At 59.7% G+C, this 42501-nt stretch carries 38 protein-coding genes; 14 read left to right on the forward strand and 24 right to left on the reverse strand.

From position 1 onward, the window contains the following. Window positions 1-147: 147 nt before the first annotated feature. From trbI to traI, 12 genes are read right to left on the reverse strand one after another with little or no spacing between them, the layout of a single operon-like run. The gene (gene trbI / locus EV665_RS27815) at window positions 148-1461 is read right to left on the reverse strand and encodes an IncP-type conjugal transfer protein TrbI (RefSeq protein WP_133036597.1); all 1314 of its coding nucleotides are present in this window, start codon (window positions 1459-1461) and stop codon (window positions 148-150) included. Between the two features lie 11 nt (window positions 1462-1472). After that, window positions 1473-1946, reverse strand: coding sequence for a conjugal transfer protein TrbH (gene trbH, locus EV665_RS27820; protein WP_133036598.1), 474 nt, complete (start codon window positions 1944-1946; stop codon window positions 1473-1475). Then, entirely contained in the window at window positions 1946-2800 is an 855-nt protein-coding gene (gene trbG, locus EV665_RS27825) for a P-type conjugative transfer protein TrbG (protein WP_133036599.1), read from the reverse strand. Before trbG ends, trbH begins: the two co-directional genes overlap by 1 nt. Before the next feature lie 17 nt (window positions 2801-2817). Then, window positions 2818-3495: a conjugal transfer protein TrbF gene (locus EV665_RS27830; protein WP_133036600.1), complete on the reverse strand. Its 678-nt coding sequence runs from the start codon at window positions 3493-3495 to the stop codon at window positions 2818-2820. Between the two features lie 17 nt (window positions 3496-3512). Beyond that, on the reverse strand, window positions 3513-4709 hold the full coding sequence (gene trbL, locus EV665_RS27835) for a P-type conjugative transfer protein TrbL (protein WP_133036601.1): 1197 nt from the start codon (window positions 4707-4709) through the stop codon (window positions 3513-3515). Then, on the reverse strand, window positions 4703-4933 hold the full coding sequence (gene trbK, locus EV665_RS27840; RefSeq protein ID WP_133036602.1) for an entry exclusion protein TrbK: 231 nt from the start codon (window positions 4931-4933) through the stop codon (window positions 4703-4705). The genes trbL and trbK overlap by 7 nt, the downstream gene beginning before the upstream one ends. Next, on the reverse strand, window positions 4930-5739 hold the full coding sequence (gene trbJ / locus EV665_RS27845; protein ID WP_133036603.1) for a P-type conjugative transfer protein TrbJ: 810 nt from the start codon (window positions 5737-5739) through the stop codon (window positions 4930-4932). The genes trbK and trbJ overlap by 4 nt, the downstream gene beginning before the upstream one ends. Beyond that, complete coding sequence (locus EV665_RS27850) at window positions 5711-8173, reverse strand: conjugal transfer protein TrbE (protein WP_133036604.1); 2463 nt, start codon at window positions 8171-8173, stop codon at window positions 5711-5713. The genes trbJ and EV665_RS27850 overlap by 29 nt, the downstream gene beginning before the upstream one ends. A gap of 10 nt (window positions 8174-8183) precedes the next feature. Beyond that, on the reverse strand, window positions 8184-8483 hold the full coding sequence (locus EV665_RS27855) for a conjugal transfer protein TrbD (RefSeq protein WP_133036605.1): 300 nt from the start codon (window positions 8481-8483) through the stop codon (window positions 8184-8186). Further along, window positions 8476-8880, reverse strand: a complete 405-nt coding sequence (gene trbC, locus EV665_RS27860; protein ID WP_133036606.1) for a conjugal transfer pilin TrbC — start codon at window positions 8878-8880, stop codon at window positions 8476-8478. The genes EV665_RS27855 and trbC overlap by 8 nt, the downstream gene beginning before the upstream one ends. Next, window positions 8870-9841, reverse strand: a complete 972-nt coding sequence (gene trbB / locus EV665_RS27865) for a P-type conjugative transfer ATPase TrbB (protein WP_133036607.1) — start codon at window positions 9839-9841, stop codon at window positions 8870-8872. The genes trbC and trbB overlap by 11 nt, the downstream gene beginning before the upstream one ends. Beyond that, window positions 9838-10473, reverse strand: coding sequence for an acyl-homoserine-lactone synthase (traI, locus tag EV665_RS27870; protein WP_133036608.1), 636 nt, complete (start codon window positions 10471-10473; stop codon window positions 9838-9840). Before traI ends, trbB begins: the two co-directional genes overlap by 4 nt. Before the next feature lie 359 nt (window positions 10474-10832). On the opposite strand from traI, the gene repA reads away from it, so the two are divergent. The 3 genes from repA (at window position 10833) to repC (ending at window position 14831) form a co-directional block, all read left to right on the forward strand. Next, entirely contained in the window at window positions 10833-12050 is a 1218-nt protein-coding gene (gene repA / locus EV665_RS27875; protein WP_133036609.1) for a plasmid partitioning protein RepA, read from the forward strand. Window positions 12051-12272: 222 nt separating this feature from the next. Continuing rightward, window positions 12273-13286 carry a plasmid partitioning protein RepB gene (gene repB, locus EV665_RS27880; protein ID WP_133036610.1) on the forward strand — a complete coding sequence of 338 codons (1014 nt, stop codon included), beginning with the start codon at window positions 12273-12275 and terminating at the stop codon, window positions 13284-13286. A 210-nt stretch (window positions 13287-13496) separates the two neighbouring features. Beyond that, the gene (gene repC / locus EV665_RS27885; protein WP_133036611.1) at window positions 13497-14831 is read left to right on the forward strand and encodes a plasmid replication protein RepC; all 1335 of its coding nucleotides are present in this window, start codon (window positions 13497-13499) and stop codon (window positions 14829-14831) included. A gap of 11 nt (window positions 14832-14842) precedes the next feature. Here repC and EV665_RS27890 read toward each other — a convergent pair whose 3' ends face one another. Then, window positions 14843-15769 carry a recombinase family protein gene (locus tag EV665_RS27890; RefSeq protein ID WP_133036612.1) on the reverse strand — a complete coding sequence of 309 codons (927 nt, stop codon included), beginning with the start codon at window positions 15767-15769 and terminating at the stop codon, window positions 14843-14845. Window positions 15770-15926: 157 nt separating this feature from the next. On the opposite strand from EV665_RS27890, the gene EV665_RS27895 reads away from it, so the two are divergent. Both EV665_RS27895 and EV665_RS27900 read left to right on the forward strand, forming a co-directional pair. Beyond that, window positions 15927-16292 carry a type II toxin-antitoxin system RelE/ParE family toxin gene (locus EV665_RS27895; RefSeq protein ID WP_133036613.1) on the forward strand — a complete coding sequence of 122 codons (366 nt, stop codon included), beginning with the start codon at window positions 15927-15929 and terminating at the stop codon, window positions 16290-16292. Continuing rightward, entirely contained in the window at window positions 16285-16611 is a 327-nt protein-coding gene (locus EV665_RS27900; protein WP_133036614.1) for a helix-turn-helix domain-containing protein, read from the forward strand. Before EV665_RS27895 ends, EV665_RS27900 begins: the two co-directional genes overlap by 8 nt. Window positions 16612-16636: 25 nt before the next feature. Here EV665_RS27900 and EV665_RS27905 read toward each other — a convergent pair whose 3' ends face one another. Beyond that, window positions 16637-17806 carry a tyrosine-type recombinase/integrase gene (locus EV665_RS27905; protein ID WP_133036615.1) on the reverse strand — a complete coding sequence of 390 codons (1170 nt, stop codon included), beginning with the start codon at window positions 17804-17806 and terminating at the stop codon, window positions 16637-16639. 124 nt (window positions 17807-17930) lie between these two features. Between EV665_RS27905 and EV665_RS27910 the strand changes: the two genes are divergently transcribed. Both EV665_RS27910 and scpB read left to right on the forward strand, forming a co-directional pair. After that, window positions 17931-18884 carry a DUF1403 family protein gene (locus EV665_RS27910; RefSeq protein ID WP_133036616.1) on the forward strand — a complete coding sequence of 318 codons (954 nt, stop codon included), beginning with the start codon at window positions 17931-17933 and terminating at the stop codon, window positions 18882-18884. Further along, on the forward strand, window positions 18881-19585 hold the full coding sequence (gene scpB, locus EV665_RS27915) for an SMC-Scp complex subunit ScpB (RefSeq protein ID WP_425376505.1): 705 nt from the start codon (window positions 18881-18883) through the stop codon (window positions 19583-19585). The genes EV665_RS27910 and scpB overlap by 4 nt, the downstream gene beginning before the upstream one ends. Window positions 19586-19625: 40 nt before the next feature. Here the strand turns inward: scpB and EV665_RS27920 are convergent, their stop codons facing one another. Both EV665_RS27920 and EV665_RS27925 read right to left on the reverse strand, forming a co-directional pair. Beyond that, the gene (locus EV665_RS27920; protein ID WP_133036618.1) at window positions 19626-20204 is read right to left on the reverse strand and encodes a PIN domain-containing protein; all 579 of its coding nucleotides are present in this window, start codon (window positions 20202-20204) and stop codon (window positions 19626-19628) included. After that, complete coding sequence (locus EV665_RS27925) at window positions 20194-20640, reverse strand: MerR family transcriptional regulator (protein WP_133036619.1); 447 nt, start codon at window positions 20638-20640, stop codon at window positions 20194-20196. The genes EV665_RS27920 and EV665_RS27925 overlap by 11 nt, the downstream gene beginning before the upstream one ends. A 244-nt stretch (window positions 20641-20884) precedes the next feature. Here EV665_RS27925 and EV665_RS27930 point away from each other — a divergent pair, with 244 nt between their 5' ends. After that, window positions 20885-21856 (forward strand): 3'-5' exonuclease, encoded by a 972-nt coding sequence (locus tag EV665_RS27930; RefSeq protein WP_133036620.1) that lies wholly within the window; start codon window positions 20885-20887, stop codon window positions 21854-21856. A 101-nt stretch (window positions 21857-21957) separates the two neighbouring features. Here the strand turns inward: EV665_RS27930 and EV665_RS27935 are convergent, their stop codons facing one another. Beyond that, window positions 21958-22650: an SH3 domain-containing protein gene (locus tag EV665_RS27935; protein WP_133036621.1), complete on the reverse strand. Its 693-nt coding sequence runs from the start codon at window positions 22648-22650 to the stop codon at window positions 21958-21960. Window positions 22651-22774: 124 nt separating this feature from the next. On the opposite strand from EV665_RS27935, the gene EV665_RS32465 reads away from it, so the two are divergent. After that, a complete protein-coding gene (locus EV665_RS32465; RefSeq protein ID WP_162853184.1) occupies window positions 22775-22912 on the forward strand; it encodes a hypothetical protein in 138 nt (45 codons plus the stop codon). A 109-nt stretch (window positions 22913-23021) separates the two neighbouring features. Here EV665_RS32465 and EV665_RS27940 read toward each other — a convergent pair whose 3' ends face one another. Continuing rightward, window positions 23022-25379, reverse strand: coding sequence for a hypothetical protein (locus tag EV665_RS27940; protein ID WP_133036622.1), 2358 nt, complete (start codon window positions 25377-25379; stop codon window positions 23022-23024). A gap of 391 nt (window positions 25380-25770) precedes the next feature. Between EV665_RS27940 and EV665_RS27945 the strand changes: the two genes are divergently transcribed. Together EV665_RS27945 and EV665_RS33345 are read left to right on the forward strand one after the other, a co-directional pair. Beyond that, window positions 25771-26919: an RHE_PE00001 family protein gene (locus EV665_RS27945; protein WP_162853185.1), complete on the forward strand. Its 1149-nt coding sequence runs from the start codon at window positions 25771-25773 to the stop codon at window positions 26917-26919. A 179-nt stretch (window positions 26920-27098) separates the two neighbouring features. Further along, window positions 27099-27572: a site-specific integrase gene (locus EV665_RS33345; protein ID WP_133036624.1), complete on the forward strand. Its 474-nt coding sequence runs from the start codon at window positions 27099-27101 to the stop codon at window positions 27570-27572. A 118-nt stretch (window positions 27573-27690) separates the two neighbouring features. On the opposite strand, the gene EV665_RS27955 is transcribed toward EV665_RS33345, so the two are convergent. Next, the gene (locus EV665_RS27955; protein ID WP_133036625.1) at window positions 27691-30093 is read right to left on the reverse strand and encodes a hypothetical protein; all 2403 of its coding nucleotides are present in this window, start codon (window positions 30091-30093) and stop codon (window positions 27691-27693) included. Window positions 30094-30403: 310 nt separating this feature from the next. Between EV665_RS27955 and EV665_RS27960 the strand changes: the two genes are divergently transcribed. Continuing rightward, the gene (locus EV665_RS27960; protein WP_133036626.1) at window positions 30404-32734 is read left to right on the forward strand and encodes a sensor histidine kinase; all 2331 of its coding nucleotides are present in this window, start codon (window positions 30404-30406) and stop codon (window positions 32732-32734) included. Window positions 32735-32736: 2 nt separating this feature from the next. Beyond that, window positions 32737-34779: a hypothetical protein gene (locus EV665_RS27965; RefSeq protein WP_133036627.1), complete on the forward strand. Its 2043-nt coding sequence runs from the start codon at window positions 32737-32739 to the stop codon at window positions 34777-34779. 42 nt (window positions 34780-34821) lie between these two features. Here the strand turns inward: EV665_RS27965 and EV665_RS27970 are convergent, their stop codons facing one another. Genes EV665_RS27970 through EV665_RS27990 form a run of 5 tightly spaced genes read right to left on the reverse strand, consistent with a single transcriptional unit; the run spans window position 34822 to window position 41546 of the window. Continuing rightward, on the reverse strand, window positions 34822-35676 hold the full coding sequence (locus EV665_RS27970; protein WP_133036628.1) for a phosphoadenosine phosphosulfate reductase family protein: 855 nt from the start codon (window positions 35674-35676) through the stop codon (window positions 34822-34824). Then, on the reverse strand, window positions 35673-39119 hold the full coding sequence (locus EV665_RS27975) for an ATP-binding protein (RefSeq protein ID WP_133036629.1): 3447 nt from the start codon (window positions 39117-39119) through the stop codon (window positions 35673-35675). Before EV665_RS27975 ends, EV665_RS27970 begins: the two co-directional genes overlap by 4 nt. Beyond that, window positions 39112-40062 (reverse strand): DUF4007 family protein, encoded by a 951-nt coding sequence (locus EV665_RS27980; RefSeq protein WP_133036630.1) that lies wholly within the window; start codon window positions 40060-40062, stop codon window positions 39112-39114. The genes EV665_RS27975 and EV665_RS27980 overlap by 8 nt, the downstream gene beginning before the upstream one ends. Continuing rightward, window positions 40055-41197: a cysteine desulfurase family protein gene (locus EV665_RS27985; RefSeq protein ID WP_162853186.1), complete on the reverse strand. Its 1143-nt coding sequence runs from the start codon at window positions 41195-41197 to the stop codon at window positions 40055-40057. Before EV665_RS27985 ends, EV665_RS27980 begins: the two co-directional genes overlap by 8 nt. A gap of 40 nt (window positions 41198-41237) precedes the next feature. After that, window positions 41238-41546 carry an XRE family transcriptional regulator gene (locus EV665_RS27990; protein WP_133036632.1) on the reverse strand — a complete coding sequence of 103 codons (309 nt, stop codon included), beginning with the start codon at window positions 41544-41546 and terminating at the stop codon, window positions 41238-41240. 220 nt (window positions 41547-41766) lie between these two features. Here EV665_RS27990 and EV665_RS27995 point away from each other — a divergent pair, with 220 nt between their 5' ends. Continuing rightward, entirely contained in the window at window positions 41767-42360 is a 594-nt protein-coding gene (locus EV665_RS27995; protein ID WP_133036633.1) for a class I SAM-dependent methyltransferase, read from the forward strand. Window positions 42361-42501 lie beyond the last annotated feature (141 nt).

Below are 42501 nucleotides of genomic sequence, written 5' to 3' on the forward strand. Positions count from 1 at the left end.
GCGTCAACAGAACGGACCGCCTGAACCAACCCTGCCGGCAGTCCGGCGCGCCGTCATCGCAGCCCTGATCTTGATAGAAGCGGAAATCCGATGTCTGCACTGCAACCACCAGATCGGACGCCATCCTTTCAATCTGCCAAAGTAGTGCTAGTCTCGATATGCATTCGGAAACACGATGTCCTGATCAACGAGAACGTTGAACTTGTAGCCCGGCCTAATTTCGAGCGTCGGCTGGACATTGAGGTTTCGGCTGATCGTCTGCTCGGCCACGCGACCAAAGCTCTCCGCAAAATTCCGCCTCGCCGCATCGGAGGCCGTATCCTGCGTGGCCAGCGTCGAACTTTCGGGTATGGACGCGTCGATCCCGATTCCGATCAGAGCGATCAGTGCTGCCGAGCCGAATGTCCTCCAATAGTGGTTGTTCACCTTGTCTTGGAAGCCACCGTGGCCTTGGGCATCCGTTCCCGCCATGCCGCCAATCTGCAGCGTGGATCCATCAGGGAAGATGATATCGGTCCAGACGACGAGGACACGATTCTGGCCAAACGACACCTTGCTGTCGTAGCGGCCGAAGAGCTTCGCTCCCTGCGGGATCAGCAGGCGATGCCCGGTCGCGCTGTCATAAACATTTTGGCTGACCTGGGCCGTGATGCGGCCGGGCAGATCCGAATTGATGCCTGATATCAGCGTCGCCGGAATGACCGAACCGCGTTTCAGCTCAAACGGCGACTGCTGCGGCACAACGCGATTGGGCAAGTATCCGAGGTCCTTGAGATCAGCGTTGAAGAAGTCCTCTTTGGAATTCTGCCCGTTCGGATCGACATTCTGCCCGCCGAGACCAGCCCGCAACGCGGCAGCATAAAGATCCGAGGTGGCGCCGGTGGTCGTCGATGACGCAGCGTTCGTCGTCGTTCTTGCCGCGGTGGTCTCGTCTGCCCTCGCCTCCAGCTTGCTGCGGTCGATGGAGAGAGGCGCGTCATAGGCCGCGTCGTTTGCCTGCAATCGGGCCATGCGTTGTCGATGCCGCTCGCGCAGATATTGCTCCCTCTGCTCGCGCTCAAGGCGGGCGCGCCAGACCTCTTCGGATTCCAGCTGCTGCCCGCGCCGCTGTTCCTGATGTTCGCCCGTTTGCGGCGTGAAGGGATTGTTCGCCTTCTCATCCTGTTTGCTCTCGACGGGTGTCGGCTGGAACGTCGTCTGCTGCTGCGGCTCGCCGATGATGCCGTCAGTCACGCCACGCTTGATCTGGTCTGCAAAGGTCGAGGCCGGATTGCCCGAGCTCGTGTCCGGACCGGTGTCCGTTCCAAAGTCAAGCCCGCGGGAGGTGAGCCCATAGAAAATGACGCCGAGGAAGGCGATCAACAGCACGATCACCACGATAATCGGCAGGCGGTTGATTCGCTTGATGCCGGATTCGGCTTCGGCATTCGCAGCACCACCGAGTTGCAAGGATTGGACCATGATGCTCTCCCTCAGCCGCGCCGCATCAGCGAGAGCGCACTCGCCGGCGTCGCGCCGCTTGCCGTTACGGTGTAGGCGCGGCCAAGTTCGACGTTATCGGTCGAAAGACGCGCCAAAACCTGGCCATCGAAGGGCAGAACGACATAGGCGAGCGGGATGACCTGCGTGCCGCTGTCCGTCTTCTGGTCGGTGACGACGGCATAACCCCAGCCTTTCAACGCCGCCTCCAGCGCCTGCCCAAAGGGCGAGGCGTCCGGTCTGAGGGCAACCGTCGCCTTGCCGGGTCCGATCTGCTCGGCAAGCCGGCTGACCATATCGTCGGCAATGGCGCTTGCCGCCGGGCCGGAGATTTCCGGTGGCGCGTTGCTGGCGACCAGACCGTCAGTCCCCATAGACTGGCATCCGGAGAGGAGGATGGCGAAGGTGCCGGCCGCGGCAATAGCGCGGATGGGGCGCAAGAGGAGATTGTCGGCAGAGTTTCGCATCACCGCCCTCCTCTTCTGATCGTCACCTTTTCCTGTTTCCATCCGACGCCCGAGACCAGCACCGCGCGATCGATGTGATAGTCGACCACCATCATGTCGTTCTTCATTCGGTAGTTGACGATCCGGTTCTGTCCGCCGGACGTCACGAACAGCACCGGCGCATCCTGGCCGGAGATCGAGCGCGGGAACTGGATGTAGGTCTTTTGCCCGTCCGAATAGACCCGTGTCGGCAGCCAGCCGGCCCTGCCTGACACCGAATAGGAGAAGTTCAACTGCTCGGCCGGAACGCCGGCGCCGGGGATGGTGCTCGCCTCGAGCCGGGCATTGATGTCGGCGAGCTTGGCCGACACATCTTCCGGATACTCGAAACCGACGCGGGCCATATATTGCGTGGAATGCGACTTGAGCTGGATATGATAGGTCCGCCGCGATGTCGTCACCACCATCGAGGTTACCAGGCCCGGCTCCGACGGCTTGACGATCAGGTGGATCGCCTGGCCACCGGCCGCCCCTGATGTCGCCGGCTCCACCTTCCAACGCACCGTGTCGCCAACCAGCACGTCGCGAACCACCTCACCACCCTGGAGCTCGATGTCGCAAACCTGAAGCGGCGAGCAGACGACCGAGGGCTGAACCTCGCCATAGAGAAAGATCACCTTCCCGTCCGCTCCCTTGGTGACCAGGCCTCGCGATCCGCGCCACTGGCCAGAGATGCTCACGCCCTTCGCCTCGTTGGCGGTCACGCCATCGGCCGCAAAGACTTCGAGAGGTGCAAGGGCGGAGAGCGCCAGCGCCGCTGATATGATGGCGCCCGCAGTCAGCATGGCTGAATAGTTCACAAGTCGGATATTCATGTTTGGGGCCATGCCTTTCAAAGCTGCGCTGTCCAGTCGAAGTCGCGGAGATAGAGACCGATAGGATTGAGACGGATGACGCCCTCGTCCTGCGGCGGCGTGAGGGTTACGGTGGCGATGCCGCGAAAGCGGCGTGTGGCCGTCTCCTTGCCGCGGCGGTCGCGCTCGAACTCGGTCCAGTCGACCTGATAGGACTGGTTCGACAGCGCGACGATGTTGTTGACCTCGACCGCAACCGTGGCGGTCTTCGCCTTCTCGAAGGGCGAATTGGAACGGAACCATGCGTTGACCTTCTCGGTCGCAGGATCCGAGGTCCTGAGCAGGCCGTAGGTCCGGTCGATATATTGCTTCTGCACGACCGCATCCGGCGTCACGGACCGGAAATTCGAGACGAAGCTGCCGAGCGTGGCGCGCACGACACGCGGGTCGGCATATTCGATCTGCTGCGGGAAGCCGGCATTGGAGGCCGTGCCGAGCTTGTCGACCTCGACGATATAGGGAACGAGCTTCACCTGCGTGCTTTGATAAAGCGCGTAGCCGAAGCCGATCACCGCCATGACCATGCCGGTGACACCGACGATGCGCCAGGCCGCGGCCGCCTTCACATAGGAGCCATAACGCTCGTTCCACTCGTTGCGCGCCGCCAGATAGGGATTGGCGATATGGGGATTATTCGGCGGATTGCGTCCGGCCATGGTTGATCAGCCTCCGGCTACTTGTTTTCGCTGATGGGTGGGGGCGGAGGTGGCGGCGTGGGCCGGCCCGATTGCCGCGTCTGCTCGAGCTTGGCGTTGGCTAGGCCGAGCAAGGATCCGGCGTAGGCGCCGGGTGAGGCAATGGCCTTCTCTTTCGCGGCAGAACCGGCCGCCCATCCGGCGCTTCCAATACCGGACGCCATACCGCGGAGCGCTGCGCCCGCCATCGACGATCCCCCTGCCCTGGCCGAGCTAGCCGTCTGCGCTCCTTTCGTTGCGGCACTCGCGCCAAGGAAAGCGCCGCCGGCCGCGAATGTCGCGGCCTGGCCGCCATGGCGGATCGCTTCCATTCCTCCAGCGATGGACGCGCCCTGGACCACGCCCTGCAGGATGGGCGGGACATACATGGCGATGACAAAGACCACGACCGAGATGCCGGCGATGGCGAGCGTGGTAATGAACTGCTCGGATGTGGCCGTCGGCGCTTCGGCCAAGCCCAACAGGATGTCGGAACCGATCTTGGCGATCATCACCAGCGCCATCAGCTTCATGCCGACGGAGAAGGCATAGACCAGATATTTGACCGCGAAATCCTTGGTGAAGGACGAGCCGCCGAGACCGAGCATGATCATGCCGGCGAGCAGGCCGACATACATCTCGACCATCACGGCGACGAAAATCGCGGCAACCAACGAGAAGGAGACGACGACCACGACCATGGCGAAGACCGCGGCGATCGCCAGCGCGTTGTCTTCCCATAAGCCGAACTTCGCCTGTTCCGACATCTTGGTTGCGACCCGGATGCCCGCGTCGAAGATGTTTGCGGGTGATGCCGAGCCGCCGCCGGCGCCGATCTGGTAGAGGCTATCGACCACGGCCTTGGCGAAGGACGGTCCCTGGTCAAGGATGAAGGCGAAGAGGCCGATGAACATGATCCGCCGGACGAGCTCGGCGAACCAGCTGTCGAGCGAGGCGGCGTTGATCGCCAGCCATACGGCGGCGATCCCGACCTCGATACCGGCAAGGATCCAGAACAGCGAACGCGCCGCGTTCATCGCCGTTGTCTCCCAGCCTTTCGCGGCGGTTACGACGGAGTTTTCCAGCGTCGTCAGGACCGAACCCTGTTGGGCAAGCGCCGGTGTCGTCGCCAACAGGATGAGGCCGATCGAAATGAACACGAGTTCCAGCTTCCGGGAGGGGTGGACGATCACCATCGCGGTTTCATCTCCTGCCCGCCACGGACGTCGCGATCCGGATCGCCGCTGAAGAACTTTTCCCGGTGTTCGCGGCGCTCGGTTTCGGAGGCAGGTTGGGTAGCGGCCGCGCCCGATCCGGACACGGGCGCCGGACGCGGCTGGACCACGTTCCATGTGACGATACCGGCACTGAGCGCGACGATCCCCGCCAAGACGAGAATAATAATCAGACGCGGGCTCACCAGCGTGGCTCCATTGTCTGGCCACCACGGATGTCGCGCTCGGTCGCACTGAAAAATTGTTCACGGCGCGCCTGGGCCAGATCCTTTTGAGCCTGCTCGGACTGGAACCACGTTCCCATCATGGTCATCTGCTGGGAGACGAGACCGCGCAGCTTCTGCATCTGCGCGACCTGCTGTGCGGCGATCTGATGTCCGACCTGCAGCGCCTTCATCTGTCCGTCGGCGGATTCCGACATCGAGCGCAGCGACGACATCGTGCTCTCTTCGCTGGAAAACTGGTCGGCCGTCAGGTTCGCCGCCTTCAGCGTTCCGGCGATCGTGTCGCGATTGGTGTCCGACCAGTTCTGGTAGGTCGTGGAGAAGCTCGCTCCATCAGGCAGATTGCTCTTCATCTCGGCAAAGCTCTGGAAACGCTGCTTCAGCACATCGTCGATATTACCCATCGAGAAGGCGACGCCTTGTCCTTGGGCGACGACGTTTTGCAGGCTCTTCAGGTCGCCTTCGACATGCCCCCAGATGTGGTTCGGCAATTGCGCCGTGTTCTGCAGGAGATTGTTGTAGATGTTGAGCTGGTTCTGGATCTGCTCGGCAAGCTGGGAGATCTGGGTGATCTGGTTGTTCACCTGCTCCGCGGACTTGCCGACCAACGAGACAAGCTCGGCATTGTTGGCAAGCTGCGTCCACTCGGTCGCCTGGCCGGTGACGCCACCGGCATAGGCAGGAACTGGTTGAGTGGCGGAGAGCTTGATGGCCGCGATAACGGTGGCGCACGTCAACTTACTTGGCCGGGAAGAGTATTTCGGCATGGGCGATCCCCCTTTGCTGGAGCCAGTGGAGAGGCCATGCGGCCCCATGTTCGGAATGAAGCGCGCGAATGCGCTTCAAATCTTCCTTGCCGGACGCACCGACAAAGGAGAGCGCAACTGAACCGAGTGCCATGTCGAAGAGCCTGCGGCCTTCGGGCGAGACGACGTAATATTCGCGCTTCGGAAGCGCCGTCGCGACGATCTCGATCTGCCGCTCGTTGAAGCCGATGCGCTCATAGAACTCACGTGTGCCCGGCTCGCGCGCCGCGCCATTCGGCAGGCAGATTTTTGTCGGGCAGGATTCTTTCAACACGTCGATGATGCCCGATCGCTCAGCGTCGGAGATCGACTGGGTGGCAAGCACCACAGCGCAATTGGCCTTGCGCAGCACCTTCAGCCATTCGCGAATCTTGTCCCGAAACACCGGGTGGCCGAGCATCAGCCAGGCCTCGTCGAGAATGATGAGGCTTGGGTAGCCCGTCAGGCGTTTCTCGATGCGGCGGAACAGGTAGGTGAGGACGGGCACGAGATTGCGTTCGCCCATGTTCATCAGTTCCTCGATCTCGAAGCACTGAAAGGCGCTGAGTGCCAGACCGTCCTCCTCGGCATCGAGAAGCTGCCCCATGGGGCCATCGACGGTGTAGTGGTGCAGCGCGTCCTTGATCTCGCGCATCTGCACGCCCGACACGAAGTCGGAAAGCGAACGGCCTCGCGATTCCGCCATCAGCCCGATCTGCCGGGAGATGGCGTTGCGATAGTCCGGGGTGATGGTCACACCCTGCAGTGCCACCAGGGTCTCGACCCATTCCGACGCCCAGGCGCGGTCGCCATCGGTCGAAAGCTCGGCAAGCGGGCAGAAAGCCAGCGCCCTCCCCTTCCCTTCCGGATGAATATCGCCGCCGATCTGGTAGTGATCGCCATCAATGCCAAGCGTCAGCGGCAGCATCGAGCCGCCCTTGTCGAAGGCGAAGACCTGCGCGTCTGGATAACGCCGGAACTGCGCGGCGATCAGCGCCAGCAGGGTCGACTTGCCGGAGCCGGTCGGCCCGAAGATCAGCGTGTGCCCGACGTCGTCGACATGCAGGTTCAGCCGGAACGGCGTCGAGCCGCTGGCAACCTGCATCAGCGGCGGTGAGCCCGGCGGATAGAACGGGCAAGGCGCCGTCGGGCTTCCCGACCAAACGGAGTTCAGCGGAATGAGGTCGGCGAGATTGCGGGTGTTGATCAGCGGCTCGCGGATATTGGCATAGGAGACGCCCGGCAGGCTGCCGAGAAAGGCGTCGGTCGCATTCAGTGTCTCGATCCGTGCGCCAAAACCTTCCGCCTGGATCAGCCGGCGGACCGCCTCGCATTTCTCCTGCAAGCGGGGCTGCAACTCGTCGAAAATGACGATGACCGGTGTATAGTAGCCATAGGCGACGAGTTGCGAAGAGGCTTCGGCAATCGCATCCTCGGTCTCCGTCACCATCATCATGGCGTCCTGGTCGACTGAGCGGCTCTGTGTCTGGAAGAGCTGATCGAAGAAGGGCCTGACTTTCTGCTGCCACTTCTTGCGGGTGCGTTCCAGCTTTGCCCGCGCCTCCTCGGCATCGAGGAAAACGAAACGCGACGACCAACGATAGGTGAGCGGCATCAGGTCGAGGCTGTTCAGGATACCAGGCCAGCTTTCCGCCGGCAGGCCGTCGATCGCGACGACACCGAGGAAGCGGTTCTCGACAAGCGGCGTCAAGCCGTGCTGCAGCTCGGCCGTCACCAGCCAGTCGAGATACATGGGAATATCGGGTAGACGCACCGGGTGGTTCTCGCCGGTGATGCAGAAGCGGATGAACTGGAAGAGCTCGTCATAACGGGCGACCCGGAAACCGCCGCGCTCTTGCGTCTCGCGTGTCATCATCCGGCGGATCGACACAACGTTCGTGAGATACTGCTCGACCTCGCGGATCGAGGTCAGAAATGTCTCGAGCGCCTTGTCGGCATAGGTGGCGGACCTGCTGCCGGCGTCGGAATAGACGTAGCGGGTCAGCCCCGAGCGCCGCGGCTCCGGTGGCCGCCAGGTCAGGATCAGTGCGTGCCGGCTCTCGAAATGGCCCCTCTCCTTCTGGAAATGCGCACGCCGTTCGGCGTCGATCGCCCGTGTGACCGGATCGGGGAAGTGGCAATCATCCTCGGCCGGATAATCGCCTGTCGGAACCCTGACGGCCTCCACCTGGATCATCCACCCGGAGCCGAGCCGCGACAGGATCGCGTTGATCTGCCGCGACACCTCGTTGCGCTCGGCGTCGGTCGAGCTCTCGCTGTCCGGTCCCGCGAAATACCAGCCGGCCATCAGAGAGCCGTCCTTCAGCAGGATGACACCGTCATCGACCAGCCCGGCATAGGGAACGAGATCGGCAAAGGACGGTCCGGAATCGCGGAAGCATTTGAGGGCGACCATGATAAAACCCTCAGAACCTGCGCCAGGGCGACGACGTCGCGCGATAGAACGTCTTGTAAGAGATGTGCCGGACATAGACCCGCCGCATGAGAGGATCGGCCTTTGCCATCATGCGCAGCGCCGCGACCGCGACCAGCCAGATTGCGATACCGAAGAGCGCCGCGTACCAGGTCAGCACGACGAAGATCAGGATGACGGCGGCAAGCGCGGTGAGCAGCACGAGTTCGCGGTCGGCGCCCATCAGAAGGTTCGGACGCGACAGCGCCCGGTGCACACGCGAGCGGGAAAGGCTGGGGCCGGCGTCAGCCATGATCCCCCTCCCCTTCCCATCGAAGCGCGGGCGTCGGCGTGGCGATGCCCGTCGCTGATCGCGTCCTGACCTCGCCGATACTGGCACCGGTTGCGCCGAAGAGGGCGACGATCTGCGTGGCACCCAGCAGAACACCGCCGACGAGGGCGACGTAGCAAAGCCTTCTCGCGAAGTCGTTGAGCTCGCCGCCGAAGATCAGCATGGCGCCGGCGATGGCGACCGCCGCGAGCGCAATGAAGCCGGCGACGGGCCCGGTGATGGACTGCTGGATCTGCTGTAGCGGCGACTCCCATGGAAGGCCGCCGCCACCCGAGGAAGCCAGTGCCGGCTCAGCCAGGCTGAGAGAGATAGCGGCGAGGCCCAAGCAGGCGAGCCTGATCTTTGTCCTATGCGACATGGCTGTCCTCATCGATCTGGGCGTAGTGTTCGGTCCGGTAGCGGGCATTGCCGAAACCCTCGACATGGATCACTTCGCGGACCCTTCTGCCCTTCCCTGTTCGTTCGATGGAAACGACGAGATCAACGGCCTCGCCGATGACTTCCTGCATGGGCTGCTGGCTCGCTTCCGCGGTCAGTTGCTCCAGCCGGCGCAGGGCCGACATCGCCGTGTTGGAGTGGATGGTGGTGACGCCGCCGGGATGGCCGGTGTTCCATGCCTTGAGCAGTGTCAGTGCGGCGCCGTCGCGGACCTCGCCGACGATGATGCGGTCCGGTCTGAGACGCATCGTGCTCTTCAGGAGCCGGGCCATGTCGACCGTGTCCGTCGTATGCAGGCACACAGCGTTTTCCGCCGCGCACTGGATCTCGGCGGTGTCTTCCAAGATGACCATGCGATCGTCCGGCGCCGTCGCGACGATCTCGGCGATGACGGCATTGGCGAGTGTCGTCTTGCCGGACCCGGTTCCGCCGGAAATGACGATGTTCATGCGCGACGCGATCGCGCTGCGCAGCACAGAGGCCTGTGCCTCCGTCATGACTTTCGACTTGACGTATTCGTCGAGCGGGATCAGCCGCGACGCCCGTCTCCGGATCGTGAAGGCAGGCGCCGATACCACCGGCGGAAGCAGGCCCTCGAACCGATGTCCGCCGATCGGCAGTTCGCCGGAAATGATCGGCTGCTCGTCGTCAGCTTCCGACTGCAGCGCATGGGCGACACTGCCGATGACGACTTCGGCGGTGGCGGCACTCATCGCCCCGGCGGGGGCAACACCGTGCCCCAGCCGTTCGATGAACAGCCTTCCATCGGGATTGAGCATGATCTCGACGACCGTTGCATCGTCGAGTGCGACGCAGAGCTGGTCGCCGAGTGCGTCCTGGAGTTTGCGGACGAGACGAGGATGGGAACGGAGCTGGGTCACGCCGCGCTCCTCAAAGGACCGGCGCCATCGTGCTCGATGGTCGAACGGTAACCGGGCGGGCAAACCGTGTCGAAGCTGGCGCGATCAGCCGGCAGGCTGCCCGCAACGGCTGTGGTATTGCCAATGGCCACGGGATCGCCGAGACGGCTCATCGGCCATCCCGCACGCTTCAGGATGCGCTCGAAGCGAAGATCAGTGGCGGTGACGATCTCGCTGTAACCGTTTGCCATCGACCATTCGATGATGCCGGCGAACATGGTGAGCGTCGCCTGATGGAGGCTCCCTCCCCTCCCCGCAGCCAGCGACGTGTCGACGCAGAAGCGTGAACTCTCGACCACCGCTACATGGGCATCGAGCGAGCCGCGCTCAAGCAGTTGCGGGAATGTCCGGTCCAGCATCGTCGGGCCAGAAGCGGGCAGCAGGCGTGCGCACCCGACGACCTTCTGATCGGTGGAGATCGCGAGGATGTAGGTCGGCAGGAGATCGTCGTACTGATCCCGCTCCCCCTGTTCGGTGATGGTGACATCCCACTCCAGGCGGTCGCCAAACACCGCGGCCCTAAGACGGTGCATCTGGTTCAGGTAGTTGCGGTTGCTTGCGTAGTGGTTGGCCGAGACGCTCAGAATCTGCATTGTGATCTCCGCATGAACTGGTCAGGCGAAGGGAAATCATCTCGTGTTGCGTGTGGCTATGTGCAGATTTGCATCCGGTGATTCTACCGAATCGGCGGTATAGCTCTCGAAAATCGGGCGGAAGGCGGAGTCTAAAATGTTGATAAGAGGTGCAGATCTGCATTTCCTACACCCCGCTGCGAACAACGGGAGGCGGCTAACTACAAGATAATGATTGATGAATCCGCTTTCGGCTTAACTGGGGCAAAAGCGCGTTAACCTTTCGTTAACCAAAAACGCCTTGCAACCAAACACGCATTCAGTAATCGTCACGGAAAAATGGCATTACATGCCGATTAACCGTGACAAGAGATTCCACCGTGAGCAAAGCTGTTGCCATATCCCGAAATGATCGTCCCTCAGTAGATGTCACTATTGGTGATCACGCTGAACAGCTGAGCTCTCAGCTCCAGGCTATGAGCGAAGCCCTGTTCCCTCCGACGTCGCACAAGAGTTTGCGCAAATTCACGTCGGGTGAAGCGGCGCGCCTAATGAAAATATCTGATTCGACCCTTCGAAAGATGACCCTGGCGGGTGAAGGTCCTCAACCCGAACTCGCCAGCAACGGAAGGCGTTTCTACACACTCGGTCAGATTAACGAAATCCGGCATATGCTGGCAGGCTCTGCCCGCGGACGCGAGAGTATCGAGTTTGTGCCCCATCGGCGCGGCTCGGAACACTTGCAGGTCATTGCGGTGACCAATTTTAAAGGCGGCTCCGGCAAGACAACAACGTCAGCCCATCTTGCTCAGTATCTTGCATTGCAGGGCTACAGGGTACTTGCTGTAGACCTCGATCCGCAGGCCAGCCTATCGGCACTCCTCGGCGTTCTCCCGGAGACGGATGTAGGTGCCAACGAGACACTGTACGCGGCAATCCGGTACGACGACTCTAGGCGGTCGCTCAAAGAGGTGATCCGCTCAACGTACTTCGATGGCCTGCATCTCGTCCCCGGAAACCTCGAGCTTATGGAGTTCGAGCACACAACCCCAAAGGCCCTGACGGACCGCGGTTCGAGAGATGGGCTTTTCTTCACGCGTGTCGCCCAAGCATTTGACGAAGTCGCTGACAACTATGACGTCGTTGTCATCGACTGCCCTCCCCAGCTCGGTTTCCTGACACTCAGTGGTCTGTGCGCCGCCACATCAATGGTCATTACGGTGCACCCGCAGATGCTCGATATCGCGTCCATGAGTCAGTTTCTGCTTATGACTCGTGATCTTCTCGGTGTCGTGAAGGAGGCCGGAGGGAATCTACAGTATGATTTCATCCGCTATCTGCTGACCCGGTTCGAACCTCAGGATGCCCCGCAGACGAAGGTCGCGGCGCTGCTGAGGAACATGTTCGATGATCACGTCCTGACTAATCCGATGGTGAAGTCTGCGGCGGTTTCCGACGCCGGCCTTACGAAACAGACACTCTATGAAATCGGGCGAGAGAATTTGACTCGTTCGACATACGACCGGGCGATGGAAGCTCTGGACGCGGTGAACGCCGAAATCGAAGGATTGATCAAGGCTGCCTGGGGACGCTCATGATTGGAGTATTGCAGGATCCCTACATGCTGTTGGGAGCTCCCAACAGACTCCACCAGAGCCGATTTCTGTTTTCGTTGCAGGGGTCGTATCCAACAATTTTGAACCGAAAGGTTGGGGGAAGCCGCCGCCCAAGCTGCATTAGCCGCAGCTTGTTGGGAGCTCCCAACAGGCCGCCTTCCGCCGGATGCGGTGCTTCGAAACTATCTTGCAGAGATCAATGCCATGAGCCGTAAGGACGCAATCGACTCATTGTTCCTCAAGAAGCCGGTTGTGAGCGAAAAGGCTGCAACGGACAAGTCAGCTGCCCGTGTGCGCACTGGCGCAATCTCCGCGATGGGCTCGTCACTGCAAGAGATGGCGGAGGGAGCGAAAACCGCAGCTCGACTTCAGGATCAGTTGGCTTCGGGCGAGGCGGTCGTTTCCTTGGATCCGTCGATGATTGAAGGATCGACGATTGCCGACCGATTGCCGACCGCTATTGATCCAAAATTCGATCAGCTCAAGGCAAGCATCGCTGAAAACGGACAGCAAGTCCCGATCCTCGTTCGACCTCATCCGGAAAAGACTGGCCGGTATCAAATTGCATACGGACGTCGGCGGCTACGGGCTGCCATAGATCTGGGTCGAGAGGTGTCGGCGATCGTCCGAAGCCTTACCGATCGTGAGCTGGTGGTGGCTCAAGGGCGAGAGAATCTTGATCGCGCCGACCTTTCATTCATTGAGAAGGCGCTCTTTGCGCTCCGGCTCGAGGATGCGGGTTTTGATCGCGCAACCATTACTGCTGCCCTATCGACCGACAAGTCTGACCTAAGCCGCTATATCGCCGTCGCGCGGAGCATTCCAGAAAAGCTTGCTATCCAGATTGGCCCGGCCGCGAAGGCGGGTAGATCGCGCTGGGTAGCGCTTGCTGAAAGCCTCGGGAAGCCAAAGGTCATGGACGCTGTTGAGGCGATTCTGGGGTCTGAACGGTTCTTGGCCGCGGATAGCGACGCTCGTTTCGCACTCATCTTCGATGTTGCATCGAAGCGGCCGGCCAAGCCTTCCAGGAGAGTAAAAAACTGGAGCACGCCGAAGGGGAAAAAGGCGGCGCGCATCCAGCTAGAGACCGGGAAGACAGCATTAATTTTCGACGAGAAACTGGTGCCATCTTTCGGAGAGTATGTCGCGGACCAGTTGGATCGTTTGTATGTCCAATTTCTTGAAACGAATGAAGGAGAGAAAGCCGACCGAGGGTGAGATTTGCATCAATTCCGAGCCGCGCTCGGTAGAGATGAAAAACCACGAACCGCAAAAGAAAAAGGCCACCGAAACAAATTCCGGAAGCCCTTCTCTGTAGTGTCGCAACTAAGAGAATCGCATTTCCGAGAATCACCGTCAAGAGTCTTCTGAGGCTCAACGCCGTTTCGGCGGGCAGATTTCTTTTGCCTAGCAAAAAGGTAAAAGGAAATGCAGACGCATATCTCGACGACGCCCTTCGGGCGGCGGGCGATGACGCTCGGCCATATTGCAAGTCAAATGACTGCAAAGGCAGTCTCACCTGACGCTGCCGCCCACAAGTGGCAGGTCTTCCAGCATATCCGCGAAGCGCGGGAACTGATTGGTGCTACGGATCGGTCACTCACGATTCTCAACGCATTGCTGTCATTTCACCCGGAGACATCCTTGAGCGGCGACGCAGAACTTGTCGTCTGGCCGTCCAACGAGCAGCTTGCTGCGCGCGCAAATGGCATGCCGGCGACGACCCTCAGACGGCATATCGCGGTGCTCGTGGATTGCGGCCTCATCATCCGCCGCGACAGCCCCAATGGCAAACGCTTCGCTCGCAAGGGAAGGGGAGGGGAGATCGAACAGGCCTACGGCTTCGACTTGTCACCGATCGTGGCGCGGGCAGACGAGTTTCGAGACTTGGTTGAGGCACTGCAGGCTGAGAAGAAGGCGTTTCGCGTTGCGAAGGAGCGTCTCACATTGCTCCGGCGCGACATCGTCAAGATGATTGAAACCGGCATTGAGGAGAACGTTCCGGGGAACTGGGGCAGGGTCACGCAGACCTATCAGGGGATCGTCGCCAAGCTGCCACGCTCGGCTCCCCGCCAGCTTGTGGAGGACATCACGCAGGAACTTCACGAACTCTGCGTCGACATCCGTGACGTGTTGGAATCTTTTGCAAAACCGCAGAATCTGGATGCCAATGAGTCCCATTCCGGTCGTCACATACAGAATTCAAAGCCAGACTCTAATTTTGAATCTGAATACGGCTTTGCAAAAAATGATGAAGCGGGCGGCAGCGTTGCGGAAACCGACAACGTGCGGAGCCTGCCGAAACGGCAGCTGCCATTGGGGATCGTGCTGGATGCGTGCCCCGAAATCCGCGAACTGGCACAGGGAGGGGATATCCGGCACTGGCGCGACTTGCTGGCGGCCGCAGAACTGGCCCGGCCGATGCTGGGGATCAGCCCGAGCGCTTGGCGGGAAGCCTGTGAGGTGATGGGAGAGCAGCATGCCGCGATCACGCTGGCCGCGATCTACCAGAGGGCCGGTCAAATCAGCAACGCCGGCGGCTATTTGCGCAGCCTGACAGACCGCGCCAAGGATGGGAAGTTCTCGACCTGGCCGATGGTCATGGCCTTGCTCCGGGCAAAGCTCGATGCGCAGAAGTCCGGCGACGATCGCGGTCTGGCTGGGGGCCGATCGAATGATGCGACCGAAGCCGGAGATCGGCTGCAGGTGTCGGATTCGCTGTTGACGAGCTTGAAGGGCCTGCAGAGACCAAAATCGCGATGAAAACCGTGCTGCTAGCCGGCGCTGGAGATCAGTCCCGATCGGCGGGCACGGTCGATGAGGTTCTTCACGGACGAGGGCGACCATTTCGAGCCGCCGCGGGGAGTGCGCTCATGCAACCTTTCGAGCTGGGCCGCGATTTCGCGCAGCGTCAGGTCCGGGTTCGACGAATGGATGCCGGCGACCAAGGTCATCAAGCGATCTTCGGGCAGACGGGGAGGGGATTTGCGAAGCAATGCCGCATCGGCTATGCGCTCCGCGACCATCCATTTGACGGCGCGGCGAAGACGCTCTGGCGTCCAATCGAGGCCGCGTTGGTTCAAAACGCGGGCGATGTCGTCCCAGGTGTGATCCGGCCGCATGCGCCGAACGGTCGGAAGCCATTGATTGGCGGTAACCTGGATGCGATTGCCGTAAGCCGCTTTCTGGGCCGCGGTCATTTTGGCCAGCGCCTCGGGCCGTTTTTCCCGGATACCGGGGTTGCCGGGCAGCCGGCCCTTCGCTTTCGCGGCCTTGATGCCTGCTTTGGTTCGCTCTGAGATCAGCGCGCGTTCGAGCTGTGCAACGGCGCCGAGCACCTGGAGAGAGAACATTCCCTGCGGCGTCGACGTGTCGATCGGATCGCGGAGCGACCGAAAATGCGCGTTCTTTACCGTCAGACCCTCGATCACCTCGAGTAGATGGCCGACCGAGCGTGCCAGACGATCGAGCCGCACGACCACGAGTGTATCGCCGGCGTTGATCTCTCGAAGCAGCTTGGACAGGGCTGGACGGGCGCGCGACGTGCCGGATCCGTGTTCCTGGACGATGACGTCGCAGCCGGCCGAGCGGAGCTCGATTTCCTGGGCCTCCGTCGCCTGTTCATCTGTGGAAACGCGAGCGTAGCCGATCAGCCTTCCCTGAGGTCGACGAGACGACCGATTGTGAGCATCACGAGCCATTTGAAGCGCCATAGAAATCATGGATAAGGGGTTTTCCAAATGCAGAAGATACGGATAACCGATCGGTTGCTGGCGTCCCCAGAGGAAACGCCGCTATTGCCTTGAGGGGAGACATGGACTATATATCCCAAAGTATCTATATCATTCAGGATATGAAATGACGCAATGGAAGGTCGAGTTTCATGACCGCTTCAAAGGCGAGATCACGGACCTTCCAGCTGATGTTCGGGTCGAATTGCTCGCGCACTTGGTGCTGCTTCGCGAGAAGGGCTTTCGACTGGGACGACCTGAGGTCGATACGCTTGAGGGGTCCAGGCACGCGAACATGAAGGAGTTGCGCGTCAAGGTCTTGAAGGTGCAATGGCGGTTCGCCTTTGCCTTCGATCCGGAGCGAAAGGCTGTGGTCCTCTGCGGTGGCGCGAAGAGCGGAGTGAGCCAGAAGCTTTTCTACAAGCGGCTGATCGATCTGGCGGACAAACGATACGACGAGCATTTGAGCGAGTTGGAGAAGAGACATGGATGATCTCGACAAGCTGATAAAGAGACTTCCCGAAGATGAACAGCGCGCCATAGCAAAGCGTGCCGACGAGCTTGTCACGGCGCACAATCTGCGGGAATTGCGGGCGCTCGCTGGACGGACGCAGGAAGACGTGTCTGCCGGGACTGGGTTCAAGCAGACCAACGTCTCAAGGCTGGAGAAGCGCGCCGACATGAAGCTGTCGACGCTTCGCGACTATGTCGAATCCCTGGGTGGCACGTTGAAGATCGTCGCGGATGTCGCGGGCAAGAAAGTCGATCTTTCCAGCATCGCGGAACGTTCCCGACACGGTTCCAAGATCTGAGCGAGCCACCGGTAGGGAAGGGGAGCTACAATCCCGCCGCCGTGGTGAGATTGATCCGGAACCGATCCCTGCGGCGTTGATAGCGGCGAGTCATTTCGGCCGAGGCATGGCCGAGCTGCTTCTGAACATAACGCTCGTCGACCTCGGCCGAGGAGGCGAGGCCGGCGCGCAGCGAATGCCCTGCAAACATTTCGGCACGCACTCCTTCGCTCAGGTCGCCGCGCGCGCCGGCGGCCAGCGCGGTGCGCTTGACCAGGCGCGCGACTTCCTGATCGTTGAGCCGGTCCGGTCCGACATTTTTGCCCTGGCCGGTAACGCGACGGAAGAGGGGGCCTTGGACGAGCTTGGCGAACTTGATCCAGGTTTCGACGGCGACGACCGGGCAGGTGGCATCGGATGAGCCGCGGCCGATCTCCACTTCACGCCAGCCGGTCTTGCCGCGCAGGGTGAGGAGCAGGCCTTTGTCGAGAATCTCGATCCAGCCCGAAGAATCGTCCGTCTGGTCGCGGCCGAGGTCGAGGCCGGTGACTTCCGCGCGGCGCAGACCACCCGCAAAGCCGATGAGTAGCATGGCGCGGGCGCGCAGGCCGCGCAATGCGCTCCGATCCAACGTCTCCAACATGGCGATCAGGTCTTCCGGCAGGATGGCTTCCTTCTGCCGGGGTGGGGCGGCGTGTTTGTTGCGAATGCCGGCCATCACGGTGGCGATGGCGCGGTCCTTGCGATCCAGCGGCATGCCACGCTGCGAACAATTCCAGCCGATGGCGGCGAGGCGCCGCTCGATGGTCGAGACACTGTTCGGCTTGCCGCCGCGTGTCGGCGTGCCAACGGTACTGCCAAGGGCACTGCCGGAGGCGGTGCCACTGGCACAGGCGGTGATGTAGAGGCCGACGACTTGCGGATCCGGGGGGAGGGGAGATAGGTCCTGGCGCCGGCACCAGGCGGCAAAATGCTTCCAGTCAGAGGCGTAGGCGCGGCGGGTGTTGGCGGACGAGGCGGCCTCGACATAGGTGCGAGCTCGATCGGTGAGGTCCCGCAAATGCGCCGGTAGGCCGGCGTTGGCCTCGGCAACAGGGGAGGGGAGCCCGGCCGACAACTCGGTCGCGGAAACATCAGCGGAAACCGCCGTGCTGTCAGACGGTGCTGCGTGTTCCTGGGGGTGAATTTCGCTGTTTTGCTCGACGAATCGGTCCATTCCCCTATAATGCGCAAAACGATCGATAAGGCAATCTTATCGGTCATTATAAGGGAAAGACAAGGCGTGCGGATTTTTATGAAATTTATAGCATAAACCGCACAGTCATTGTAGGCTGACAGCCATGGATTCGCCCGTCGCCTCACCTGTTTCCTCTGGCGCTCTCCCCGCCCTGTTACCCGGCTGGACCCTGCCGCGCGGCCGCGAGCCGGACGAAACCGCTGCCGCGTTCGCCGCCGGCATCGCCTTGAAATCGCTGGACGATCTCATCCGCTCCGCGCCTCCATGGGCCGGCTGCTGGCGCTCCCGCCAGGCCCTGAAATGTGCCGCCGTCGCCGTCCGGCTGATGGGGCGGAACGAGGACGAGGCCGCGTTGCGGGATGCGCTCTTGCTGACGGCCGCTGGTGACGATCCGGGTCCGGCCGGAAGGGTGTTTTTGGCCACCAAAAGGCTTTCCACGCGAAAACGCGCCTTTTCCTCGAAAGCGGTGGCCGAACTCGCCGATCTTCTCGGACTTGCCTGGGACGATCGGCTCACCACGGCCGTCGACTACGCCGACGACGCGCTGCAATCGGGCAGCCCGGCGCCGATTGCCGCGGCGGATCTGGTCAGGGCCATCCATGCCGTGCGCCCGGATGCTGAAGCGCTTGCCTGGATGCTGGCCGATCTGCTGATCGCCGCGCTGCTGAAATGGGATTGTGCCGTGCCGCTGCTGATGGCCGAGCGCTATGGGCCGGCCTTCAAGACCCTTGGGGGCAGGGGCCGCGTGCGCCCGGGGGAACCGGCCTTTACCCGTGCCGTCTGCCTTGCCCTCACCGAGGCAACGGGCGCTGCCCTGCGCACCGCCGGCGAGATCGCCCGCCGCGCGGAGACGCTGCGCGCCGCCGCACCAAAGGTTCGCACGAAGCGCGCCGGCGCCGTCATCCAGGCGCTGCTCGACGAGGATGCCGTGGCGGCCTCGGCGCCCGGCAGCAAGCTCTCGCGCTGGGCGGCGACCCGGCTGTTCGACCGGCTGGAAGGCTTTGGCGCCGTGCGGGAACTGTCCGGCCGCAGCTCATTCCGGATCTATGGGTTATGACGATGAGCGGACCGGAGGCAGCCAAACCGCCGCGTGGCAAAGGGCGCACTGGGCAAGCGAACGCGGAAGATGAACCTCTCTTCGATCGGGAACTGGCGGATCTGCCGCCGGAACTGCGTTGGCGCGAATGGATGCTGCGCGTCGAGGCGGTGATCTTTGCCGCCGCAGAGCCGGTCGGCCACGAGACGCTGGCGCGTGTCGTCGGCAAGGACTGCAGCATCGACCTGCTAGTCGATGACCTGCGTGCAGAATTGCGGGACCGGCCCTATGAGATCGTCTTCGTCGCCGGCGGCTGGCAGCACCGAACGCGTTCGCGTTTCGCCGTTCCGATTAGGGCATCGCAGGCCTCGACGCGGAGCGCGGCGCCCGCGCTGTCCGACTTCGAGGCCATGGTGCTGATGGCCATCGCCTATTTCCAGCCGATCACCCGCGGTGACCTGTCGAAAATCTTCGGCAAGGAGCTCAGCCGCGACACGATCGCTAGCCTCCGCAATGCCGGCTTTCTCGCCTCCGGCCCGCGCAGCCCGACGCCGGGCGCGCCCTATACCTATGTGACGACCAAACACTTCCTTACCGCTTTCGGCATGGAGACGCTGCGCGACCTGCCCGACATCGAGGCGCTCGAGGATGCCGGGCTGCTCAGCCGGCAAACTGTGGGTGTGGAGGCGGCCGAGCCCTCCTCGGATGGCGAGGGGGAATAGTTGGTGATAGCGTAGCGGCGGCCCATGGACGCTTGTCGGTTTAGATCAGCCCGTCGATGCTCTGACGAAGCAGTACCGGAAATGTCTTCAGACCGCTTTGTTGAAGCCCATCGATGAATGCCTCCACCGAGGGCATCGTCTTTCGGAGATTGTGCCGGGCTCGTTTGACGCTGGAGATCAGCGCGTCGGGAAACGTGGCATGGAGGCCGGTGAGGAAATCATCCGGAGATTGGCTTGTTACGCCATAAGAGGCTAGATCCTTCGTCAGAAAGTCCTTGAGGTTCCAAGTGACGATATACGCGGCTTTGCCGGCGATGGCGGCGGCCAAGACATGCCTATCGTCAGGGTCGGGCAGACGGAGCTCCGGAATGAGGTGGCGGTAGTCGGTGACGTCCGCGTCCGGCAAGACTGCCTTCATCCTGTCGCGTGTTGCGATCAGGCGTTCAATGGGCAAAGTCGGCGCGTTGGCCGCGAGATTGCGGATCCACTCATCATGAATGTCGTCCGTCCAGCGTGCTTCGACAAGACCGTCGAAGGCGCACTGCATCAGGACGTTGCGCAGGTGAAACGGATAGAGGACGCAGGCATCATAGACCGCGACGGGCGGTTTAGAGGCCATGGGTCTGAATGAGATCCTCTGTGTCGTCGGCGAGCGCATCCATCGCAGCCTGACGGGTGTCGAGCCTGGATTTGAGCGCGAGTACGTCCTTCAAAAGGGCGCGGCGATGCTTACCCACGTAACGGAACGGCAGATCGCCCCGGTCCATCCGCAGGACGACGAGGGGACGGGAGATGCCCAGGATCGCGGATGCCTCGGTTGGGCTCAGTTCCTGGTCCTCGGCCAGGACAACAACACGCTCTCCGCGCAGCATGTGCGCCAGGAGGGCTTCAACCGCGGCAGCAGCCGAGGGCGGAATCGAGAGCTTTTGTTCGCGGCCCCCCTCATGATGGATGTGAAGCTCCAGCCTATCGCCTGCAGCGAGCTTCGGTAGGGGCGAGGCTATTCTGCGGTCCCGATCCGACAATCCGGCGAAATGAATGAGCTGGCTGGCCATAGTGCGGTCTCCTTGGCCGCAATATAGTGGGTCAGGCGATTAACTGCAATAACTGAAATTCACGAACGATGCTATGCCGTGGCGATCTTGTCGTCACAGCCAATGATACCCGGAAGCAGTCGAGCCGAGCATCGTCAAATTCGCTCGGGTGTCGGCGCCCTCTGGTTTCACATGTTCACCCCAGACTCTATAAGAAGCGCTCAAGCGCGCGGCGTTACGCGCTAGCCAATGCGAGATCGGTGGCATGAAGCAGCAGTTCGACTTGTTCGGAACGGGGGAGGCGAGGGAGCCGGAAGCGAAATCCCAATCTCCGTCCAAACACGATGTGCGAGGCATCGCGGACGAAATCGAGATGGTCCGCCGGCTCGAAGAAACCGGCCGCTATCGCGTTTTGCGGAAACTGGATTCTCGCGCCATTGCGGATTTGCCGCGCCCCGGCTTTCCATTGCGTGGCGCCATTGTCGATACGGAGACGACAGGCCTCAATGCGCGCAAGGACGAAATCATCGAGATCGGGATTGTCGCCTTCAGCTTCGACGAGGCTGGAAACATCGGTGATGTCACTGACTTCTATGGTGGATTGCAGCAGCCGAATGTCGCCATTCCTGCCGACATCACGCGGCTGACCGGCATCACGGACGTCATGGTGGCCGGCCAGACGATCGACATTGCACGGGTGAAGGCCCTGATCGAACCCGCCGATCTGATCATCGCCCACAATGCCGGCTTCGACCGTCCGTTCTGCGAAACCTTCTCCTCGGCTTTCGCGCCGAAGGCGTGGGCTTGCTCGGTCTCCGAAATCGACTGGTCGGCACGGGGGTTCGAGGGAACGAAGCTTGGCTACCTCATCGGGCAGGCCGGCTATTTCCATGATGGACATCGCGCCGTCGATGACTGCTTCGCGCTGCTCGAGGTTTTGGCCCAGGGCGGACCGGAGCAGGGCAACACACCGTTCGCCGAACTCTTCGCCGCAAGCCAGCGCTCGCGGGTTCGCATCTTTGCCGAACACAGTCCCTTCGAGATGAAGGACCATCTCAAGGCCCGTGGCTACCGATGGTCGGACGGAAGCGACGGACGGCCGAAATCCTGGTGGGTCGAGGTCGCGGACGACATGCTCGACGACGAACTCCGCTATCTGCGCACCGAAATCTACCGCTGGCCCGACGCCGATCCTCCGATCCGGCGCCTCACCGCCCTCGAGCGCTTCAAGGCGTGAGGCATCGCCAGAACGGCACACCACCGAAGTGCGTATCTGTTTGCATGTTTCGGCAGATATTCACCCGGTTCTATCGTCCATGAGCCCGACCCCTCAGAGGACTACCGCGACCTGAACGCCTCGATCATCGCCTTGGTGACATCGCCGGGGAAACAGACCGGCGCGTATCCGCCCGGTTTGCTATAGGCGCTCCGTTTGCCGCAGCGCCTGCCGGCCCGGTCGCGACTATATGGACATGCACATGAGCTCGGATAGGAGTCGAGAGATTCCGCGATAATGCGCTGGATCAAGACCGAGTCCGGAACGACGGGAATGGCAACCTCGACCTCCTCCGGCTTTTTCTCCTTCCTTGCCGGTGCGGCCTTCGTTCTGGTCTCGGTTTCGGAAAGGAAGCGGGTGGCGATCCATCCCTCATGCTGGGTGAGATCATCTCGAATTCTGGACCAATCTCCCGCCTGCTCCATTAGGAAGACTTTTCGACCGGCGTCGAAACGGTCGATGATAGGATCGGTCGTTGAGGCACCCGACCGAAACCCGACGCGCTTGCCCGACACATAGCGGATCGGTGCATCGGCAGGTCGAAGCTCTAGACTGTCGCTTGATGGCGTCTCGACCTTCACGCTTGAGAGTTCGCGCGTCGGCTTTGCGGAGACATCTACCGGTTCGATGTCAGCAGCCCGTTCAACGCGGGTAGGCGTTGTATCCTGGGACGAAGGCACGGTTGATCCATCGTCCGTCTGCCTGAAGAACGCATAGATCAGCAGCGCGCCAATGAGCCAGTATCGTTTCTTCATCCCCAATCCCCGCCCGAATTCTGGCTCACATGAGGCCAGACGACAAGTCTAGGGTGAGAACGGTGCTTGATTTCCCGTTCATCGTGAATTTGCTACCATGCCGCCGATAATCGGAGGCTGGACAATGACAGGATGGGATCGCTCGCCTGGACCGGACAATGACTATGCCAGCGCGCGGCCCTCATCGTCTGTCTGGCGCGGTACCCTCGTCATGGTGCTCGTGCTCTTCGCGGCGGGGCTGGTCATCGGCTGGCTCTCATAGAGCCGGCGCCTTCAGCTCTAAGGCAGCGCGACTGAACAGATCCCGAGCGGATGCAGATGCCTCGGCATCCGCTCGGGTACTATGGAGCCCTGGCTTCGGTCTGGCTGGCCTATGCGGCTCCCCAGACCTGGTTCAAGATTTTTGCTGCCAGTGCCGCTTTGTCCTGCGGAAGAAACCGACCGTAGTGCTGTTGCACCACATCCGGCGTATCCTGGATCGCATAGCTCGCTTGCTCGTAGGAGCCCGTCTGCTTGAGAATATGGGTTGCCAGGATGTCGCGAAGGTTATGAGGACCATGCGGTAGCAAGCCCTTGATGGCGCCGCGACCGGTATAGGGATTGTAGATGCCATATCGCTGGATCACGGTCCGCCAGGCTTCGTAGAATTTGGTGGAGTCGTATGCCGCATCGAGGCTCGTCGTCTTCACCGTCTTGACGAACAAGGTGCCGGGGTCCTTCGCCGTGCCGAGCAAAACGCCGCGATGCCGGTCGATATAGGCTTCGAGGTATTTGTAGAGATCGAGCAAGTCCGGCAAGATGAGGCGGAATGGCTTTTGCCCGAAGAAGGAGGAGCCCGAGTTCTTGAAGGCGACCGACGGTATCAGCACTTCCCATCCCTGCTCGCGGTCGCTCCAGCGCAACTCGCCGCATTTCATATCTTCGAGCCGTCGTTCTGAGGTCGGGAAATGATGGCGCGGGCAGACACGAAGCTGGCGAAGGTTCTTTTGCCTAAGTCCGAGATGCAGACCGAGGCGAAGCAAAAGGAAGGATCGAACCGCTTCCGCGGCTGCGCGGGGATAGCGGTCCTCGTCCGGCATGCGGTTCAAGATCTCGTCGGTGATCTTGCGATACTCCGCCAGCGGGCTGTCGGCCTCGAGAACGCACATGATCGGCTCGAAGGGGTCACGATGCACGCGCATCACCCGCTGAATTTCCTTCGAGCGGTTGGCAGCGTGCCGATGAAACGCGTCGCAGGCGCCATGCCAGTCCCTGGCGGCAAACTCGATCTCTTCCGGCGCAATGAGCCCTTCGATCGGTCGCACACTCTTCAAGAGTTCCGGATGTTGGCGAATCCAGCCCACCTCCGAGCGCGTAAGGGCCTGGGCGACCATCAGCATGTCCTCTTCCCATTTGGTATAGAAGCCGCGACGCTGTTCTCGCCATTGCAGATACCAGTCCCAGACGCCAGGGAAGACCAGCATGCCGAAGGTCAGTTGGCTGAGCGGCACGCCGCGGCCTTTGACGACGCCGGCGGGGGAAGCGGCCAGCGCCCCGAACATCAGGCCGAGATGCTCGATCTTCTGCGAGGCGGTTTCCTCGCCCCACACCCCGTTCCGCTGGAAACCTATCGCCGTCAGCGTCGAGGTCTTGAACCGGATCAGGTCTGCCATCTCCATGGCAAGCCGCGGCGGCGCGTCGACGACGCCGGACAGGAGATCCGGGTCTTCGAATGCTTCCGCAGCATTGTTGTTGGCACTGGCCGCAAGCGAATTCGCGCGGGGTGACAGCGATCCCCCGCCATAGGTGACGCCTGGAAAGCGGATCGCATAGCGCTGCTTGCTGGCTGCCGCCTGATAGCGCCGATAGTCGGTTGATCCTGAAATAATGACCCGGCGCACCCAGTCGAGGATTTCCTCTCGCTTGTTGAACGGCAGGCTGCTGAAATTGTCAGGAAGGTGCAATGAAATCCGGCGTCGCTCCGCGGGGCTGATGTCGCCAAGGTCGTGACCAAGCAAAGAGCGGGTCTGATAGGGCAGTTTCGCCTTGAAGTATCCTGCGGGCAACCGGTATCGTCGCTCAATGCGGGCGAGGATCTCAAAGCTGGCGACGGAGCGCGGCACGCGCTCGCCCTGGATCCAGGACAACATGGTCTTATGGTCGAACGTTTCGCCGAGGCGGACGACGGCGCGGTAGAGCTGCCAGTAATTCTCGCCAAAACGGCGCATCTGATAGATCAGCGCATCCTGAAACGCAGCAGGATCGTCGCTCGCCTCGAACAACGGATCCGGGAACGATTGGATGGGTTTTGGCTCTGGTCCTCTCCTGCGTGAGGCGGCTTGAGCGCGAAGATCGTCATCACCATCAAGTCTTGGCTTCCGGGTCGTAGAGGCGGCGACGGTAAATTCTTGCCGGTCGGTTCCGCTAGATCGGGATGCCTGTTTCGTCGAGCGGACGTCTTCCGCGGCGGCTGGCGCACCCAGCCATCGGAGGATCGCATCCAGGGCAATGCGGATTTGCTTTTTCAGATGGCCTGTCAGTTCGCCACCGAGCCGACAAGCGCGAGCGATTTCTGCCCAATCAATGCGACCGTTCAGGAGGGGTGGTGCCCTGCGATGAGAGATGAGTTTGACGAGGTACGCTTCGACGTTGCTTAACGTGCGTTTCGACGCGATTGGCGCAATGCGTAGCGCGCAGAATTTCGTGATCTTGCTCTGAAAATGACGTGATGAAAGGTCTGGTTTTGACATGCTTGCATTCCCGTTCACTCGGCACCAATGCCGAGGGCGAGCGGGGATAGGAACTGTAATTTAACAAAGAGTGTACCGTGGATATCGGTGATCAGGTGCGTGCTGCTGCTGGGAAATATGGCTGCGGATCCATTTGATCGAGTTGCGCGACCTTTTGTTTGGACAATAAGTGCCGCGCTGCGTCGCTTGTCCATGCTGTGCAGCCGATTCGAAGTGATTTCGTGCATAGCTCCGGCAGATGTATAAAGTATATATTCGCAATAAGTCTTTCAATTCTCTCAATATAACTATCGATAAGGGTTACTTATCGATGGTTATGGCGCCAACCGACAGTCATACCATGTGGCGAACTTTAATATTTAGATAGAGTTCCTTTAGTAAATCATTTACCATGATTTCAATGGCTTACGATCTCGCGAAAATCAGCATGAGTGACTTGATGCAGCCGGCTTTCGAGGCCAGCATCGCGCTCACCCGTCTCGACGAGCGCATTGCCCGCTCGGCGGTCGGAAGTGGGTGGATCGAACGAACTCACTTCGCCGATGCCTGCGCCTCTCTGTGGATTGACGGCGAACTCGTGCATCTCGAGGACCTCGTCCTCCACGATGCCACCCGCGACGTCCGCACCCCAACCCACGAACTCACCATTGCCCGCGACGTTCTAAAAACACGCCGGCGCATCGCCGCGCAATCACCGGACTGGGTTTTGTCCCCAGACGGTATCCGAACCTTGCGACAGACCCAGGCGTGGCCTGGACCGTCAGAAGGTTCTGAAAACACCGCGGACCACAGCAGCGTCGAACATGCGAAAATGGTCGAGCGGGAAGGGGAGGGGGACGATAGTGAAGAGGCGGGAAATCTTCCCGGCGTCGATTATGCCGCCATCGATGCGGTCCTGGCCCGATCACAGGCGGCGATCGAGAGCGCCAGACGGCCCGGCGGCGCCAGCGCCGCGGCCGAAAAGGACCCGCTCGTCTATGATCTCGACTGGGACGAAGACGCGCGGCTTGAGGAGTGGCGTGGCGTGTTGCGCCAAGCTGAACACCTGCCGGCGGCGCTGCAGGCGATCATCGCGCTCGATTTCTGGAACGAGCTTTCCGTGCTTCAGCATGCCCCCTGGCTTGGCCGGTTGTTTGCTGCGTCGATCCTGCGCCAAGCCGGCATCACCACCGGTGCGCATCTCGCCGCCATCAATCTCGGCCTCAAAACCATTCCCGTCGATCGGCGCCGGCATCGCGATCGCGAAACCCGGCTGCTCGCCATTGCTCACGGATTCTTGGTGGCCGCCGAGATCGGCTTGAAAGAGCATGACCGGCTGACTCTGGCGAAAACAATGATGGACCGAAAACTGGAGGGACGGCGGACGTCGTCAAAACTGCCGGAGCTGGTGGAGTTGGTGATGGCAAAGCCGTTGGTGTCGGCCGGGATGGTGGCAAAGACGCTCGGGGTGACGCCGCAGGCGGCGCGGCGGATTGTTTTGGAACTCGGCCTGCGCGAGATGACTGGGAGGGGGAGGTTTCGAGCGTGGGGCATAATATAGGTTTTTTCTCCGCAGCCGTCATCAAGGGTACGTCCGTCACGACGCCTACCATCCTTATAGGTGATCGAATTGAAGACGCCCAATCAAGTAGGAAAGGTGAGACTTCTGCTGTAGCGTTGGCCTCTGCCAAAGGAGGCCCTTAGGGACTTTGAAAATCCTGCGGAGAATTTCCTAAAGTATTGGAAGCACGCCGTAACCTATTCGAAAACACGCTGAAGGCATATGAACGGGATATAGCGAAACCCCGCCGCTATCTGAGGGAGCGAGATCTGGCGGGGTTAGGTTCATCGGAGGATATCAATGCTTACATCGTATGGCTCTCCTCCATTCGCAAGTTATCGATTTCGACTATCAGGCGCCGGCTGGCGTTTCAGAGCGATGTTCAAATGGCGCGAGCGCAGCGACAGCGGCTTTTCATCAGCGTTCCGAACCGTCGATGTGCGTCTTACTCTTCGAAGCGGTTGCCACGATGCTTGTCTGTGTTTGAGCTTCGTGCACTTTTTCAGGCCGTGAAGGTGGCCCGCCCTTTGCTGAGGCTGATCATCACCTTGCTATTCACGACCGGCATGCGAGTTAGCGAGACACCAACCTGCGGCGGAAAGCCCACACGGTGGCATGACGCAACGGACACATTACGGTCTGCAGTTTTTTGACAAAGCTGTTTTTTCCGTCAGCAGCCGTTACCAGCCACGTCGAGGCTGCTGTGCTAAACTGACGTATCCGCGCCGAATATGCTAACGGGTGCCACGATGAGAACCTTCGAACGCCGTTCTACCCCAGCGCATCGACTAGCTCGCCAGTGTCGAAGTTCAAGAGGAACTGGGCGTATGAGGTGCTGAAGAGATCAGAGACGTAGTCGGCGATTTCGATCTGCTCCTCCGCCTGGTTCTCGCCTCGCGTCATCGAGTATTTTCGGGACTTCGTCGTGGCGAACAGGAACAGCGTATGAAAGTAGACCGTGCTTACATACCGCCGCTCTGCGAGTTCATGGGCTTCTGACGACCGAGCACCGCTCTTGAAATCGCGCAAGACCGTGCTGTCGAGGTTTATAAAGATCGTCGATAGCTTGTCTTCATCGACATGAGGATAAACGACCGTTGCATAATCCATCTCGACCCCGCCAGCGTTTATGTCATCCCACGACTTCGTTCCATTGGCGCCGTCGTGCGAGCACAGGACCAGCTCAGGAATTCCCATCGCTGGTTCGGGCTGTGGCTTGGGTTCTTCAACTTTCTTGTCAGGATCGGTTACCCGGACCAGCACCGTCTCGACAAGGTCGCCGGAGGGGCTGGACAGACTCGCCTTTATCTCAATGACATCTCCAACCTGTAGCTCGCTGGAGGCTTTCAAGCCGATCCTGATCGTTCCGTCCGAGGGATTGGACCGGCGAATATCGACAAGATCCCCGTTATCAGCCGGCTCGGGCGACGGTCCCTCACCGCCAGAGGCTTCTCCAGGACGCATGATGGCAAGGGAAAGCCGACCGGGGTCGTCGCTTCGATCGAAGTAATCGTTCTCCACATCGGTTGCGAACGAGATCGTTCGACTGCCGCCATGGGGCAGCTTGAAGAGCTTGACCGTTGCCTCGCCAGCCTCTCCGCCTTTGACCTTGAACGTGGAGGGGTAGCGTTTCGGATCAAATGGGGCAGTTTCTCTCGGCTCCCGCTTGACCTTGTCGGAAGCGTCCTTGGTGTTTTTAGGGGCGTCCCCGGTCTTGGGAACTGGCAGGTCGAAGGTCTGACGCAAAATTTTCGTCAAGGCATCGTTGATCGGCAGGTTACGTGTCAGATCCTTCAGCATCTGACCGGCATCTTCGCTGCCCACAGCTAAACTCGCCTTGCGTCTCTTGGCGATGTCCTTTAGCGCACCGGTCGATAGCAGGTCGCGGAGATGTTTGCGGAGTGCTTCGGCCTTGTCACTCGACTTTAAGCGATCCCTGGAGGCCATGAACAGCTCGTTGCGCACCTCAAGATGCAAGTTCGTGCAGTCAACATGTACGAGTAAGTAATCCTTGAGAAGCGGCATTTTCAGAGCCCGAGTGATGAACTCAGCGGTATACGATCCCTGGACTTGCCCGTTCATCGAGAACAGGACAGCCATATTGTTTTTGAAATATTCGCGCTGAATGTACTGCTTGGTCTCCTTCACGCTTGTGCGCGAGAGCGCCTTGAAAACATAGACCGTGACAGTTAGGTCCCCGAACTCCGCGGTCTGGGAGCTCTCGGAAAACTTTGCCTCGAGCATCTCGGCGTCGCCTTCCAGACGCCTCTTCAGTCCATAAACCGGCGTTACCGGTGCACGGTTATCGGGATAGCGCTCGTTGTTGTCGACGGTGAGGAAAGGAAGGGCAGGTTCAAACAGGTACTCATTGAGGCTGAGATTGAGGTCGCGCGAAATGATCGATCGCGCGCCCTCCGGCAGGCGATAAGAATAAAGCTTGAGAAGCGAGCCGGTTTTGAATTTGCGGCCTTCCAGCCCGACATCCAACTCCCCGATGTCGACGGTTGGGACCTTTCCATCGAACACAAGGTATTCGTACCAGGTATTCTTCCGATGGGCCGCTTCCGCAAGTTTGGGTGGATGGCGCCGCAGAAGGGTGAAGCCAAGGGGATGCCTGCCATCGAAACGCTTGCTGGCGACAAGCTGATACCGCAGGTCACCGCAAAACGCGATGGCGCCGGCGCCCCCCATATTGTACTTGCCCTGCACGAAATGGACGTCGTTCTTGTTACCCCTTAACAATGACAGGAACGTCCCTGGAAAATCCTCGGGCGCTTGCCCAACGCCATCGTCGTAAATCATCAGAGAAGTGTCGCGGCGCGGGCCGGAGGCCACGATTTGCAACTCGCGCGCCTGCTGCCGGCGCAAGTCCCCTAAATCCCAATTACGATTGTTGGGGAAGTAACGATCAAGCGCTTCCTTGATGCTGCCCGGAGCCTTATCAGATCTGATATCGATACCGTCGGCCACGACCTTCTTTTCCAGTATCGCGTCGATACCATTCATGATCTTCTCGACCAGCGCCGGCACGGGATGGGCCTGCTGGTTTTCAACGACGCCGTAGAAGGATTCGTTGTCGCCGTACGGCGTCCATCGTGAAGGATCGTCGATCAACCCCTCGCCCTTCAGTATGGCTTCGATTTCAACTTCAGTGCCTGCGCGCAGCAATCGCAAAAAAAAGGTCTTTCATTTCTCCCCCGGCAGTTGCCCAAGAATTTGTGACCTCCGATCGGCAGGAGTCAACAGGGTGATGACCCAGCGGTCATACGCCTTCTGATTGAACACAGCTTTCTTAATGTCAGCTCATGGTTTGCTGCGGTATTGAGCATGTCATCATCTCTAGGAATCCCCCTGAAAGCAGCGTTCTCTAGTTCGCCACGCATCAGAAGTTGCGGTCGTATCTGACGCAGAATTTGCGTTGCAATTGAGTTCCCATTAATTAGTTTTACCTAGTGTGTCGGGCACACGTTATTCGGGAAAAGACATGGCATTTCAAATATTAGCTCGAACCATTCTCGAGCTCGGCGCCGAATTGATCAGCTCTGACGGGATCGCCCTGTACGAGTTGATCAAAAACGCCATCGATGCCGACTCCAAAAAGGTAGCGATCGACGTCCAGATAAAGTGCGTCCGCTCGGTCTTCGACACGTTGATCGGCGCAATCGAAGACGCGGAGGCGGACGCTGCGAAACTGCGCGAGCGATTCGAAAAAGCTGTCCAGCTGCCCAAGCTACTGGTCATCGACGCTCAAGCCGTTGGAGAAATGCGCGCGACCATTGCGGAGCTAGACACCCCTCAAGCGATCATGGCCGCCTTGTGGCGCTGGTATGACGAGAACAACTATGTGCGCGTTGTCGACACCGGCAAGGGCATGAGCTTGGAGGACCTCCAACAAGTCTATCTGACGATTGGGACGCGTTCCCGGCAACAAACCAAAGAGGCTTTGCTCCCGGGGCAACGCGCGCCGCTTGGCGAAAAGGGCGTCGGCCGTCTTTCAACGATGCGGCTGGGCGATTTGCTGACCGTCGAGACCTCGAAAGCCGGTGAAACGCATCTCAACGTGCTCGACATCGACTGGAGCGTGTTCAGTCACGCCTCCGACGCCAAGCTGCATGAGGTGTCTGTTGATCCAATCATCGGCACGCCGAAGCAAGATCCCGGCCGCTCAGGGACGACCGTCATCATGAGACGGTTGAAGGCTGATTGGACGCTGGAAAAGGTCACCGCCATTGCCAACCATGAGTTCGCAAAGCTGGTCGATCCGTTTGACGAAGGCGTCGCCAACAATCTCATCCAGGTTTCATACGGCAAGGATCGGGTTTACATTGACGAAATCGATACTCGAATTCTCGATTTAGCCCATGGGCGCTGCGAGGCGAAATATGAGATCGTCGACGGGCGCCCGCGCCTTTCCGGCTCGGCGACGTACAATCTTCGCGACAAGCGCCGGACCTTTGACCTCAACGTGAGCGAACTTCTGTCCGTGGTCAAGCTTTCAGGCCCCGAGGCTTTGGTGTCATTGGGGCCATTCACGATGCAGATGTGGTGGTTTAACCGCCGTCTGCTGCATGCGGTCGGTTCTCTCACGCGCAAAGATATTACGAACGAGGTTGGCAAGTGGTCTGGCGGGCTAATGTTGTTTCGCGACGGGTATCGGGTGAACCCTTACGGCGGTGGCAGTGACGACTGGCTGGAGCTCGACAAGCGAGCCTTTGCATCGAAGGGGTTCAAGCTCAACCGTCAACAGGTTCTGGGGCGGGTGAAGATCAGCTGGCAAAATCGCGCCCTGACGGACCAGACGAACCGTGAAGGACTAACAGAGACCCGGGAAAAGCAGGCGCTGGTGAAGCTTTTGCAGCATGTCTTGCTCACCGAGTTCAAAGGTTTTCTGGACCGGGAAGACAAAGCGGCCCGCATCCAGGAGCAAACCACCCTGGAGAACATCGAGGAGAAAATCGAGGCTTCGGAAACTGATATCAAGCGCCAGCTTCAGCAAATCGAGCGGATCCTTCCACCGGAAAACAAGCCACTGATCGCCAACGCGCTTAATCTCTTGCGCGGGCTGACGGGATATCTGAACGAGGTCAAGTCGCTCAGCGAGGAAGTCGCAAACGACCGCGCGCAGTTGGTCCATCTGGCTGGGATTGGGCTTATGGTCGAATTCGTCATGCATGAACTGTCTCGAACGGCGGCCGCGACTTTGTCCACGCTTCGCGATATTGATCGAACCGCTCTGCAGCGCTCGACTGCCTCAGCGATCACGGTTCTCTCCGATCAGTTGGTCACAATCGAAAAAAGGGTTGCCAATCTCGATCCGATCAGCGCCTCGCGCCGGCAAGTCAAGGAAAACTTTGATGTGGTAGAAGTGCTGCGTGACATTGTTGGAGGACGAGCTGGGCAGCTGGCACGCCATAGGATCGAGGTCACGGGAAGCTTCCAGTCTGCTGGGCCGTGGAAGATCAAGGCGGTGAAGGGCATGTTCATCCAGATCGTTGAAAACCTGCTGTCAAACTCGTTTTACTGGATGAAGCAACAGGAAAAACTCGAAGAAGGTTATCGTCAGGTCCTGACGATCGAGGTCGACGCCAGCGAAAAGTTTGTGAGCATTACCGATAACGGGCCGGGAGTTGCGCCGGAGATGGCAAGCGAAATCTTCCAGGCCTTTGTGACAAGGCGACCTGCCGGCGAGGGGCATGGACTGGGTCTCTACATATCGCGTGAGCTGGCGGCCTATCATGGCTGGACACTTGATATCGAGCGCGCAAGCACGGTGCGTGAAGGCCGCTACAACACTTTTGTCTTAGATATGGGCTGACGATGATCTACAATAATGAATTGAGGACAGTCTTTAAAAATGCCGGCATCAAAAAGGTAGCGATCGTCGACGATGCCTTCGACCAGATCGACACGGGTAAGGTTCAGAGATCCGATTTTGTCGCCGTCCGCACGAAGGTCCGCGAGATGGTGGGGCAGAAGGAGTCGGAACCGCTCATAAAGCATCTCGAGAAGCGCCTGGGCAGGACGCATGCCGAGATCTTTGCCCAGCACGATGATGAAGACATGGTTGAGGCGCTGTGGAAGGAATATTCAGCCGAGGAGGCCGGCAGCCCGCTGGCCGAATTGCTCGCACCAATGTTTCGGATCATTGGCGTCGAAAAGAGCGATAAGCTGCGCCCATTGCGGATCCTGAAAAAGATGCTCATCGACGAGGCCAAGGCCTCTGTCGATGAGATGGATAGCACGACGCGCGCCGCTGACGTCGTCGGCTATGATCTGATCTTCCTTGATTATTACCTGGGCGACGAGATCCCGAACGGTGCCGATGCTCAGGTAGACGAGAAGCTGAAGATCGAAGCCCGAGACCGCTCAATCAACTTCCTCAAGGAGCTTGTCGAGCTGACACAGAAGGATGCCAAGCAACGCATCCCTCTTGTCATGTTGATCTCCTCGCTCGCCAAGCCGGAGCATCTGCCAGATTTCCGCTCCGGCGCCAAAATGCTTGCCAGCAAAATGGCTTTTCTTCCGAAGGAATATGCCGAAAAAAACGCGGCGCGAATGCAGCATACGATTATCGGCTTGGCACAGTTTCGCGGTCAGGCCGATGCTCTTTGGGCGTTCTTGGAGGAATGGAAGCAAAGCGTTGACGCCGCCGCCGATGACATGATGTCGTCCCTGCGAGAGCTGGATCTTCCGGACTATTCTTACCTGCAGGAATATCGTCTGACGGCTGAAAAAACGCCGCTCTCGCAATACATCAGCTCGCTCTTCAGCGGTCGCCTTGTCGATATGGTCGAGCGCGAGATGGAGAAGCGGCAGGCCTCTGCACGGTTGAGGGAGCTGAAGCTTCCGCAGGCCATTCCTGGCCGCGTTTCACCAACCGCCGCCATTACCGATCTCTACAGCTCGTTGACGACAAGTCAGGTCCCGATTGCTGAAGGTGATTTCAAGCCGAAAGCTTGGGCCGGCGATATTTTTATCGATCTCGCGACCTATAATGACGCGTTCGGCACGACGCTCGCGGTCAAAAAAAAGCGCAAGAACATGCCAAGCGTGCTCGCGGTGGTCACGCCGGCCTGCGATCTCATTCCCGAACGTTCGAAGGAAAACCCGCTGCGGATGGTGACGATGGTTGGCGGAGATCTGGTGGCCCTGTCAGACGTCGATGCGCCAACAACGCACCTTCTGATGTTGAACAAGAAGCCGTATGCCATCAAGTGGAATACCAAATGGCCATTCACTGTCGGGATAGACAGCATGAAAACGACGGAAGCCCTTGCTGGCCGTTACAAATGGGCGGCTCGTTTGAGGGACCTCCATCATGCGGAACTTCAGCACATGTTATTTGCTGATGTCGGTCGAGTAGGTGTTCCAGTGTCCCCCGTCATGTCGGAATATGTCGGTGTAAGGATCCTGGCCAAGACCGGCCGCGAGGAAGCTACGGACGGCTACGAGACCGTGGTCGATCTCAATACAGGCGTTCAGCCCGCCTGGACGTTTGCAACACAGAAGGGGAGGGCCTTCTGTCTGCGTGACGACCTGGCCTGGTCGGTCCGGGAATGGGTCCAGTCCCGAAGCGAACAGTTTCAATCGAAAAAAATGACAAGGCTCCTGGAAAAATCCGGTCAAGCCGGGTTCTTGAGCGACCTTCATCGCCCAATTATATTCAAGGGCACCTCAAGCAAGGCGAGCACGCCAAACACCGACGCGGTCGTTTATCTGCGTTGCAAGTCGCTGTCGGAAATCGACCTCAAGAAGCACAACCATGACTTCATCGTTGCCTTCGTGAAAGCCAAAACCGTAGAGCCCGAACTCGAGCAGAAATTCGAGATCCAGCCGATCGATCCGTCGCTGGTACTCTGAATTCGGTCAGGGGCTAAGATCCTCGGTGCCGCAGGGCACCGTTCAGATAGAGCAGACCAGGCAGCCATCGCGCAAGTGACTGTCGTCTTCCACTTCCAGCCCGCCCAAGGTCTCGACGAGCGCAAGCGATTTGCGACTCGCGCGCTTCTTGGCTTGGCTTTTCTCCCAGTCTGCCTTGATCTTTGCTACACGCTCGGGTCTTGCCAGTTCGCGAAGAGACTCATTCTGGCACCAATAGAACTGGTCTCCGAATTGAACTGCGCGCTCTTCATAGGCTTGCGCCAGCTCGAAGTAGGTCGGGTGTGTTTCCAGAAGCCTGACCCATTCTATCTTCTGCTGGTAAAAGCAGAAGTAGCATCCGGAGCGTGATCGACCCCAATCCATGTAAGGAGGCAGGCCCAGGCCGGAATCCTCGAGAATGCGGATGATGTCCGCGCGCACCAGACCGTCGTCCTGGAAGGGATAGACAGCAAGTATATTAGGTTTCGTGCTGATGTAGCCTGAGCGATTTTCGTCGGCCCGCAATCCTACATAGTTGATGACAGGGCCGTCGCCGACATAGCTTTCGAAAGGCTTGAGCTTGAGCATCTTCGTGCACCAGCGCCGGTGGTTTGACGGCAGCATGCCTCTGTAAACCGTCAGCCAGTGATCAAAGCTGTCGGTCGGTGTCGTGCGCACGATCGGCTTACCCAGAATGGCCTCCAACCGGCCGATATAGTCGTAGGTTTCCGGCAGCTCCTTGTCCGTGTCATGAAAAATGTACTCGATCTCTGGGACACGATCGCGCAAATAGATTGCCAGCGCGGCGCTGTCCTTGCCGCCGGAGAGGCTCAGGATATGACGAGGCTCTTCGCCTCCGAACGAGGCAGAAATTCTGTTTCCGTAGTCCGTGATCATGAAGGAATTTTGCCTCTGGAATGATCCTGGTCAGCTGCCTTCTGCGAGGCCGTATCCTTGATCTTCTCAAGTTCCTGCCAAAGCAGATTAGCCAGAATCTGAACGCGCTGGGTCTCACCCTGAGGAAGCCGCTTCTCCAGCGCGTCGAGCGCATCCTGATCGGCCCGGTCGAGCGCAACGGGATGAAGTACCTTGACGAGATCGCGACCGTCACCACGTGTGAGGTTAAGCCGGATCGCATCGACGTCGGGACGGTCCTCTGAGGTCGAGAAGATCGTGCTTTCGACCTTGTCGAATATTTCCGCCAGTGCGCCGATTTCTTCGGTGAAACGGGCTTCGTCACCCGGCAGCCAGCGGGCTGGCGGCTTGGCGACCACGAAGCTTGCAAGCGATTCCGCCCAGGCTTGTTCATTCAGGGCCGGATCGCGAAGTCGCAATGCGAACGCCCGGAGCCGCGGCTCTCGCGCCGCCAGGGATACGCGTGCCCCGCGTGAAGCTATGGCGACGCGGTCAAACTGCCTGGGATCCTGTCCGATCGCCGAGCTTGTACTGTGAATGATCCGTTTGATGAGTTCACCATACGTGTTCTGCAGCTCCTGGACAGCATCCGTAAAGCGGGCCATGAACTCTCCAACATGGGCACCTCCGGATTCTTCGTTGAAGCTGGGCAGCCCGCACGCTTGGGGCAGTTCGGTGAACAGAAGGGTTGCCGGTTCGCGCGCCGATAGCAACGCATCGCGGACGGCCAAGGTCGTCGGAGACAGCGCCTTTGCCTTGCGGGTATAGTCTGGAAGTTTGGCAGCGAACTGGCAGAGCTCGGTGACGACGTCCAGCAAGACTGGCTGGCGTCCCTGTACGCCGTTCGCGAACAGTTTGGCGAGACGATCGAATACTTCGGAGCGAACACCCTCTACGCTGCAGTGCTGGATTTCGAACGTCTTCGGCGCCTTGATAAGGCGCAGGAATTCCATCGAGCCGCACTTCGGCAAGAATGTTCCGTTCTCATATAATGCCAGTTCATGCCCGTGCAGTTTCAATACGAGAGCGAGCAAGATTGGAGCCAACCCTTCGCGCACCCCGTAGGGCCGTCGACCTAGCTGCTCGAGCAGCGCCGAAATCTCGACCCTGCATCCTCTTGCATCGCGAACCTGCTGCAAGATGAACGTGAGACTTGGTTGCAAGTGCAACTTGTCTGCGTCTCCAGACGGGATCTGCAGATGGTAGTCGTCGCCATCTGATACATGCAGGGATCCACGCTTCAGAACGGACAAATACATCGACTTCTCGGGAGGCGACTTTCTCTCATCGATTCCGAGATTGGCTTTGTCGGGCGAATTGAACATGCCTTCGATAAGACGCATGCGAGCTGAGGCGGCCGCGCTGCTCAGGACGTTGCGGTTGACGAGCTCGTTCGTCACGCGCGGCGCCAACGGATAGAGTTTGGCGCAGAGATCGGATACGATCTTTGCTGGATGGACCTCAACTGCGAGCTCCTTACCCAGATGTATCCACCGAAGCGGCCCGGCTGCGTTTTCCGCGGTGAGCATCGAAAACCGCGTCATCAAGGCCTGGCGCGCCCGTGCCACTTGGCGGTGGACCTCCGCGGCGGCGAAATCGTCGCTCGCCAGGTCTGGCGTGTTGGCTTCTACCCATTGCCAGATCATTAGGTCTTGCAGGTACGCCGAGAGATGCCAGAGCGGCGGAAGCAAGCCGATCAGGAGCGCAGGATCATCCGGCGCGTTTTCCATCATCAGTTTGCGCAACGCGTGCAACTGCTCCTTCTGGTCTGCCAGCACAAGAATGATCAGGCCGTCAGCCTGGGTCGGACGGTCGACAGCCTTTGCGAAATCATCCCCGAGCGCATACCGGAGCTCGAAGTAGCGCATGGTGCCGGTTTCGAGGTAATGCCGGCGCGCCAGCACCATCTCGGGCTCAATGAGCGTTGCCAGTGCCGGGGCGACAGTTTCTATCGTTCCCACGGCACGTTTTCCTGCTTCGACGGCGGCAGGAAGATTGACACTGAGGCTTGGCCACAGACGCAGGGCACCTCCGTCGCGGCGCTCAAAAAGAACTCCACGCGCGACAAGGTCGTCAACGACGGCCCCCAGGGACTTTGCGCCGTCGAGAACCAGCGCCGCCGCCAAGCTCCGCCGCGTTGGAACTAGATCGTCCGCGTCCAGGAGGTTGAGCAGACCGACAGCTTTCAGAACCTTGACTTCGGGAGCAGTCGCATCGGCAAGGCCGTCGATAGTCGCGACGATCCTCAACCAGGAGGACTGTACATTTGGCGACGACAGGCGATGGCCAAACGAGGTTCGCACATAGCTGTAGAAGTCTGCAAGGTCGAACCATGCGGTACCGACAGGGCGCGCCTCTGCGAAGGATTGAAGCGCCATTGGTTCGGAGGACAGCAGAAAACCGAACAAGGATCTCTCGCTTTGTCCGAACTGGGCGAAAAACCTGACCATGGCCGGCAGGACGGCAGGATGCAGAGGATAGAGTGCGGCCGGATCGACGTCGAAAGACTTGGCTGCGATCCAGCCGATACGTTCTGCATCGCCGACGGCCTTGCGTGCCTGCTTCACTAGCTCCGTCGGCAATCGTTTGACATCGATACCCAAGGCGCCGGCTGCGAGCGCAGCGGTATGCACGAGGGGCTGATCGAAGACAATTTCCTCAAAACGCCCGGCGACCTTGTCCCACTCGTGACGCAGTGAAGCGGGCAACCGCTCCGCGTAGGCCTGAAACCCTTGATGAAGGACGCCCACAAGCAAAAGGGGGTGGTCCCCGCTTCGGGAGGCGAGTTCGGCCAGCCTTTGCAGGGCAAAGACATCCTCATGGTCGGGATTGATTGCTGCGTATTCGAGAAGCTTGCCCAACTCGTCAATGATGAGGAGCACACCGTGATCGATGGTTGCTGCGCATTTGCAGAGTTGATTGAGTAGGTGCTCCAGCGAGCGGGCGGTTCCCTCGGTCTCACAGGCAACCAGCGCGGCTTCAAGACGCGCATTGGTGATCTCGTGCGCTGGGCCGGCCGACAGGCATTCGCGAATGCCGCGTGCCACAGCCCCGGCTATGTTTTCGCGACTTCCTGTGATGAGGACCGAGAGGAGCGGCTTTTCGCTCGGAGGAGCCGGATAGCCCAGTTGCTGGCGGATCCGTATGCTATCTTCGCCAGCCGGATCGCTTAAAAGCCGAGCAAGAACCAGTGCCATCGTTGACTTTCCGACGCCATAGTCGCCGGTCACGCGCCACGCTCGGCGTCTGGAACCCTGGCGAAGGCTGTCGAAAATGCGCCGCAGCGCTTGGGACATTGGAGGCGTTACGAAATATCCCTCCAATGCCTTCTCGTCGAGAAAATCCTTCTCGAGCTGGACCGAACGCAAGAACCGCCCCGGCGTCGAAAACAATGCGGCAATTGATCCCGTCAAGGTGTCAGCCATGCGACGTTATCCTGTTCTTGTAAATGAGGTCGGCACTTACCGATAGCAAATTATCTCTTGTTAACAACCCCTGGATGGCAGAAGGACGATAACCTATTCCAAATTCCTTCTGCTGCGACAGCCATTCCAGCCGGGCTCTGATATCTTCCTCCGGCAGCTTGAACACTTGCCCGGGCGCCCCGGGCGCCGATGTCACCTGTCGGACGAGCAAGGTCTTCTCCCCGACTGCGGTTCGGTCCCAATAATCGAGCAGGGCATAAGCGAAGAGTTCGTTCGTGATGTCCGGCTTGGCTTCCCGACGAAAGGCATAGACTGCTTCCCAGCGGCCGCCCTCGCTGCGTTTTTCACCGGTCTGCTGAAGAAGCCGAAGCTCGACAAGCGGTCCGTCGAGCGAATCCTCGATACCCACCCGAGCGGATCGTGCGGGCATATATGTATGCAGGAAAATATCAAGGTGCTGTCCCAAGGTCACACTTGAATGGGAGTAACCGAGCCGCTCAGACTGGCGCAGAAATGCTGCGAGCGCCTCAGATCGCGTGAACTCCGGATAGGGCCAGGAACCAATCAGGTAATGCCAGGCAAAAAGCGCAGGTGCGGCACCCGACGACATGTTCCAATGCAACAACCAAAGTGTCCGGACATCCTCAAGATAAGGATCATGGCCGCCGTCTTCAAAAATGGCTTGTGCTGTTGATGTCAGCACGTGGGTCCGGTCGGCTGTCGGTTTCGCGATCCCCATCACATCCACCCAGAACCGCAAAGACCGAACCATGTTTTTTCCGATGCCAAGCTCGACCATGGCAGCGTCTTCGTCGAAGAATATGCCGCTGTTCGCTTTGATTGCGCGATAGGCTTTGGGAAGCCAAGCGTACCGGCACGCAAAAGTCTCGTGGCCCGAAAAGCGAAATGGCGGCAGACCATCAGAGAGTGAGAGGTCAAGCATAGCTTTCTCCAGAAAGAGACGATCGGACATCGGCGATGGCATCTGCTATCAACGTGGCGGCGATCTTGACGTCATCGTTGCTGGTGGAGCGCCCCAACCCCATGCGAAGCGACGATTCGATCCGCGCAGCGTCAAGTCCCATGGCTCGTAGAACGTGGGACGGCTCCTGCGCACCACTGTTGCATGCCGATCCCGTCGACACAGAAACCTGGCCGCGCAAACGAAGTAGCACAATGTCATTCGGTGCACCGGGTGCCGAGACGTGAAGATTGTGCGGCAACCGATCCTTCTCGGAGCCGTTGACCACCAGGCCGGGAACGAGCGCTTGCAGCCGTCGTAGCAACAGATCACGCAGCAGCGCTAAGCGCCTAGACTCCTCATCGCCCTCCATCTCCATGATCTCGAACGCTCGTCCCATCCCGGCAATCCCGGGGACGTTTGGCGTCGCCTGGTGGGCTCCACGTAGACCGGTCAGGTGAGAAGGCTCAAAGTGACGCGAGATGAGCGCGCCAATTCCTTTTGGCCCATAGACCTTATGAGCACTCACGACCACGTAATCCAGATTGTCGCCCTCAGTGTCGATCTCCATCCGACCAACGGCCTGGGTCGCGTCGACCAAGATCTTTGCGCCGAATAGGTGCGACGCTGCCGCGACCTCAGTGATGGGATAGGTCGTGCCGACCTCGTTGTTCGCGGCCATGACACAAACCAAATCGAGACCAGAATGGAGGGCGGTTTCAAAGGCGGTCCAATCCAGCATCGCCTCGTCATTGACCGGCAGCCAGACCTTCGTGCATAGCCCCAGCCCCTCTGCACGCAGGACATAATCGATCACCGCCTTGTGTTCGACGGTCGAAAGGCCAACGCGAAGCGGCGCTTTGCCAGATGCGATTGCATGGGAGAGTGCGAGCTCTATTGCCTCGGTAGAACCTGAGGTGAAATGGACATCGGCTGGATCGGAGCGCAATAGCGAAGCCACACTGGCCTTCGATCGATCGACAATGCTGGCGGCTCTTTCCCCATGGAGGTTTTCGACCCCGTTGGCGTTCCCGTAGTCGTCGAGCATTGCGCGCGTGACAATGTCAACCACGCGAGAGTCGACCGGCGTGGTGGCGTGGTGGTCAAGATAGATCATCGCATTTGATCGCGAACTGACAGCGCGTTCTCGCGCAGGATCAGACATGCGACACCGCCCTAACCGCGGCAGTACCGGGATTCGCAGCTCGGCGAATGGATATTTCCACATCGTATCCCAAGTGGACCATCCACTTAAGAAGTTGCTCGGCACTGACACTATCGGACCGGCCCGACAGCAGCTTCGAAATCGTTGGCTGATCGGTCGCGCACAAGCGCGCCGCCCGCGACTGACTGATCCCGTCGGACAGGAGAACTTTGCTCAGGAGGCATTTCAGTTCGGCTCGAAGAGTCGAGGCGACTTCGAACGGCGGGTCGGTCGGCTTCGTCGCCGTCTGCTTCACGGTCATCGGTTGCTTTCGATTCGAAAATCTGCTGGCAAACTATGGTGAGATTTCCATGGGTTGATCAACCCTTATTGTCTGCGAATACAGATTTTTACACCATTTGTGCCGCCAGTACTCAGCCGATCGATCCGCTACGGAATTGACTTCCGATCCGAACACGATTCCACTACAGGCCTGCTTGATTCGACTTCGACAACGATCAGCTCAAGCGTCATGGTGTTTCATGAGCGACCGCCAAACTGCGCTCTATTATGATGATAATGCAACGGCTTACGCCGCTGCAACGATGGGCCTGTCGATGGATGGTCCAGTTCGGGCGTTCATGGCCGGCCTCCGGAAGGGAGCCGGGATCGTCGACATCGGCTGCGGAAGCGGCCGGGATCTACGGACTTTTCGTGAAGCCGGTTATCAGGCGGTCGGTCTTGACGTTTCGGCAGGACTGGCCGGTTACGCCGCACAGGTGTCGAAATGCCCGGTCGTTGTGGGTGACATGCTACAGCTGCCGTTCGCTAACGCTTCATTTGAGGGCGCCTGGGCGTCGGCATCTATTCTTCACATCAACAGGGCGGACATGCTCACTGCTCTTGGCGAAATCAGGCGGGTGTTGCAGCCAAATGGGTTATTATTCTGCTCCCTGAAGCTCGGATCGGGAGAGGCTCGAACATCCGACCGACGGTTCTTCTCTTATGTGATGCCGGAGGAATGGAAGGATCTGCTTCACAAGGCAGGGTTTCGTGGATCCGACCTTGATGTCGACCACCTGCCATCACCTAGGACGGGGGAAAGATGGATAAGGTCGTTGTCGCGCACAAATTAGTGGTCGCTGCAGTTGTCGTCATGTTCGCTGTAGCATCGATGAGCATAGAGCTGGCTCGGGAAATCTGCACAGCGGGGATAAGTGGAGTTTCTGCCTGACTTCGGCTTAGATGCCGGGAACAGGAGAGACCATGACGAGACG

Origin of the sequence: Shinella granuli, from assembly GCF_004341885.1 — a bacterium.
Classification (GTDB): domain Bacteria; phylum Pseudomonadota; class Alphaproteobacteria; order Rhizobiales; family Rhizobiaceae; genus Shinella; species Shinella granuli.

Bases quoted from the DNA above. Each gene is read 5' to 3' on its own strand.
- repC (WP_133036611.1), top strand. From the start codon at position 13,497: ATGCAGACGCATATCTCGACGACGCCCTTCGGGCGGCGGGCGATGACG.
- EV665_RS27890 (WP_133036612.1), bottom strand. From the start codon at position 15,769: ATGGCTCGTGATGCTCACAATCGGTCGTCTCGTCGACCTCAGGGAAGG.
- EV665_RS27895 (WP_133036613.1), top strand. From the start codon at position 15,927: ATGACGCAATGGAAGGTCGAGTTTCATGACCGCTTCAAAGGCGAGATC.
- trbC (WP_133036606.1), bottom strand. From the start codon at position 8,880: ATGTCGCATAGGACAAAGATCAGGCTCGCCTGCTTGGGCCTCGCCGCT.
- trbG (WP_133036599.1), bottom strand. From the start codon at position 2,800: ATGAATATCCGACTTGTGAACTATTCAGCCATGCTGACTGCGGGCGCC.
- EV665_RS27910 (WP_133036616.1), top strand. From the start codon at position 17,931: ATGGATTCGCCCGTCGCCTCACCTGTTTCCTCTGGCGCTCTCCCCGCC.
- trbI (WP_133036597.1), bottom strand. From the start codon at position 1,461: ATGGTCCAATCCTTGCAACTCGGTGGTGCTGCGAATGCCGAAGCCGAA.
- EV665_RS27850 (WP_133036604.1), bottom strand. From the start codon at position 8,173: ATGGTCGCCCTCAAATGCTTCCGCGATTCCGGACCGTCCTTTGCCGAT.
- EV665_RS27995 (WP_133036633.1), top strand. From the start codon at position 41,767: ATGAGCGACCGCCAAACTGCGCTCTATTATGATGATAATGCAACGGCT.
- trbH (WP_133036598.1), bottom strand. From the start codon at position 1,946: ATGCGAAACTCTGCCGACAATCTCCTCTTGCGCCCCATCCGCGCTATT.
- EV665_RS27965 (WP_133036627.1), top strand. From the start codon at position 32,737: ATGATCTACAATAATGAATTGAGGACAGTCTTTAAAAATGCCGGCATC.
- EV665_RS27900 (WP_133036614.1), top strand. From the start codon at position 16,285: ATGGATGATCTCGACAAGCTGATAAAGAGACTTCCCGAAGATGAACAG.
- EV665_RS27940 (WP_133036622.1), bottom strand. From the start codon at position 25,379: ATGTCAAAACCAGACCTTTCATCACGTCATTTTCAGAGCAAGATCACG.
- EV665_RS27920 (WP_133036618.1), bottom strand. From the start codon at position 20,204: ATGGCCTCTAAACCGCCCGTCGCGGTCTATGATGCCTGCGTCCTCTAT.
- EV665_RS27830 (WP_133036600.1), bottom strand. From the start codon at position 3,495: ATGGCCGGACGCAATCCGCCGAATAATCCCCATATCGCCAATCCCTAT.
- scpB (WP_425376505.1), top strand. From the start codon at position 18,881: ATGACGATGAGCGGACCGGAGGCAGCCAAACCGCCGCGTGGCAAAGGG.
- EV665_RS27855 (WP_133036605.1), bottom strand. From the start codon at position 8,483: ATGGCTGACGCCGGCCCCAGCCTTTCCCGCTCGCGTGTGCACCGGGCG.
- trbL (WP_133036601.1), bottom strand. From the start codon at position 4,709: ATGGTGATCGTCCACCCCTCCCGGAAGCTGGAACTCGTGTTCATTTCG.
- traI (WP_133036608.1), bottom strand. From the start codon at position 10,473: ATGCAGATTCTGAGCGTCTCGGCCAACCACTACGCAAGCAACCGCAAC.
- EV665_RS27925 (WP_133036619.1), bottom strand. From the start codon at position 20,640: ATGGCCAGCCAGCTCATTCATTTCGCCGGATTGTCGGATCGGGACCGC.
- EV665_RS27980 (WP_133036630.1), bottom strand. From the start codon at position 40,062: ATGCTTGACCTCTCACTCTCTGATGGTCTGCCGCCATTTCGCTTTTCG.
- EV665_RS27990 (WP_133036632.1), bottom strand. From the start codon at position 41,546: ATGACCGTGAAGCAGACGGCGACGAAGCCGACCGACCCGCCGTTCGAA.
- EV665_RS27905 (WP_133036615.1), bottom strand. From the start codon at position 17,806: ATGGACCGATTCGTCGAGCAAAACAGCGAAATTCACCCCCAGGAACAC.
- EV665_RS27930 (WP_133036620.1), top strand. From the start codon at position 20,885: ATGAAGCAGCAGTTCGACTTGTTCGGAACGGGGGAGGCGAGGGAGCCG.
- EV665_RS32465 (WP_162853184.1), top strand. From the start codon at position 22,775: ATGACAGGATGGGATCGCTCGCCTGGACCGGACAATGACTATGCCAGC.
- EV665_RS27985 (WP_162853186.1), bottom strand. From the start codon at position 41,197: ATGATCTATCTTGACCACCACGCCACCACGCCGGTCGACTCTCGCGTG.
- EV665_RS27970 (WP_133036628.1), bottom strand. From the start codon at position 35,676: ATGATCACGGACTACGGAAACAGAATTTCTGCCTCGTTCGGAGGCGAA.
- EV665_RS27945 (WP_162853185.1), top strand. From the start codon at position 25,771: ATGATTTCAATGGCTTACGATCTCGCGAAAATCAGCATGAGTGACTTG.
- repB (WP_133036610.1), top strand. From the start codon at position 12,273: ATGAGCCGTAAGGACGCAATCGACTCATTGTTCCTCAAGAAGCCGGTT.
- trbJ (WP_133036603.1), bottom strand. From the start codon at position 5,739: ATGCCGAAATACTCTTCCCGGCCAAGTAAGTTGACGTGCGCCACCGTT.
- EV665_RS27975 (WP_133036629.1), bottom strand. From the start codon at position 39,119: ATGGCTGACACCTTGACGGGATCAATTGCCGCATTGTTTTCGACGCCG.
- EV665_RS27960 (WP_133036626.1), top strand. From the start codon at position 30,404: ATGGCATTTCAAATATTAGCTCGAACCATTCTCGAGCTCGGCGCCGAA.
- EV665_RS27935 (WP_133036621.1), bottom strand. From the start codon at position 22,650: ATGAAGAAACGATACTGGCTCATTGGCGCGCTGCTGATCTATGCGTTC.